A 44332-nucleotide genomic window follows, 5' to 3' on the forward strand; every position below is an offset into this window, starting at 1 on the left:
GGGCTGCGCGCCGCCCGCACGGCCCGGCCCCGCGCGGTTGTCGCCGTCTGGCCGCGGCCAAGCGCGCAGGATCCGGACAAAGCCGGAAACAAATTACGGGAAGCGGGTGGAGTGCGACGGGCCTGCGACGGGCGTGCGACGGGCGCGCAACGCCGGCGCGGCCAGGGTGCGGGCCTTCGGGGACACCAGGACGCCGATGGTCGCCCGGGGTCCGGAGCGGCGGTGCCGGCTCAGCGCGCCTGCAGGAATTCGGTGAACTTGTCCGCCGACATGGGCCGGCCATAGAGGTAGCCCTGCACCTCGTGGCAGCCGTTCTCGATGAGGAAATCGCGCTGCTCGGCGGTCTCCACGCCCTCCGCCACCACGCCGATGCCCAGGCTGCCGCCCACGTTGACCATGGCGCGCACGATGGCGGCATCGACCGGGCTCTGCGTGACGTTGCGGATAAAGGACTGGTCGATCTTGATGCGGTCGACCGGGAAGGTCTTGAGGAAGCTCAGCGATGCATAGCCGGTGCCGAAGTCGTCGCAGGTCAGGGTCACGCCGTCGCGGCGCAGGGTCTGCAGCTGGCCGGAGAAGTCGTCGCCCTGCTGCAGGGCGATGGTCTCGGTGATTTCCAGCTCCAGCCGCTCGGGCGCCAGCGCCAGTTCGCGCAGCACGTGGCGCACCTCGGTCAGCAGCCGGCTTTCGCTGAGCTGCGCGGCGAACAGGTTGATGGCCACGCGCGGCGCGTCGGGAAACGCCAGCGACCACATGCGCGCCTGCGCGCAGGCGGTATGGAGCAGCCACACGCCCACGTCGGCCGCCACGCTGCTGGCGGCCAGTGCGTCGATGAAGCTCGCCGGCGTGAGCAGGCCCTGGGTGGGATGGCGCCAGCGCATGAGCGCCTCGGCACCGACCACGCGGCCGTCGCTCAGGTCGATCTGCGGCTGGTAGAGCAATTCGAACTGGCGTTGCGCGTAGGCGTCGCGCAGCGCCTGCACCAGCGACAGGCGGGTCGTCACGTCGGTGCGCATCTGCGGCTTGAAGAAGCGGATGGTACGGCCGCCGTCACGCTTGGCCCGGCCCAGTGCCAGGCTGGCCGAAGCCAGCGCGTCGGAGGCATTGTCGCCGCCGGCGGGCATGACGCAGGCGCCCAGGCTTGCCAGCACATGATGGCGCCGGCTGCCGTACTCGTGCGGCTCGGACTGCAGCGACAGGATGGCGGCGCTGACGTGGCGCACCAGGGTGGGATCGGCGATGGAGGGCAGCAGCACGGCGAACTCGTCGCCGCCGATCCGCCCGAGCACGGCATCGCGCGGCGAGGCGTCGCGCAGGCGACGGGCCACCCGGCGCAGGATCTCGTCGCCTTCGGCATGGCCGTGCATATCGTTGAAGGCCCGGAAATCGTCGATGCCGAGCAGCAATAGCGCGCAGCGCGGGGCAGCCTCCGTGCGCAGGCGGCCTTCCAGCATACTCAAGAATGCCTGGCGCGAAGCAACGCCGGTCAGCGGGTCGAGGTCCGCGTTCGGCGAGGCGCCGGCCTTCGCCTCTGACCTAGCCACCATCCCTGCCCTGTTTGTGATTGTCGACATCGATCCGATCTGTCAATTTGGCAAGTGTGACTAAAACCAGGAAAAAATCAAGCCGCGTCAAACCATGATATTGCGATATGTTGCGGGACGGCAAATAACATAATCACAAAACGCTAGCCCGCGCCCGCGCCATTGAAATGACAGAAACCTTCCAGTACCCTACGCCGCTATAAGGCGGGCGGGCACCCCGGGGCGCCAGTCTCCGCCTGCGGACCCGCCGCTCATGGCGTCGCCGTGCCAGGTTCACCGCGTCCGGACGCCGCCCGCCACCCTTCCTGCAAGAAAATACAAGAACATCGAATGGGCAACCGCACCGCGACCCTCTGGACCATCCGCACGCGCATCCTGGCAAGCTTTGCCATGATCCTGGCTGTCATATTGCTGACCTTCGTGGTCGCCTACGGCCGGCTGTCGACGATTGAATCCCACACCGTCGCGTTACGCGACGATTCGCTGCCCGGACTCTACTACAGCACCGCGATGCGCGGCGCATGGGGTGAAACCTACGTGCTGGCCTGGCAGAGCATTACCGCGGGCAGCGACGCGGAGCGCCGCACCTATGCCGAGGCCAACACAGCCCTGCGCAAGCGGCTGGATACGCTCGAGCATAAATACGCCGACTCGATCGTCCGCCCGGACGACCGCCAGCGCTTCGAGAAATACAAGGAACTTCGCCGCAACTATGACGAAGTCTCGGCCATGGTGTTCGCCGCCGGCAGCGCCGAGGCCGGCGCCATGGAGGCCCGGCTGCGCGGCCCGATCCATGCCGTTTGGGATGACGGCCGCGCGGCCCTGCAGGCCCTGCTGGAAGACAACAACAAGGTGTCGGAAACCGGCGCCACCAGCATCAGCAACGCCGTAGAGACCGCCAAGATCAGTATCGAAGTCTCGCTGATCGCTGCCTTGCTGGGATCGCTGGTGGCCGGCTACCTGCTGTTCCGCTCCATCACCGTGCCGATGCGCTCGATCGTGACACTGCTGTCCGGCATGCGCGGCGGCGACCTGCGCCAGCGCCTGTCGCTTGAACGCCAGGACGAATTCCTCGAGGTCGAGCAAGGCTTCAACCAGATGACCGGCGAGCTGACCGGGCTGGTCGGCCAGGCCCAGCGCTCGGCCATCCAGGTCACCACCTCGGTCAACGAGATCGCGGCCACCGCCCGCCAGCAGCAGGCCACCGCGACCGAGACGGCGGCCACCACCACCGAGATCGGCGCCACCTCGCGCGAGATCTCCGCCACCTCGCGCGACCTGGTGCGCACCATGATCGAGGTGTCGAGCGCCGCCGAGCAGACCGCCGGACTGGCCGGCACCGGCCAGGTCGGCCTGTCGCGCATGGAAACCACCATGCACCATGTGATGGAAGCCGCCGGCTCGGTCAACGCCAAGCTGGCCACCCTGAACGAGAAGGCCGGCAATATCAACCAGGTGGTCACCACCATCGCCAAGGTGGCGGACCAGACCAACCTGCTCTCGCTCAACGCGGCGATCGAGGCCGAGAAAGCCGGCGAGTACGGTCGCGGCTTCTCGGTGGTGGCCACCGAGATCCGCCGCCTGGCCGACCAGACCGCGGTCGCCACGTACGACATCGAGCAGATGGTGCGGGAGATCCAGTCGGCGGTGGCCGCCGGGGTGATGGGCATGGACAAGTTCGCCGAGGAAGTGCGGCGCGGCATGTCCGAGGTGACCCAGGTGGGCGACCAGCTGTCCCAGATCATCGGCCAGGTGCAGTCGCTGGCGCCGCGCGTGCAGATGGTCAACGAGGGCATGCAGGCCCAGGCTGGCGGCGCGGAGCAGATCAACCAGGCGCTGATGCAGCTCTCCGAGGCGGCCCAGCAGACGGTGGAATCGCTGCGCCAGTCCAGCCAGGCCATCGACGAGCTGACGCTGGTCGCCAACGACCTGCGCACCGGCGTGTCCCGCTTCAAGGTCTGAGCCTTGCGGGCCCGGACCACTTCCCATGAAGCTCTTCCTGCTGTTCCGCATCGGCCCTGACCACTACGCGCTCGACGCCAGCGAGATCGAGGAAGTGCTGCCGCTGACCACGCTCAAGCAACTGCCCGAGGCGCCGCCCTGGGTGAGCGGGCTGCTGGCGCGCGGCGGCGAGGTTGTGCCGGTCATCGACGTCAACGCACTGGCCACCGGCACGCCCGTCGCCCACCGCACCAGTACGCGCACGGTCCTTGTGCACTACCGCCGTGGCGCGGATGCGCCGGCGCGCCTGCTCGGGCTGCGCCTGGAATACGCCACCGAAACCTTGCGCTGCGCCCCCGGCGAGTTCACCGACAGTGGCGTGGACTCCGCGCCGGCGCGCTACCTGGGCCCGGTGCGCGGCGGCGCGCAGGGACTGGTGCAGTGGGTCAAGGTCGACGCGCTGCTGCCCGACGAGGTGCACGCCCGCCTGTTCCCCGGCCTCGCGGCACCATGACCACGGCCAGCCATATCGAAGCGCTGCTCAAGGAGCGCATCGGCCTGGACGCCTGCACGGTGGGCGCCGGCATGTTCGAGCGCGCGGTGCGCGAGCGCCTGGCGACGGCCGCGGTGCCCGACCACGATGCCTACTGGAACCTGCTGCACTCGCACCCGGAAGAGCTGCAGGCCCTGATCGAGGCCGTGGTGGTGCCGGAAACCTGGTTCTTCCGCCACCGCGAGGCGCTGCTGGCGCTTGGCCGCTTCGCCGCCATGCGCGTGTTCGGCGGCGCACGCCTGCATGACGGCGAGGGCCCGCTGCGCATCCTCAGCGTGCCCTGCTCCACGGGCGAGGAACCGTATTCGATCGTCATGGCGCTGCTCGATGCCGGGGTGCCCGAGAACCGTTTCCAGGTCGACGCCATCGATATCAGCGCGCGCGCCCTGGAGCGCGCGCGTATCGGCCACTACGGCAGCAATTCGTTCCGCGGCAGCCCGCTGGATTTCCGCGACCGGCATTTCACCGCCGCGCCGGGCGGCTATGCGCTCAACGCCAATGTGCGCGCCAAGGTGCGGCTACTGCGCGGCAACCTGCTGGACCCCATGCTGATGGCGGGCGAGGCGCCTTACCATTTCGTGTTCTGCCGCAACCTGCTGATCTATTTCGATGCGCCCACGCAGCAGCGCTCGCTGCGTGTGCTGGAGCGGGTGAGCCGGCCCGACGCCACGCTCTTCGTGGGGCCGGCCGAAGCCAGCCTGCTGACACGGCACGGCTTTGTCTCGGCCGGCGTGCCGCTCGCCTTTGCGTTCACGCGGCGCGCCCCGCGCCAGGCGGCCCCGCCCAATGAACCCTCGGACGGTGGCGCAGTCCATGCCGCCCCGGCGCCCCGCCTGCCGCATGCGCCGCCTCCGGCGCCGTCCTTCCGCACCTACCAGGCCTCGCTGACGCCGGCCCCCGAGCGGGCGGCCCAGCCGCGGCCGGCGCCCGCCACCAAGGCGCCGGGCAGCGCCGACCCGCTGGCGAAGATCTCGCGGCTGGCAGATCGCGGCGACCTGGCCGCGGCCATCGCGTCGTGCGAGGCATACCTCGATGCGCAGGCGCCGTCGGCCGCCGGCTACTGCCTGCTGGGCGTGCTGTACGATGCCACCGGCCGCCCCGCCGACGCACGCGAGGCCTATCGCCGCGCGCTATACCTCGACCCGGGCCACCAGGAGGCGCTTTACCATATGGCTGCCATCCTCGAGGCGCAAGGCGACGGCGCGGCCGCGGCCCGCCTGAGAAACCGCGCCCAGCGCAATCAACCGACCCGCCATGGCTGAGCCCGCACCGCTCGCGACATCCCACCCCGGCGCCAGCCACGGCACGCATGGCGTCGTCGTCGACGACTGCTGGCGCCGCATCGGCGTACTGGGCGACGGCAGCTGCCCGCTGCTGCCCACGCATATCCACTGCCGCAACTGCCCGACCTACTCGCGCGCCGCGCTGACGCTGCTCGACAACCTGCCCACGGGCGAGGTGAGCCTGCCCGCGGCCGATGCCGCCCGGGCCGGCACCGCCGCGCAGGGCCCGGCCGTTTCCTGCCTGGTGTTCCGCATCGGCGAGGAGTGGCTGGCGCTGCCGGCCGAGGCGCTGGCCGAGGTCACCGCGCCCTGCCCCCTGCACTCGCTGCCGCACCGGCGGCACGCCGCGGTGCTGGGCCTGGTCAGCGTGCGCGGCAACCTGCTGGTGTGCATCTCGCTGGCACGCCTGCTCGGGCAGGACTCGCCCGCGCCCGCCCAGGGCGCCGGCGCGCGCAGCGATGCTGCGTTCGACGCGGCGCACGACACGACCAGCAGCGCAGGACATGGCGCACGCCTGCTGGTGCTGGGCCAGGGCCGCAACGCCTTCGCGCTGCCGGTCGAGGAGATTGCCGGCATCGAGCGCATTGCCGAATCCGCCCTGCAGCCGCTGCCGACCACGTTGTCGCGCACGTCCTCGCGCTATGCCCGCGCGCTGCTGCAAAGCGGCGGGCGCACCGTGGGGCTGCTCGACGCGGCCTCGCTGCAGCAAGCCCTGACGCGGAGCCTGGCATGAATCCCGACCAGTTGCGCGACGCCTCCCTGCTCGAACTGTTCGCGCTCGAAGCGCAATCGCAGGCGGATGTCCTCAATGCCGGCCTGCTCGCGCTGGAGCGCAATCCCGCCGCCAGCGAGCAGCTCGAGGCGTGCATGCGCGCCGCCCATTCGCTCAAGGGCGCGGCGCGCATCGTCGGCCTCGACGGCGGCGTGCGCGTGGCCCATGTGATGGAAGACTGCCTGGTCGCGGCCCAGCACGACGAACTGCTGTTGCGGCCCGTGCATATCGATGCCCTGCTGCACGGCACCGACCTGCTGCTGCGCCTGGGCAGCCCGCCCGGCGGCGATCTCGGCTGGGCCGATCACGCCGGCAAGGCCGAGATCGATGCACTGGTGGCGCGCCTGGAGGCGCTGCTGGCCGGCAAGGCGGTCGACGCCGCGCCGTGGGCAAGCGCGCACGTCCTGCAACAGACGATGCCGGAGCAGGCCGCCAGCGCGGCCGAGCCGCCCGCGGCGCCGGCGCAAGCCACGGCCGAAGCCATGCCGGTGACAACGGCCGCCAGCGCGGACGCGCCGGCCGTGCCGCCGGCCGATGCGCCCATGGACAGGCCCGCCGATGCGCCCCCCGGCATCTTGCCCGCCCACGTCCGGCCCGCCGACCCGGCCGGCGAGGCCGGCGCGCTGCCGGAGACCCAGGAGCGCATGCTGCGCGTGAGCGCCGACACGCTAGACCAGTTGCTGGCATTGTCCGGCGCGGCGATGATCGAGGCCAACTGGCTCAAGCCCTTCGGCAACGCCCTGCAGCAGACCCGGCGCCTGCAGATGCGCGCGCTGCAGGCGCTGGACGCCCTGCAGGCGGCGCTGGCCGGCGGCCAGGGCGGCAACGCAGCCGAAGGCGCCGCCCAGGCCCGGCTGGCCGACGCGCAGCACCTGCTTGCCGAAAGCCACCGGCAGCTCTCGCAGCGCGTCAGCGACCTCGAACAATACGACCACCGCACCGGCCGCCTGTCGCGCCAGCTCTACGACCGCGCGCTGGCAAGCCGCATGCGGCCGCTGGCCGACGGCCTCGCCGGCTACTCCCGCATGGTGCGCGACCTCGGCCGCGCGCTTGGCAAGGCGGTGCACCTCGAGCTGATCGGCGAGAGCACCAAGGTCGATCGCGACATCCTCGAACAGCTCGAGGCCCCGCTGGCGCACCTGCTGCGCAATGCGGTGGACCACGGCATCGAGATGCCCGACGTGCGCCGCGCCGCCGGCAAGCCCGTCGAAGGCCGCATCACGCTCAATGCGCGCCACAACGCCGGGCGGCTGGTCATCGTGATCTCCGACGACGGCGCCGGCGTGGACCTGGATGCCCTGCGCCGCGCCATCGTGCGGCGCAATCTGGCGCCCGAGGAAACCGTCGCCCGGCTGTCGCAGGCGGAGTTGCTCGACTTCCTGCTGCTGCCCGGCTTCAGCATGCGCGAGACCGTGAGCGAAGTATCCGGGCGCGGGGTCGGGCTCGATGCCGTGCAGGACATGATCCGCCAGGTGCGCGGCAGCATCCGCCTGGTGCAGGAAAGCGGGCGCGGCATGCAGTTCCACCTCGAGCTGCCGCTCACGCTGTCGGTGGTGCGCGCGTTGCTGGTGGAGGTGTCGGGCGAAGCCTATGCCTTCCCGCTGGCCTACGTGATGCAGGCCCTCCACCTCGAGCGCCGCGACATCGAGCAATTGCAGAACCGCCAGCACTTCCGCTTCGGCAATCGCCAGGTGGGCCTGGTCAGCACGGCCCAGGTGTTGCAGCGACCGGAGGCCCGGCGCGACGAGGACACCGTGCCGGTGGTGGTGCTGGGCGATCACGAGCGCACATACGGCGTGGCGGTGGACCGCCTGCTGGGAGAGCGTATCCTGGTGGTCCAGCCGCTGGCGGCCTGCCTCGGGAAGATCAAGGATATTGCCGCCGGCAGCATCACCGAGGACGGCACGCCGGTGCTGATCTTCGACGTGGAAGACATGATCCGGTCGGTGGAGAAACTGCTGTCCGAAGGCAAGATCGACCGCATCCGCCGCGGCGGCGCCGTAGCCGCCCCGGTACGGCGCAAGCGCGTGCTGGTGGTGGACGATTCGCTCACGGTGCGTGAACTGGAGCGCAAGCTGCTGGCCAACCGAGGCTACGATGTCACCGTGGCGGTGGACGGCATGGACGCCTGGAACGTGCTGCGCGCGGAATCCTTCGACCTGGTCATCACCGACATCGACATGCCGCGCATGGACGGCATCGAGCTGGTCACGCGCATCAAGCGCGAGCCGCGCCTGCAGCAGGTGCCGGTGATGGTGGTCTCGTACAAGGACAGGGAGCAGGATCGCCAGCGCGGCCTGGAGGCCGGCGCGGACTACTATCTGGCCAAGGGAAGCTTCCAGGATGCCGCGTTGCTCGATGCGGTACAGGACCTGATCGGAGAGGCGCGCGCATGAAGATCGGCATCGTCAACGACTCGCAGCTGGCCGTGGTGGCGCTGCGACGTGTCATCGCACTGGATCCCGAACTGGAAGTGGCGTGGGTGGCCGAGGACGGCGAGAGCGCCGTGCGCATGGCCGCCGCACGCACGCCGGACCTGATCCTGATGGACCTGCTGATGCCGGGGATCGACGGCGTCGAGGCCACCCGCCGCATCATGGCCGCCACGCCATGCGCCATCGTGGTGGTGACCATGGACCTGGGCCGCAACGCCAGCCAGGTGTTCGATGCCATGGGCCACGGCGCGATCGACGCGGTCGACACACCCACGCTGGCGCAGCCGGATTCGCAACTGGCCAGCGGGCCGCTGCTGCGCAAGATCCGCAATATCGGCCGCCTGATCGAAGGGCGCGTCGCGCCCGCGCGCGCGAACGCGACGCTTGCGCGCAGGGCCGGCGCCGAACGGCTGGTGGCGCTGGGTGCGTCGGCCGGGGGCCCGGCCGCACTGGCCGCGGTGCTGGGCGCGCTGCCGGACGGCTTCAATGCCGCCGTGATCGCCGTCCAGCACGTGGACGAAGCCTTTGCCGCCGGCATGGCGGACTGGCTCGACGCGCAATGCCCGCTGCCGGTGCGGCTGGCCCGCGAAGGCGAGGCGCCCCAGCCCGGCACCGTGCTGCTCGCCGGCAGCAACGACCACCTGCGCCTGCTCAGTCCCGCGAAAATGGTCTATACCGAGGAGCCGAGCGACTACCTTTACCGGCCGTCGATCGACGTTTTTTTTGAAAGCGTGGCCCAGCACTGGCGCGGCGATGCGGTGGGCGTGCTGCTCACCGGCATGGGCCGCGACGGCGCGCTGGGCCTCAAGGCCATGCGCGAGCGTGGCTACCTGACCATTGCCCAGGACCAGGCCACCAGCGCCGTCTACGGCATGCCCAAGGCTGCCGCCGCCATCGGCGCAGCCGGCGAAATCCTGCCATTGCGGCAGATCGCGGCCCGCATCGTACGGGCCTGCAACACCAATCCCGGCAACAAGCAGGGTTAGGGAACAGGGCCGCAGCGCACGAGGAACACAATGTCGACAGATACAGAACAGAACTACAGTCAGCGCCCCGAGGAATACCTGGCCATGGTGCTGCTGGTGGATGACCAGGCCATGGTCGGCGAAGCCGTGCGGCGCGAACTCGAGCCCGAGCAGGACATCGATTTCCACTACTGCTCCAAGCCCGACGAAGCCGTGGCGGTGGCCGAGCGCACGCGCCCCACGGTCATCCTGCAGGACCTGGTGATGCCCGGCATCGACGGCCTGACGCTGGTGCGCCGCTACCGCGCCAACCCCGCCACGCGCGATATCCCCATCATCGTGCTGTCCACCAAGGAAGAGCCGATCATGAAGAGCGCGGCTTTCGCCGCCGGCGCCAACGACTACCTGGTCAAGCTGCCCGACACCATCGAACTGGTGGCGCGCATCCGCTATCACTCGCGCTCGTACCTCAACCTGCAGCAGCGCGACGAAGCCTACCGCGCGCTGCGCCAGAGCCAGCAGCAACTGCTGGAGACCAACCTGGAGTTGCAGCGGCTGACCAACTCCGACGGGCTCACCGGGCTGTCCAACCGGCGCTATTTCGACGAGTATCTCGGCGCGGAATGGAGGCGCGCCGGGCGCGAGCAGAGCCAGCTGGCATTGCTGATGATCGACGTGGACGTCTTCAAGGCCTACAACGACACGTACGGCCACGTGGCCGGCGACGAGGTGCTGCGCCGCGTCGCCGGCGTGATCCGCGAGAACTGTGCGCGCCCGGCCGACCTGCCCGCGCGCTTCGGCGGCGAAGAGTTCGCCATGATCCTGCCATCCACCTCGCCCGGCGGCGCCCGCCTGCTGGCCGAGAAGGTCCGCCGCGCCATCGAGTCCATGCAGGTGCCGCACAGTGGCTCGCCGGTAGGACAGTGCGTGACGGTGAGCATCGGGGGCGCGTCCGTCGTGCCCGACGAGAACACGCCGTTCAGCCGCCTGGTGGAGATCGCCGACGCCGGGCTCTACCAGGCCAAGCGCAACGGCCGCAACCAGGCCGTGATGACCGCCTGAGCGTACCGCTCCGGGCGCTGCCGGCGGCCGCGCCCGCTCCCGCTTTCCCTCCCCCTCCACCTCCCCCTCCCCAGCTCTCCCGCACGCCGCGGCATGGCCCGGCCTGCCGCCGCGCCGTCGTCGCGCCGTCGTCGCGATGCCGGCCGCATGTGGAGAATTCGTCCTGTGGGAATTGTCCGACACGCGTTTCGGAGACGGGTCAATTTGCCGGCCCGCATGCCCTGCCTATCGTTGCATTACGGCAGGCGCCGTTGCGCATCCCCTCACAGGGCCGCGGTCCGAGCGGCAGCAAGCCTGACAACGAGCGTGGCAAAGGATGGCCATCCCGTCGCGGGACGGCACGCGCCGGCCACCGGATGATTCACTCACCGGCAAGAAGAGGGCACTCATGAAGCTTTCCAAATCAGGCCTGGTATTAGGCCTTGCACTGGCCGCGGCGGCCGTACTCTCGGCATGTGGCGGCGGCGGCGACGACGGCATCGATGACCGCATCGGCATCAGCAAGCCTTCCGTGCGCGTGATCCATGCCATCCCGGGCGGACCCAATGTCGACGTGCTGCAGAACGGCACCAAGACGTCGTTCCTCAACGAGCCCTACAAGTTCGTCTCGAACTATTTCGACGTCGGAACCGGGGCGCAGCTGTTTGCCTTCAACGTGGCCGGCACCGCAACGCAGATCGGCAGCGCCACCGTCGATGCCCACACCGGCCACAAGTACACCGTGGTCGCGCTGCCCGGCTCCACCGCTGCCGACGTGCTCACCATCGACGACCCGTATGGCAAGGGCCTGCTGTCGGACAAGGCCCGCGTGCGCGGCCTGAATGCCTCGTTCAACGCGCAGAACATCGATATTTACATTACCGTGCCGGCCGCCGATCTCACCGTGGCCACGCCGACGATGGCGGCGATCGGCTACAAGACGGCGAACCCGGCCTCCGGCCAGGACTCGCTCTATCTCGACGGCGGCACCTATCGCCTGCGTATCACCACCGCCGGCACCAAGACCGTGATCTTCGACTCGGGCACGCTGACGCTGGGCAACAATGCCGACTGGCTCATCACGACGATCCCGGTCGACGGCATCGGCGCGCTGGTACCGAACAAGATCAAGGTGCTGGTGGCGCAGTCGAGCACGGGTACCGGCAACGCACAGGAGCTGGTCACGCAGTAACGGCAGCCGGCGACAGGCTTGCGCGCCCAGGGCGCAATGGCGGACTCGTGCGAGGGCCCATGCGGCGGGAAGATCCGGCAGGCGGGTCTTCTCGCCGTTGCTTTGCCTTTGCTTTGCTTTGCCTTGCCTTGGCCTTTGGGCCAGGGAGCCACTTCGATGCGTGCGCCGGGTCATCCGGCGCGCGGGGATGCCGGGGACTATGGCGTCTGTGCGATATCGCTTTGCAGGACATCCAGGTGGGAGAGGTATTTATCCAACTCGTCCTTGCCGCTGTCGGTGATGCAGTAGACGCGGCCACTGCCCTCGACCAGTTCCGCCGTGATCGCGCGCGCGATCATCAGGCTGCGCAGGATCGGCCGCAGCGAGCGGATATTGTTCTCGACTCCGTGGTCGCGCAGGCGCTCGACCAGGGTCAGTACCGTCGACGGGCTCGACTGGACGAACTTGAGGATGTATAGCCGCGAAACGAAGCGGTCCAGCGTTGGAGTTCTCATGCGGCTCCTGTGACGCGCCAGCGGGTGGCGCGATAGAGCTGATCATCATGCGCAGCCCTGCGCTGCGAGCACAGCCGGGCGGGGTTCACTGCGTGCGTGCCAGCCTGGACCGGAACGCGTCTTGCCAAAGAAAACGGGGTGCGCGAGGCACCCCGGATCTTGCGTCTTGCATTGTGCGTGCCGGCACATGGCCGCGCCGGCACGGGGGCTTCTTCGGTACTACTCTTCCTGGAACGCTTCTTCGCGCTTGGCCTTGATCGACGGCAGTGCAACGACGGCGACCAGTGCGGCAGCGGCGATCAGCAGGCCCATCGACAGCGGACGCGTCACGAACACGGTGAACTCGCCACGCGACAGCAGCAGGGAGCGGCGGAAGTTTTCTTCCATCATCGGTCCGAGCACGAAGCCCAGCAGCAGCGGCGCCGGCTCGCACTTGAGCTTCAGGAACAGGTAGCCGATGATGCCGAAGCCGGCTGCCATGAACACGTCGAAGGTCTGGTTGTTGACCGAGTACACGCCGATACCGCAGAACACCAGGATGGCCGGGTACAGGAAGCGGTAAGGCACGGTCAGCAGCTTCACCCAGATGCCGATCATCGGCAGGTTCAGGATGATGAGCATCAGGTTGCCGATCCACATCGAGGCGATCAGGCCCCAGAACAGCGCGGGGTTGCTGGTCATGACCTGCGGGCCCGGCTGGATGTTGTGGATGGTCATCGCACCCACCATCAGCGCCATCACGGCGTTGGGCGGAATGCCCAGCGTCAGCAGCGGGATGAAGGAGGTCTGTGCCGCGGCGTTGTTGGCCGATTCCGGACCTGCCACGCCTTCGATGGCGCCCTTGCCGAACTCATGCGAGTACTTCGAGGTCTTCTTTTCCAGCGAGTACGCTGCGAACGAAGCCAGCGCCGCACCGCCGCCCGGCAGGATACCCAGTGCCGAACCCAGCAGCGTGCCGCGCAGCACCGCGGGTGCCATGCGCCTGAAGTCTTCCTTGGTCGGCCAGAGGTTGGTCACGCGGTCGGTGAAGGTCTCGCGGTCTTCCTTCTGCTCCAGGTTCGCCACGATCTCGGCGAAGCCGAACATACCCATGGCCAGCGCGACGAAGTCGATGCCGTCGGTCAGTTCGGGGATGTCGAACGAGAAGCGCGCGGCGCCAGAGTTCACGTCGGTGCCGATCAGGCCGAGCAGCAGGCCCAGCACGATCATCGCAACCGCCTTCGGCAGCGAACCCGAAGCCAGCACCACGGCGCCGATCAGGCCCAGCACCATCAGCGAGAAGTACTCGGCGGGGCCGAACTTGAACGCCAGTTCCGACAGCGGCGTGGCGAACGCAGCCAGGATCAGGGTAGCCACGCAGCCGGCGAAGAACGAGCCCAGGCCGGATGTGGCAAGCGCCACCCCCGCTCGCCCTCGCCGCGCCATCTGGTAGCCGTCGATGGTGGTCACCACCGACGACGATTCACCAGGCAGGTTGACCAGGATGGCGGTGGTCGAGCCACCGTACTGCGCGCCGTAGTAGATACCGGCCAGCATGATCAGCGCGGCCACCGGGGGCAGCGTGTAGGTGACCGGCAGCAGCATGGCGATGGTGGCCAGAGGCCCCAGGCCCGGCAGCACGCCGATCAGGGTACCCAGCACGCAGCCCAGGAAGGCGTATGCGAGGTTCTGCAGTGTCAGTGCCGTGGAGAAACCCAGCGACAAGTGTTCAAACAATTCCATCTGGCCGACTCCTTAACCAGTAATGAAAGCAGGCCAGACCGGCATCTGCAGATTGATACCGTAGACGAAGGCGCCCATGCTGATCAGCACGAGCACCACGGCGTTGGCCAAGGCACCCTTCCAGCTGAACTCGTGGCTGGCCATCGACGACACCAGCACCAGCACGAACACCGACAGCACCATGCCGAGCGGCTTGAGCAGCAGGCCGAACAGCACCACCGAACCCAGGATCCACAACAGCGTCTTCAGGTCCCAGCGGGCGAGCTGGTCCGCTTCACCCTTTTTCGACACCGAACCGATCAACACGAATGCTCCAAGCAAGGCGAGTACCAGGCCTAGCAGGAACGGAAAATATCCGGGGCCCATCTTTGCGGCAGTTCCCATGGAATAGCCGCGAGCGACCCAGGAAAAGCCCAGACCGACCAGAACGAACATCAGGCCGGAGGCAAAGTCCTTTTGGCTGCGTATGCGCAAAACGATTCTCCTCAAAGTACGTGAAAGCATTCGGCTTCGCAGGCAGGCTCTCGCTTGCGAAGACGGTTGGATCGGCAGGTTTGAACGGCATCTCCTGCAGGATGGATGCAACCTTAGAGAGGCGATCTTTCAGCTTGCTTTCATTTGTCCTGACTTAGGGGTAATCACCGATACGCATCGGATTGTGTCGAATCGAATAAATATCATGTTGTGATGTATTTGCGAAAAACAGGCAAAAACACCCGCGAAAACAGCAGGGAATGACCGGAGGTACGAGGAACGCGTGCGCGTCGCCGACAGCGCATCTGGCTGTGAGGCAGGAAATGCGGGCGCGCAAGAACGCCGCGCGGCAGACAGCGCAGCATCGGCGGGAACGCATCGCGGGACGGCATCGGCGCCGGCCCCGAAGGAACACAGAAGGAGGCACCCAAGGCACCCAGAGGGGCACCGAAAGGCAATTGAAAGGCAACGCCTGGAATCGCTGCCTTGGCCACGGACCGCACGATGCCAGACGGATCTTTCGATTGCCTTTCAGGCCGGCATCCCAGGGCACGCCGCGCGCACCGGGTGCCACGACACCGCCACCCGCGGCCGCGACGCTCAGGGCTCGCGCGGGCGCGCGGGTGCGCCGGCGGTGGCCTCCGCCAGCATGTCTTCTTCGACCGCGGCACCCGCCGTGGTCAGGGCCTCTTCGCATGGCGTGCCCATGCTGGTGTCCGGCGCCTGCGGCGCGAACTCCTGCTCCGGAGGCGCCCCCGCGGGGGTGGCCGGCAGGATATGGCTGGTGCGCCAGTTGCCGAGGCGGTAGTAGGCCACCGCCAGCGTCACCGATACCACCGAGCCCAGCGGAAAGCTCCACCAGATCGCATCGGCGCCGAGGGTACGTTCCAGCACCCAGGCAAATGGCAGCCGCACCACCCACATCGACAGGAACAGGATCACCAGCGGCGCCATCACCGCGCCGGTGGCGCGCACGGTGCCGAACAGCACGATGGTGAAGCCGAACAGGATGAAGGACCACAGCACGATGGCATTGATATGCTGCGCAATGCCGATCGCCGTGCCATCGTCGGGCAGGAACAGGCCCAGCGAATGACGGTTGAACAGGTAGATCAGGCCCACCAGGGCCCCGGTCATCAGCAGGTTGAACAGCAGCCCCACGCGCGTGATGCGCGTCACCCGCTCCCACAGTCCCGCGCCAACGTTCTGCGCGACCATCGACGACACGCTCGCGCCGACCGCCAGCGCGGGCATCTGCACGTAGGTCCACAACTGCGACGCCACGCCGTAAGCGGCCGTGGTCTGCGAGCCATGGCGATTGACCAGCGACATCATCACGATCGCCGACGACGAGATCACCACCATCTGCAGGCCCATCGGCAGGCCCTTGGCCACCAGCGCGCGCAGGATGGCGGCATTAGGACGCAGGTAGCCGAGCTGGCGCCGGCGCAGCGCGAGGAAATGGCGGCGGCGGTAGAGCAGCGCCAGCATCGCCGCCAGGCTTGCGAGCTGCGCGATCAGCGTCGACAGCGCCGAGCCCGCGATGCCGAGTTCGGGGAACGGCCCGATGCCGAAGATCAGCAGCGGGTTGAGCGCCACATCCAGGCCCACCGACAACAGCATGAAATAGAACGGCGTGCGCGAATCCCCCGCGCCGCGCAGCGTCATCATCACGAAGTTGTAGAAATACATGAAAGGCAGCGCCAGGAAAATGATGCGCAGGTAGCTGATTGCCAGCGGCCTGGCGTCGGCCGGCGTATCCATGGCGGCGAGGATGGCCGGGGTGAAGGCGTAGCCCAGCGCCGCCGCCAGCACCGAAAGCAGGACGAAGAACGTCGTGCTGGTCCCCACCACGCGGCGTGCTTCGCCCAGGTCGCGCGCGCCCACCGCCTGCCCGATCATGATGGTGTTGGCCATGCTGATGCCGAACACCACCCCAAGCAGGAAGAACAAGATGATGTTGGCGTTGGAGGTTGCCGTGAGCGCCGCCTCGCCGAGGAAGTGGCCCACCCACACCGAGTTCACCGAGGCGTTGAGCGACTGCAGGATGTTACTGCCCAGCACAGGCAGCGAGAACGTCAGCAAGGTGCGCCCGATCGGGCCGGTGGTCAGCTGCGCTTTGGATTTCGTTGGCATGTCGAGTGCTTGTCTGGTTCTTCTCATTGCGCCCGAAGCAGCTTGCGCAGGCGGGGCGGAACTCCCCCGGGAGCCACTATCCCACAACCCGCCGACGGGTCATGTCGGTAGCCGTCTGTCAGACAGAAAGCCAATTGTAAGCAGTTGTCTGGATCGGGGCACGCGGCGCAAAGCGGGCCGGTCAAACAATGGCGAAATGCGCAACGCCAATGCGCAACACAAGTGGCCCTCGGCACCCCGCAGTCCAGCCGTCGCAACGCCGCCGCGCGGGATCCGAAGGGCCGTACCGATCCATCAACAGTGAGGTCCGATATGTCGCAGAACAAGCCCGTTCACTTCTTGCAAGCTTCCACCGCCCTGGCCGCCGGCCTGCTTTGTGCCGCTGCCTTCGCGCAAACCCCGGCCGCGCCCGCCGATGCCGGCAACACCGCCGTACCCGCCGGCATGACCCAGGTCGAGCCGCCGAAGGATCCCCTGGTGCAGCGCCGCGACGCCAACAAGCAGGCGTCGGACGAATACAAGACCAGGAAGAAGGCCGCCCAGAGCGAGTACAAGCACGATGTGAAGGCCGCCAAGCAGGACAAGAAGGCGGACAAGAAAGCCAACAACGAGGCGATGAAGCAGGAGATGTCTTCCGCCGGCACGGCGCCGAACTGATCCGCGCAAAGGATCTCGCCATACATCCGCCAATGGATACGCCCCGGGCCGGCACCGTCGATCGATGGTGCCGGCCCGGGGCGTATCCGCTCTGGCGATTCTGGCGGTTCTGTCGATTGAGGCGCTGCGCGAAGCTCAGCTTGCGGCCGCAGCGCGATAGGCCGCAATCCGGGCCTTGATCCCCGGCCGCGCCGCGGAGCGGACCAGGTCGGCGAGCTGCCGTGATGCTGCCTCGGCGCCGCCGTCGCGGGTGGCATCGTGAATGGCCGCCAGCGTGCGCATGTCCAGGCGCCGCGCACGCCCGGCAAGCGATGCCACGACGGCGTCGCGCGCCGCCGTGGCATCGCTCTGCGGGTCGGCCTCCAGCAGGCCCGAGGCAAGGCCGCCCGCTATCGCCGCGCCGGCGTCGAACGAGCGCCCGCCGGTGATCCATTCGCGTGCCCGCGAAATACCTGCCAGTTGCGCCAGGCGGGCGCTTCCAAGCACCAGCCCGAAAGCCGCGCCGGGGAAAGCGAAGCTGCTGCCTGCCTCCACCCAGCGCTGCTCGCACGCGGCGACGAGATCGGCCCCCGCGCCCATCGCCCGCCCTTGCACCAGGGCCGCCGTGGCGAACGGCGCCGCATATACGCTCTGCAGCAGCAACTCCACGCGCACGAAGCGCGCGAGCAGGGAATCGTCGCTCTCGGCATCGAGGTCGCCCAGGTCGAAGCCGGTGCAGAAGTGCTTGCCTGCGCCTTCGATGACAAGCAGGCGCGTACCGTCACGATGGCAATCGTCGACTGCTTCCGTCAGCGCCGTCACCAGTTCGCGCGACAGCGCGTTGCCGCGCGCGGGCCGGTTGAGCGTGAGCCGGGTGACGTCGCCCTCCTTGCGCACCAGCAGGATGATGTCCTGGTCCACGCTCACTCCTTCGCCGCCGCAGCCCACAGGTTGGGCACCAGCGCATTCGAGTATCCCGACACGAACGGCTTGGTGGCGCCGCTCGCGGGATCATAGACATGCCGCTGGATGCGGCCGATATTGCCGCCGTACAAGTGCACGCTGACCGAGACACGGTCATCGTATGCATTGCGCACGCGGTGTACATCGCCAAGCGACGGCGACACGGCCGCCACCTGGCCGGCGTGCAGCAGGACTTCGTCGCCATCGGCCACCAGCTGTCCGCCTTCCACGCGATAGTGCTGGTCGATTTCCGCGCCGCGCAGCATGCCGATCAGCCCCCACACCGTGTGATCGTGCACCGGCGTCTGCTGGCCCGGCCCCCAGACGAAGCTGACCAGCGAGAAGCGGTCCAGCGGATCGCCATAGAGCAGGTGCTGCTGGTAGTAGACCGGGTGCGGCCGCGCCATCTCTTCGGGCAGCCAGTCATCCTGCGCCACCAGCCGGGCAAGCGCGGGCGAGGCCTGCGCCAGCACGGCCGCCTCGTCGCTGCCGTCGCGCTCCGCCTGCGTGACCACCCTGCTGATGGTGGCGACGAACTCGCGCAGCCGTTCTATCTTGTCGCTCATATTCGTGTCCTCTCGGCGCTTCATGCGTCCGTGCCGGCGGCGGGCGCGGCGTAGCGCGCCCGCACCGCGGCGTTATGCTCGCCCAGCGCCGGCGGATCGCGGCGGATCGGCAGGCCATGCCCGTCGAAGCGCAGTGGCGAAGCAAAGGTGCGCGTCTGGTGGCCACCCGGCAGCGTCAGCGGGCGGACCCACTCCATATGCTCGACCTGCGGGTCGTCCAGCGCGGCGGCATAGTCGTTGATGCGGGCGTGGGGCACGCCGGCCGCATTGAAGGCAGCGATCCAGTGGTCCACGCCGGCTTCGGCGAAGCGTTCTTCCAGCAATACCTTGAGCGCCGACTGGTTGGCGGCGCGGTCGCGCGTGGTGGCGAAGCGGCCGTCCTGCGCCAGTGCCGGCAATGCCACCACGCGCACCACCTCCAGCCACAGCTTCTGGTTGCCGGCGGCAATGGCGAAGTAGCCGTCGGCCGCGCGGAACGCCTGGTAGGGCGCGTTGCGCGGATGGGCCGAGCCGAGCTTGGCCGGGCTCTTGCCGTTACCGAAGTACTCGCTGGTCTGCAGCGCGGCGATGCCCAGCGTACAGCCGTACATGGGCACGTCGATATGCGCACCCGGCCCGCCGGCGCGCACGCGCGCCAGCGCGCTGGAGATGGCAAAGGCGCCATAGAGGCCCGAGGCGAAATCGGCGAGCGGCACGCCGCATTTCACGGGCGCGCCGTCGGGCTCGCCGGTCACGCTCATCACGCCGGCGGCGGCCTGGATGGTCAGGTCGAAACCGCCCTCGCCCGCGCGCGGGCCGCTCTGCCCGTAGGCCGACACCGAGCAGTACACCAGCCCTGGCTTTGCCTCGCGGAAGCTGGCGTAGCCGAGGCCGAGCCGCTCCATCACCCCGGGACGGTTGTTCTCGATCAGCACATCGGCGTCGAGGACCAGGCTGCGCGCCAGCGCCAGGTCCGCCGGATCCTTGAGATTCAGCGCCACTGACTGCTTGTTGCGGTTGAGCGAGGCAAAGTTCTCCGAGTAGCCATCCGACAGTGGCGGCCATTGCCGCAAGGTGTCGCCGTCGGGCGCCTCCACCTTGACCACCTCGGCGCCCATGTCGGCCAGCAGCATGCCGCAGAAGGGCCCGGCTGCGACGGTACAGAATTCCACCACCCTGACGCCTTGCAGCGGCAGGTCGTGTTGTGCGAGATCACTCATCGGAAAATCCACGGAAAAGGCAAAGCGTTGGCGGCGGGGGCGCGTTGCTGGAATTATAGAAAGGTTGCCAAATACGATACTACTGTTCCACATTTGAGAACAGCAGCACCAGGCAAAGCGGGACGAACCACCGTGGCATCGGCCAGCTTGCGGGGACAGCCTGCGCGGCGCAGCCACGCCGCGCCCGGAGCGCGCCGGGTGCTGCAGATAACCGCCCGACGCGTTAAGCTTGCGGCTTCGTCCAAGAATTCCTGGCCCGGGAAGCAATCGCCCTGGCCTATCTGCGGCACAGGCAGCCCCGAAGTGCCGCGCTCACAACAATCAGGAGAAAGGCATGTACCAGGATCTCGCCCTCTATATCGATGGAGAATTCGTCAAGGGAGGGGACCGGCGCGAGCAGGACGTCATCAACCCGGCCACCCAGGAACTGCTGGGCAAGCTGCCGCACGCCAGCCGTGCCGACCTGGACCGCGCGCTGGCCGCCGCGCAGCGTGCCTTCGAAAGCTGGAAGAAGACCTCGCCGCTGGAGCGCTCGAAGATACTGCGCCGCGTGGCCGAGCTGACCCGCGAGCGCGCCAAGGACATCGGCCGCAATATCACGCTGGACCAGGGCAAGCCGCTGGCCGAGGCGGTGGGCGAGGTCATGATCTGTGCCGAGCATGCCGAATGGCACGCCGAGGAATGCCGCCGCATCTACGGCCGCGTGATCCCCCCGCGCCAGCCCAACGTGCGCCAGATCGTGGTGCGCGAGCCGATCGGCGTGTGCGCCGCCTTCACGCCGTGGAACTTCCCCTTCAACCAGGCCATCCGCAAGATCGTCTCGGCCGTCGGCGCCGGCTGCACGCTGATCCTCAAGGGTCCGGAAGACTCGCCCAGCGCGGTGGTCGCGCTGGCTCAGCTGTTCCACGACGCAGGCCTGCCCCCGGGCGTGCTGAACATCGTGTGGGGCGTGCCGGGCGAGATTTCCACCTACCTGATCGAATCGCCGATCGTGCGCAAGATTTCCTTCACCGGCTCGGTGCCGGTGGGCAAGCAGCTGGCCGCGCTGGCTGGCGCGCACATGAAGCGCGTGACGATGGAGCTGGGCGGCCACTCGCCGGTGCTGGTGTTCGACGACGCCGACATCGAGCCGGCGGCCGAGATGCTGGCCCGCTTCAAGCTGCGCAATGCCGGCCAGGTGTGCGTATCGCCCACGCGCTTCTACGTACAGGAAAAGGCCTATGACAAGTTCCTGGCGCGCTTCACCGAAGTGATCGGCTCGATCAAGGTCGGCGACGGCCTGGACGACGGCACCCAGATGGGCCCACTCGCACATGAGCGCCGCATTGCCTCGATGGAGCAGTTCCTGGACGACGCCAGCCAGCGCGGCGGCAAGGTCGTCGCCGGCGGCTCGCGCATCGGCGACAAGGGCTTCTTCTTTGCCCCCACCGTGGTCACCGACCTGCCCGACGACGCCAAGCTGATGGTGGACGAGCCGTTCGGCCCGGTCGCGCCGGTCACCCGCTTCAAGGACGCCGAGGAAGTGCTGCGCCGCGCCAACAGCCTGCCGTTCGGCCTGGCCTCGTATGTGTTCACCAACTCGCTGAAGACCGCCACGCTGGTGTCCAACGGCCTGGAAGCCGGCATGGTCAACATCAACCATTTCGGCATGGCCCTGGCCGAAACGCCGTTCGGCGGCATCAAGGATTCCGGCATCGGCAGCGAAGGCGGCCAGGAAACCTTCGATGGCTATCTCGTGACCAAGTTCATCACGCAGATCTGAGCCAGGCGGCCCGCGGCCACGCGGGCGCCTCCCCCGCCCGGCGCCGTCAGCGCGCCGGGCTGTCCTTCTTCCCCGCCCCCTTCGTCCCCTTCGCCCCCCTCGTCTCGCTGGCGCCCCGCGCTTGCCGGTAGTCCTGCGCAAACGCCTTCCATTGCGCCTGCGCCACCTCGCACCCATGCCGTGCCAGGCGCAGCACCGGCGCCCGCCAGCGCGCGGCCGCGGCGAATTCCTGCAGCTGCTCGATGCGGTCCGCGGCCTCGTGCCCGCAGCCGCGCAGGTGCGCCCAGGCGGCAACGCGCGCCATCGTCAGCAACACCTCGCGCAGATCGGCGCGTGCGGTGCGCGGCCCGATGTTGACGCGGTCCGCGGTGGGCTGGAGGCCCTTGACGATGTAGGAGGCGGACTCCATGGCCACGGCCGACAGCAACGCCGGCGACGCCGCCTGCATGGCATGCTGGATCTGCACCACGCGCGCGGCTTCGCTGTGCCAGCCCGGCTGTGCCCGCAGCGGCATGCTCTTCCACGCGCTGGGGGCGGCCCGCTTGATATCGACCAGGCGCTGGGCACCGAGGTTGCCGTCCGCATGGGCAAGCACCACGTAGCGCTCCAGGCCGAGGCTGCCCACGCCCGCGATACGGCGCGCGGTGTCGTCGGCAACCAGCCGCCCATGCACGGATTGCCGGTCGAATTCGCCAAGGATGGCGGCCGCGCGCTTGCGCTCGCCTTTGAGCGGCGCCAGGGCGCGCCTGCCGTCGACCAGCAGGCGGCGCTTGCCGCCGCTGCGCACGGTGCGCTCGGCCAGCAGTTCGCCGCGGCGCCGGCGCCGGACCCGGCGCAGCAGCGTGGCGACCATGCCGGTGGCGGTGGCGCGCTCGACCCAGCGCGGCTTGCCGGCGGCCAGTACGCCGGCGTAGGCGTCGAGCATGCCTTCAGCGCCGGCGCGCGCGTCGGCGTCCGACAGGCCAAGCTGGGGCGCAGCGATCATCAGGCTGGAAAGCAGGCGCACCAGGTCCACCGTGAGCGGCGCCACCAGCGCATCGTCGAAGTCGTTGAGATCGAAGTAGACCAGGCCGTTATCGCCCTTGAAGCTGCCGAGGTTTTCCAGGTGGAGGTCACCGCAGACGTAGGTGACAGGCGCTTCGATCAAGGCGGCCTCGCCGCCCACGGCGGCGGCATACAGATGGTTGGTGCCGCGCAGGAAGGCGAAGGGATCGGCGGCAATGGCGGCCAGCTTGCGCGTGAGCCGCTCGGGATCGCGGCCGTGGTTGTAGATCAGGATGGCTTCCGTGGCTGGGTGCATGACGTCCTCTTGGTGACCGGCAACCCGCCAAGTGTACCGCCGGCGCGCCGCGCCGGGCCCCCTAGCGGAAGAACATGCCCCGTAGCAGGAAGGTGTAGTCCGCCTCGGTGGCCATCAGGCCGACCAGCACCAGCAGGCACAGCGGTGGCACCAGAATGGCGCAGATCAGCGCCATGCGCTCCCACGCCATATGCATGAAGACCGCCACGATCAGGCCCGCCTTCATCGCCATGAACAGCAGGATGAGGGTCCAGCGCAGGTAGCCCTCGAAATGGAAATAGTCCACCAGGTAGGACAGCGTGGACAGCACGAACAGCAAGCCCCAGATCTTCAGGTACAGGCCGATGGGATGCTGCTGCCCATGCTGGGCGCCATGGCCCGCGGGCGCGGGATTGGCGGAAGACGGCGTCGACGTAGCCATGACATGCCTTACCAGAGATAGAACAGCGCGAAGATGAACACCCACACCAGGTCCACGAAGTGCCAGTAGAGCCCGGCGATCTCCACGATCTGGTAGTTGCCGCTGGCCTCGTAGCGCCCACGCAGGACCTTGGTGGCCACCACCAGCAGGTAGATCACGCCACAGCTCACGTGCAGGCCGTGGAAGCCGGTGATCATGAAGAAGGTCGAGCCGAACTGCGCCGCGCCCATCGGATTGCCCCAGGGACGCACGCCTTCCTGCACGATCAGCTTGGTCCATTCGAAGGCCTGCATGGAGACGAAGGCCACGCCGAACAGCGCGGTGAGGAACATCAGCGTCGCGCATCTGACGCGGTCGCGCCGGTAGGCGAAGTTCACCGCCATCGCCATGGTGCCGCTGCTGCTGATGAGCACGAACGTCATGATGGCAATCAGCAGCAACGGCACTTCGGTGCCGCCGATGCTCAGGCCAAAGACCTCGCTCGGGTTCGGCCACGGCGCCGTGTTGGCGATCCGCACCGTCATGTAGCCGGTCAGGAAGCAACTGAAGATAAAGGTGTCGGACAGCAGGAAAATCCACATCATGGCCTTGCCCCACGACACCTTGAAGGCCTGCTGGTCCGACGACCAGTCTGCCACCAGCCCGCGCAAGCCGGCCGCCGCGGGGGCAGCCATGGCCGCCTGCGCGGGTGCGGAGGAAACGGGTTGCGATGACATCGGCTCACCTCCTTCGGTGTTGGCCATGACCACTCAGCCGCGGCCGCAGATGAAGCGCACGAGCTCCGGCGTGAGCCAGCCGAGCGCGGCCAGCAGCACCAGCCACACCGCCAGCAGGAAATGCCAGTAGCGCGCGCACAGCGAGATGCGCAGCGTCATGCGCGCCCCGCCCGGCGCCGCGTGCATCGCCAGGGCCCACCCGGCCAGCCCGCCCAGCACATGCAGCCCGTGCATCGCGGTGAGCAGGTAGAAGAAGCTGCCGGCCGGATTGTTGGCCGGCATCACGTGGATGGCGAGCAAGGCCTGCCACGCCCATAGCTGCGAGCAGACAAAGGCGGCCGCCGCTAGGCCGCCCCAGCGCAGCGCGCGATGCGCCAGCGAGAAGCGCCCCGCGCGCGCGGCACGCGCCGCCACCAGCATGGCCGCGCTGCCCGCCGCCAGCAGCGCGGTGGACATCCACACCTGCCAGGGCAGCGCAACCGGGTGCCAGTCCGGTGAATCCATGCGCATGGCGTATGCGGTGATGAACAGCGCGAACAGCGAAGTCACCACCCCCATGAACAGCCACAGGCCGATACTGGCCGGAGCCGGGCCGGTGCGCTGCCGGCCCACATCGCCGGGGCCGGGGCCGCCGCCGCGCTCGCCGCCGCCATCGCTGCGGAAAATCAGGTTCGCGTTCATGCCACGGCTCCGTGACTCGGATGCGGCTCGGGTTCGTTGCCGCCCGCCTCGGGCGGCGCGTTCTGCGCGATGAAATCCTCGCTCGCGCCGGGCACGCTGTAGGCGTAGGCCCAGCGATGCACCACCGGAAGCTCAGGCCCCCAGTTGCCGTGCACGGGCGGCGTCTGCGGCGTCTGCCATTCGAGCGAGGCGGCGCGCCACGGATTAGCGCCCGCCGACCTGCCGTGCCGCACGCTCCATGCCAGGTTGAAGACGAACACCAGCTGCGCCGCGGCCACGACAAAGGCCGCGACCGAGATATAGGCGTTCATGATGTGCGCCGACTCGGGAATGAAAGCGTAATTGTCGTAGGCGTAGTAGCGCCGCGGCATGCCGAGGATGCCGAGATAGTGCATGGGGAAGAAGATGGCGTAGGTGCCGACGAAGGTCACCCAGAAATGCAGCCGGCCCAGCGTGTCGTTGAGCATGCGGCCGGTCACCTTGGGATACCAGTGGTAGAGGCCGCCGAACACCACCAGGATGGGCGACACGCCCATCACCATGTGGAAATGCGCGACCACGAAATAGGTATTGGACAGCGGTATGTCCACGCTGACATTGCCCAGGAACAGGCCGGTCAGCCCGCCAATGACGAAGGTGCTGATGAAGGCGATGGCGAACAGCATCGGCACCGTGAAATGGATGTCGGCGCGCCACAGCGTGAGCACCCAGTTATAGACCTTGATGGCGGTGGGAATGGCGATGATCAGCGTGGTGGTGGCGAAGAAGAAACCGAAATACGGGTTCATGCCGCTGACGAACATATGGTGCGCCCACACCACCACCGACAGCACGCCGATGGCCAGGATGGCCCAGACCATGGTGCGGTAGCCGAAGATGCTCTTGCGCGAATGGACGCTGACCAGGTCGGAGACGATGCCGAACGCCGGCAGCGCCACGATGTACACCTCGGGATGGCCGAAGAACCAGAACAGGTGCTGGAACAGCAGCGGGCTGCCGCCCTTGTAGTTGAGCTGCTGGCCCATCGACACCATGGCCGGCATGAAGAAACTGGTGCCGAGCGTGCGGTCGAGCAGCATCATCACGCCGGACACGAACAGCGCCGGGAAGGCCAGCAGCGCGAGGATGGTAGCCATGAAGATGCCCCACACCGACAGCGGCATGCGCATCAGCGTCATGCCCTCGGTACGCGCCTGCAGCACGGTGGTGACGTAGTTGAGGCCGCCCATGGTGGCCGCCACGATAAAGATCAGCAGCGACACCAGCATCAGGATGATGCCCCACTCATAGCCCGGCGTGCCCGGCAGGATGGCCTGCGGCGGATAGAGCGTCCAGCCCGCCCCGGTGGGCCCGCCCGGCACGAAGAAGCTCGCCAGCAGCACCAGCACGGAAACCAGGTAGACCCAGAAGCTCAGCATGTTGAGGAAAGGGAACACCATGTCGCGCGCGCCGACCATGAGCGGGATCAGGTAGTTGCCGAATCCGCCGAGGAACAGCGCCGTAAGCAGGTAGATCACCATGATCATGCCGTGCATGGTGACGAACTGATAGTAGCGGTTGGCGTCGATGAAGCTGAAACGTCCCGGGAAACCCAGCTGCAGCCGCATCAGGTTGGACAGCAACACGCCGATCAGGCCGACAAAGATGGCGACCAGCGTGTACTGCACCGCGATCACCTTGTGGTCCTGGCTCCAGATATAGCGCGTGAAGAAGCTGCTGGGGCCGTGGGTGTCGTGGTCGGCGTATGCCATTGCGTTTCTCCTCGCGGCTACTTGGCGGCCGCGCCCGATGCGGCGCCCGAAGGAGCGCCCGCCTGCGTTGCGCCGGCCTGCGCGCCATTGGCGCGGATGTAGGCAATCAGCGCGTTCAGTTCCTCTTCGCTCAGGGGCATCTTCGGCATCACCGGCCCGAAGCCCTTGACGAGGCGCGCCTGCGGCTCGGTGATCTCGGTCTTGAGATAGCCGTCGTCCACCTTGGCGCTGCTGCCGTCGGCGAACGTTTCCGTGCGCCCGTACAGGCCCTTCCAGCTCGGGCCCACGCCATTGGTGCCGTCCACGCTGTGGCAGCCGATGCAGCCCTTGCTCTGCGCCAGCGCGCGGCCCTGCTCCGCAAGCGTGTCGGCAGGTGCGCCGGCCACGCCCGCCGCGCCCGCCGTGGCGGCCGGCGCGGGTGTCTTCAGCATGGTCAGGGCAAAGGTGGGCTGGCGCGCCAGCCAGGCCTGGAACGCGGCATCTTCCTCCACCACCACCTTGCCGCGCATGTTGTAGTGGCCCACGCCGCACAACTGCGCGCACAGGATCTCGAACGTACCGACCTTGGTGGGCGTAAACCAGAACGACGTCACCATGCCGGGCACCATGTTCATGCGGGCGCGGAACGGCGGCACATAGAAGTCGTGCAGCACATCCTTCGAGCGCAGCAGCACCTTGACCGGGCGGTTCAGCGGCAGATGCACCTCGGGGCCGGCGACGATGATGTCGTCCTGCCCGCGCGGATCGTCCGGGTTCACGCCCAGCGGATTGGCGCCGGAGACGAAGCGCGCATCGGAAGTACCGAGCTGGCCGCCCTGCCCCGGGAAGCGGAAGCCCCATTGCCATTGCTGCCCCACCACCTCCAGCACCATGGCGTCGGCGGGCGGGCGCACGTACTCGGCATAGACGAACAGCCCGGGCGCCAGCAACGCGATCACGCCGAGCGTGGTCCCCGCGGTGAGCCACAGTTCGAGCTTGCGGTTCTCCGGCTGGTAGGCAGCGCGGGAGCCGGCGCGATGGCGGAAGCGCCAGATGATGTAGCCGACGAAGAGATTGATGACGACGAAGAAGAGGCCGGTAATGACCAGGGTGATGGTCAGCGTGTCGTCCATCTGCTTCCAGTTCGAAGCAAGCGGGGTCGCCCACCACGGGCTCATGAAATGGAAGAGCACCGAAGCGACGACGATGACGACGAGTGCAATGGCAAGCGCCATACCGACCCTCCCCCCCTTTGCGCACGGCCAACGGCTAAAGGACGAACTCAGCGCAAGGCTGAGATAAGCCTAGTGCATGTGGTCCGTCACCGGCAAGGCGTCGTGCAAAGCGCTTTGGGTGCGCCACCACACCGACGTGCTGCGCGCCGTGCGCCACAAGCGCAAACAAAAAGCGGCGAAGGAGAGCCAGGGCCTGCCTTCGCCGCCGTTGGCGCGCGCCGCCCGTGTAGTAGCAATGCGCAACCCCAAAGCGTACCCCGCGAGCCACGCAGCGTTTGCTGCAGCGCAGGGCGTGATGGTGGGCGCGCTACATCGCGCGCCAGGTGCTGTTGTCGAATGCGTGTCTAGTGCGATACATCCTTGTTTTCGAGCTTCCAGTAGGCGATGGCCGCGGTCATCCCGAAGATCATGTGGCCCACCAGCGTGTGCCAGCCGCGCGCATCGGCAAACCAGGCGAAGAAGCGCGTCATGCCGTAGAAGTTCAGCAGGTAGACCACCAGCCCGAAGGCCGCCCCGGTCAGCAGCACCATGCCGATGCTGGAGTCCAGGTGGAACGGCGCGATGATGGCCGCCAGGATCATGCCGAGCACCGCGCCCAGCACGAAGTGGATCACCAGTGCCGCCGTCACCGTGCTTACGCTGAACAGCGAGGTCTGCAGCACTTCCGGACCCATGACGATGGCAGCGATCATGCGCGTGGTGCCCCACGGGTTGACGCCGGCCACCATGGTGGACCAGAACAGCTCGACGACCATCAGCAGCGCCCCGGCCGCCAGCCCGGACACCGCCGCCGCCATCCAGTCAGGCAAACGGCGCACGTAGTGGTGCGATTGCATGTGAAGTTCCATAGCCACCTCCGGATACTGGTTTGCTGCATTTGCGCTGCAGTTTGCGCTGCAGTTGCGCCTCAGTAGCGCTGCCGCCAGTGCCGCGGCCCGCTTGCCGGCCTGGCCTGCATATTTGCTCAGCATAGGATACGCGGGCCTGTTAGTTAGACTGCAAGCGCGCAAAAATGTGCGTGTGGTGGACTACGCGCAACGCGCACGGGTGTGGCGATGTGAGCGGCCCCGTACGCATGTGGCAAGGCAGATACTTGGCGGGGGCGTTCAGCCGTTGATCGCCTCGACGGTGGCGAGCACGCCAAGTTCGCGCAGACTGCGCGTATGCCGTGCAAGTGCCTCGACGAAGACTTCCGAGCCGGCAAGCTCGCCGAAGACCGGGGCGAACGCCGTGATGGCCTCGATACGGGCGCGTTCGCGCGCCGCGGCGCCGTCGACCTGCGCGGCCCGCGCGTGCGCCCCCGCCAGCAGCGCGCGCAGCGCGGGCGCCAGCGGATCGTCGATCGCGTAGGTCGCGCCGTGCTCGTCGCGGCCGTCGAGGAAATGCAGCCAGGCCGCCACGCCGAGCGCCAGCCGCGCGAACGGCGCGCCGGCCAGCAAGCGGTCGCGGATCGGCGCGAGCAGGCGCTGCGGGATCTTCTGCGAGCCGTCCATGGCGATCTGGCCAGTCCTGTGCTGCAACGCGGGATTGGCGAAGCGGACCAGCAATTCGCGCCGGTAAGCGGCGGTATCGAGCCCGGGCAGCGGCGGCAGGGTCGGCAGCATCTCCTGCGCCATCGTCTCGCGCACCAGCGCCCGCATGGCAGGCTCGGCGACGACACGGTCGATGGTCGGCCACCCCGCCACCATGCCGAGATAAGCCATGGTGGAATGGCTGCCGTTGACGAGCCGGTGCTTGAGCGTCTCGAACGGCCGGGCACGCTCGACGAACTGAGCGCCGCCGGCTTCCCAGCGCGGCCGGCCCGCCACGAAGCGGTCTTCCATCACCCATTGCAGGAACGGCTCGCCCACCACCGGCCATGCATCCGCCACGCCGAGCGCCGCGCTGATGCGCGCGGCGTCGCGCGGCGTGGTCCGCGGCACGATGCGGTCGACCATCGCATTGGGGAACCCGCAGCGCCGCGCCACCCAGTCGTGCAGCGCGCCGTCCACGCGTGCGCAGAAGGCCAGCAACAAGCTGCGCAGCGTGTCACCGTTGGCGGCAATGTTGTCGCACGAGAGCAGCGTCAGCGGCGGCAACCCGCGCGCCATGCGCCGCTGCAGGCCGCGCGCGAGATAGCCGATGGCGGTGACCGGCGCGTCCGCGTGCTGCAGATCGTGCGTGATGCCGGGGTCGTCGAAGTTCAGCATGCCGCTGGCGGGCGCGTGGCAGTAGCCTTTTTCCGTCACCGTCAGCGTGACGATGCGCGCATCGGGATGGGCAATGCGCTCCAGCACCGCGCCGGGATCGGCCGGGGCCACCAGCACCGCGATCACGCCGCCGATGACCTGCAGCCGCTCGAAGGCATCGCCGCGTTCGTCGACGCCGCGCAAGGCCAGCGTGTACAGGCCCTGCTGCGGCGCGAGCGCGTCATGCGTATCTGGCTGGCGCAGCGATACGCCGACGATGCCCCAGGCGAGCGCGTCCGGGTCCGGGTCCGGGTCCGGGTCCGCCGTGCCGGCCTGCAGCGCGGCCTCGTTCACCACCGCCTGGTGGGCGCGATGAAACGCGCCGATGCCGAGATGGACGATGCCGCCGCGCAGGCGCTCGCGAGGATAGCCCGGGCGCACCACCTCCGGCGGCAATTGCGCGAGCGTGGCGGGATGAAGCCGCGGCGTGCTCATGATCGGCCTGCTCCTGTCTACCAGTGCCATAGCGTGCCGTCATGGGCAAGCCGGTTGACCGGCAGGTAGGCGCGCTGGTACGGATACTTCGCGGCGAGCGCCTCGTCGATCTCCACGCCGTGGCCCGGCACGTCGCCGGGATAGAGCATGCCCTTGGCGAAGGTGTACGCGTGGGGAAACACGGCGTCGGTCTCCTCGCTGTGGCGCATGTATTCCTGGATGCCGAAGTTGGGCACCCACAGGTCGAAATGCAGCGCGGCGCCCATGCACACCGGCGACAAGTCGGTGGCGCCGTGCGAGCCGGTACGCACCTGATGCAGGGCCGCGAAGTCAGCGATGCGGCGCAGGTGCGTGATGCCGCCCGCATGGACCACGGTGGCGCGGATGTAGTCGATCAGCTGCTCCTGGATCAGCGTCTTGCAGTCCCAGATGGTATTGAATACCTCGCCCACCGCCAGCGGCGTGGTGGTGTGCTGGCGGATCAGGCGGAAGCTCTCCTGATGCTCGGCGGGCGTGGCGTCTTCCATCCAGAACAGGCGGAAGGGCTCCAGCGACTTGCCGAGCCGGCCGGCCTCGATCGGCGTGAGGCGGTGGTGCACGTCGTGCAGCAGGTGCAGGTCCCAGCCCACCGCGTCGCGCACCTTCTCGAACAGGCGCGGGGTGTGGTCCAGGTAGCGCTCGGTGCTCCAGTCGTGTTCGGACGGCAGCGAGCCATCGGCCGGCTCGTAGAACAGGCGGTCGCCCGATACGCCGTACACCTTGTTCAGCCCCGGCACGCCGGATTGCGCGCGCACCGCGCGGTAGCCCATTTCCTTGTAGCGCAGCACCTCGTCCACGGTCGCTTCGATATCGCTGCCGTTGGCGTGGCCGTACACCATCACGCCGGTGCGGCTCTTGCCGCCCAGCAACTGGTACAGCGGCAGGCCCGCGGCCTTGGCCTTGATGTCCCACAGCGCGGTGTCCACCGCCGCGATCGCGCTCATGGTGACCGGCCCGCGCCGCCAGTACGCACCGCGATACAGGTACTGCCAGATGTCTTCCACCTGATGCGGGTCGCGCCCGATCAGGCACGGGATGACGTGTTCTTCCAGATAGCTCGCCACGGCCAGTTCCCGGCCGTTGAGCGTGGCATCGCCGATGCCGGTGAGGCCGTCGTCGGTCTCGATCTTCAGCGTCACGAAATTGCGTCCCGGGCTGCATACGATGACGCGCGCGGCGGTGATCTTCATGCTGTCTCCTGGTGTCGGTGCTGCCTTCCTCGTTTCGTCCCTGCCCTGGGCTTGCTGCCCTACATGACCGCGCCGAGCGACCATGGCACGAACTCGTTCTGCCCGTAGCCGTGCAGCTCGCTCTTGGTCTTGCGCCCCGACGCCGTGGCCAGCATCAGCCGGAAGATCTCCTCGCCCTTGCCGGCGATGGTGGCGCCGCCGTCGACGATATCGCCGCAGTTGATATCGATATCGGCGGCCTGCCGCTGCCACAGTGCGCTGTTGGTGGCCAGCTTGAGCGAAGGCGACGGCGCGCAGCCGTACGCCGAGCCGCGCCCGGTGGTGAAGCAGATCAGGTTGGCGCCACCGGCCACCTGCCCGGTGGCCGAGACCGGGTCGTAGCCCGGCGTATCCATGAACACCAGGCCCCGCGCCGTGACCGCCTGCGCGAACTCGTAGACCTCCACCAGGTTGGTGGTACCGCTCTTGGCCACCGCGCCGAGCGACTTTTCCAGGATGGTGGTGAGCCCGCCGGCCTTGTTGCCGGCCGACGGGTTGTTGTCCATGCTGCCCTGGTTGCGCGCGCAGTAGTCCTCCCACCAGCGGATGCGCGCGAGCAGGCGCCCGGCCACCGCCGGCGACACGGCGCGGCGCGTCAGCAGGTGCTCGGCGCCATAGATCTCGGGCGTCTCCGACAGGATCGCCGCGCCGCCGTGGCGCACCAGCAGGTCCACCGCCGCGCCCAGCGCGGGGTTGGCGGTCAGGCCGGAGTAGCCGTCCGAGCCTCCGCATTGCAGGCCCACGGTGAGGTGGCTGGCGCAGACGGCTTGCCTGTGCACGCGGTCGACATCCGCGAGCAGCTCCTGCACGATGGACACGCCGCGCGCCACCGCGCCGACGGTGCCGCCGCTGTCCTGGATATTGAAGGCATGCAGGCGCGCGCCGGCGCCGGCCAGGCTTTCTTCGGCCAGCAGGCCGTCGATCTGGTTGGTCTCGCAGCCCAGCCCCACCACCAGCACCGCGGCGAAGTTGGGATGGCGCGCATAGCCTGCCAGCGTGCGGCGCAGCACGCGCAGGTTCTCGCCCTCGCTGTCCGTGGCGCATCCTGCGCCATGTGTCAGCGCCACCACGCCGTCTACGTTGGGAAACGGCGCCAGCGCCCCGGGACGGATGTCGCGGCGGAAATGATCGGCAATCGCGCGCGCTACCGTGGCCGAGCAGTTCACCGAGGTCAGGATGCCGATGTAGTTGCGCGTGGCCACGCTGCCATCGGCGCGCACGATGCCGTCGAAACTGGCCGGCGTGTCGACGTAGGCGGTCGCATGCGCGTCGGCGCCCGCGGCATGATCACGCGCGAACTCGCCCATCGCCAGGTTGTGAGTATGCACATGCTGCCCCGGCGCGATGGGCTGGCGCGCAAAGCCGATGATCTGGTTATAGCGGCGCACCGGCTCGCCGGTGCCGATGGCGCGCACGGCAAGCTTGTGGCCGGGCGGCACCAGCGCCGCCACGGTCACGCCTTCGGAGGCGATGACGGTGCCGGGCACCAGCTGCCGGCAGGCGATCACGATATCGTCGGCGGGATGGATGCGGATGACCGTGGGTGCGGCGGGAAGACTGGATTGGCTTGCAGAAGGCATGTGGGCCCCGTCTCAGTTCGACCAGCCGCCATCGATCACCTGCGCCGTGCCGGTGGTGAAGGCGGACTCGTCCGAGCCGAGGTACACCGCCAGCGCGGCGATCTCGGCCGCGCTGCCGATGCGCCCCATTGGCTGGCGCGCCACGAAGGCGGCTTCCACCTCGGCCAGGCTCTTGCCGCCGGCGGCGGCCTGGTCCGCGATGCGCTGGCGCAGCGAGGGCGATTCCACGGTGCCGGGGCAGATCGCGTTGCAGCGGATGCCGTGCCCGACGTAGTCCGCCGCCACCGCCTTGGTCATGCCGATCACCGCCGCCTTGGTGGCGCCGTAGACAAAGCGGCTGGGCGCGCCCTTGATGCTGCCGGCCACCGACGCCATGTTGATGATGGAGCCGTGCCGCCGCGCCACCATGGCCGGCAGGAAGGCGCGCATCATGCTGTACATGGCGCGCACGTTCAGGTTCACCGAGAAATCGAAGGCGGCCTCGTCGCACTCGAGGATGGTGCCGTGGTGCACGAAGCCCGCGCCGTTGAACAGGATGTCGAGCGCGCCGGCCTGGCTGGCCACGGCCCGCACGGCAGCGGCGTCGGTCACGTCCAGTCGCAGCGCGGTGCATCCCGGCAGCACCGACAAGGCTTCGACCGCGGCCTCGTCGATGTCAGCGGCAATCACGCGCGCGCCTTCGCGCAGGAAGGCTTCGGCGGTGGCGCGGCCGATGCCCTGCCCCGCTGCAGTCACCAGGGCAAGCTTGCCCGCGAGTCGTTGGCTCATCTGTCGTTCTCCATCCAGGTTTCCGGCCGGCGGCCGGCAAAGACAATCAGGAAACCAGCGCCCGCGCCACCGTGCGGCGCGCGATCTCGCCCCAGTCCCACTCGATGCCCAGCCCCGGCGTGTCTGGCGCCATGGCATGGCCCGCTTCGATGCGCACGCGGCTGGCGGCGATGTCGTCCAGTTGCGGGATGTACTCCACCCAGGCCGCGTTCGGCACCGCGGCGCACAGCGACACGTGCAGCTCCATGAGGAAATGCGGGCAGATCGCCATGTTGTGGGCTTCGGCCAGGTGCGCCACCTTGAGCCACGGCGTGATGCCGCCGATGCGCGCCACATCGGCCTGCACGATGCCGCAGGCGCCCTGGCGGACGTACTCGGCAAACTGGCCGGGCGAGTACAGCGACTCTCCCACCGCCACCGGCACCGTGGTGGCGGCGGCCAGGCGCGCATGGCCGCCGACATCCTCGGCCGGCAGCGGCTCCTCGAACCAGGCGATGCCGATGGCCTCGAAATGCGGCGCGCGCCGGATGGCTTCCGCCGCGGTGAAGCACTGGTTGGCATCCACCATCAGCTCGAAGCTGTCGCCCACCGCTTCGCGCACGGCGGCCAGCCGCGCCACGTCGTCGCTGGCGCGCGCGTGGCCTACCTTCAGCTTGGCACCGCGAAAGCCCGCCTCGCGGGCGGCCACGGCTTCGCTGACCAGCGTGCCGGCGTCAAGGTGCAGCCAGCCGCCTTCGGTGGTGTAGACCGGCACGCGCTGCTGCGCGCCCCCGGCGGCGAGCCAGAGCGGCTGCGCATCGCGGCGGCAGCGCCAGTCCCACAGCGCGGTGTCGATGGCCGCCAGCGCCAGGCTGGTGATGGCGCCCACCGAGGTCGCGTGGGTGGCGAACAGGAGATCGCGCCAGATCGCCTCGATATGGGCGGGATCGCGGCCGATCAGGCGCGGCGCCAGGTGATCGCGCAGCAGCGCCATGACCGACGAGCCGCCGGTGCCGATGGTGTAGGCGTAGCCGGTGCCTTCGGAGCCGTCGTCGCAGCGGATGCGCACCATCGGCGTTTCCTGCGTGACGAAGGACTGGATGGCGTCGGAGCGCGGCACGCGCGGCGGCAGGTCCACCTGCAGCAGCTCTACCTGGACGATCGTGGCGGCGCTCATTTGCTGCCCACCAGGTTGGGCAGCCACAGGGTGATCTCAGGCACGTAGGTGATGGCGATCAGCGTCAGGAACAGTGGCACCAGCCACGGCAGGATGGCCACCGTGGTGCGCTCCACCGAGAGCTTGGCCACGCGCGCGAGCACGAACAGCACCATGCCCAGCGGCGGGTGCAGCAGGCCGATCATCAGGTTGAGCGTCATCACCAGCCCGAAGTGGATCGGGTCGATGCCGAGCTTGAGCACGATGGGCAGCAGGATCGGCACCAGGATGGTGATGGCGGCGGTGGTGTCGATAAAGCAGCCCACCAGCAGGATCAGCACGTTGGCGAGCAGCAGGAACACCCATTTGTTGTGGGTGAAGCCGAGGATGGCGTCGGTCAGCATCTGCGCCGCCTGGCTGGTCGTCAGCAGCCAGGCGAAGATCGACGCCGCGGTGACGATGAACAGCACCGAGGCGGTGGTCTCGATGGTATCGAGCGTGGCCTTGGCGAGCGAGCGCAGCGTCATGGAACGGTAGCGCACGAGCCCGAGGAAGAGCGCCCAGATCACCGCCGCCACCGCGGCCTCGGTCGGCGTGAACCAGCCCAGCGTCATGCCGCCGATCAGGATCACCGGCGCCATCAGCGCCATCACGGCGGAGAAATCGAAGTACCAGTCGAGCGCCAGCAGCACAACCAGCGCGCTCATCGCCGCCACGTTGGTGGAGACGCCGAAGCGCGTCATCAGCCAGATCGCCAGCGGGAACGCCAGCACCACCGCCACTTCGATGCTGGCATTGGCCAGCAGCTTCCACGAGAACGGCGTGTCGCTGCCCCAGCCGCGGCGGTGGGCGAACCAAGCCACCGTGCCCATCATGAACAGCGTCAGCACCAGCCCGGGCACGATGCCGGCCAGGAACAGCGAGCCGATCGAGACATTGGCCATCATGCCGTAGATCACGAACGGCAGCGACGGCGGGATGATGGGCCCGAGCGTGGCCGACGCGGCCGTCACGCCGACCGCGAACTCGGTCTCGTAGCCGTGGTCCTTCATGGCCTTGATCTCGATGGTGCCGAGGCCGGCCGCATCGGCGATGGCGGTGCCCGACATGCCGGAGAAGATCACCGAACCGATGATGTTGACATGGCCCAGGCCGCCGCGCATCCACCCCACCAGCGCCACGGCGAAGTTGTAGATGCGCCCGGTGATGCCGGCCACGTTCATCAGGTTGCCGGCCAGGATGAAGAAGGGTACGGCCAGCAGCGGGAAGCTCTCCACGCCGGCGATCATGCGCTGCGCCAGTATGACGTCCGGCGCGGTGCCGGAAGCCCAGATGTAGAGCAGCGACGCCACCGCCATCGAGATCGCGACCGGCAGGCCCAGCAGCATCAGCAGCAGGAAGGAAACTATCAGGAGCCACATGGAGGCGCGCTCCCGGTTAGTCGTCGATGGTCTCGAACGCCTCGGGGCGCTCCAGGATGGAATAGCCCTGCGTCCAGTTCTGCCAGCACACCTGGCAGGAGCGCAGGAACATCAGCATGAAGCCGGCCAGGACGAGGTAATAGACCCAGCTCTTGCTCCACTCGATGGTGGTCATCGGCTCGTCGCCCACCACCAGGATGTAGCGCCAGACCAGCCAGCCGGCGTAGGCGAGAAAAGCGGTGCGCACGAGATCGACCAGGGTCGACAGCACGCGCGCCAGGCGCTGCGGCAGGTAGCGGTACAGCAGGTCCACCTGGATATGCCGGCTCTTGCGCACGCACATCGCGGCGCCGGCGAATACCACGCCGATCAGGCAGTAGGTGGCCAGTTCTTCGGTCCAGGCCAGCGAATCGTTCATCACGTAGCGCGTGAAGAACTGCAGGAAGACCAGGACCGTCATCAGCCAGAACAGGCCGAGCGTGAACCAGTCCTCGGCGGCGTAGCCGCTCAGGTCCACCGGCTGCCCGTCGGCCTCCTCGAAGCTGTGCACAAGCTCCTCGACCGAAGCCATGTGCGGCGTGCCGTCCGGCGGCGCGGGCTGCGCCGGCGCATCGGCCGTGATCCTGGATTGCATTTCCATCGGTGTGCTCCGCGAATGATTGGTGCTGGCCTGCGTCTGGTGTGCGATCAATCGACTTCTGCCCGGATGACTCGCGGGCGATGTGTCGTCGCCCCGCTCCCACTGTGCGGGAGAGGGGCGACGACACGCGGCAGCCCGGGCGCCCTCTTCCGCGTTTCCTGCCGCGTTTCCCGCCGCGTTCCTTGCCGCGGCGCTCCGGCGCATGCCAGCCTCAATGCACCGCCTGGATCTTTTCCCAGTCGGCCTTGCGATAGCCCTGCGATTCGAAGCTCACGTTCTTGAGCACCGCCTCGCGGTACTCCGGCACGCTGATCTCCGTCACGCTCAGGCCCTTCTGCTTGAACACCGACACCAGCTCCTTCTCGCGCGCGACCACGTCGGCGGTGGCGCGCGTGGCGGCTTCCTGCGCGACGTCGGTGAACATCTTGCGGTCGGCCTCGGGGAGCTTCTTCCACAGGCCGCCGGAGATCACGGTGTTGAGGTGGTCCACGATGTGGCCCGTCATCACGATGTACTTCTGTACCTCGTAGAACTTCTTCGCTTCGATCGTGGTGAGCGGGTTCTCCTGCGCCTCGACCGTGCCGTTCTGCAGGGCAAGGTAGACCTCGGCGAAGGCGATCGGCGAGGTATTGACGCCGCACGCGCGCGGCATGGCCAGGTAGGCCGGCACATCGGGCACGCGCATCTTCAGGCCCTTCATCTCGGTGCAGTGCGAGAAGGGCTTGTTGGAGGTGGACTCGCGCGTGCCGTAGTAGGTGGTGGCGACGATATGGTTACCGGACTTCTCCTCGTAGCCGCGCGTGAGTTCCTTGTAGATGTCGCTCCTGGTATAGGCCAGCAGGTGGCTGGCGTCGCGGAAGGTGTAGGGGTAGTAGGTCACGCCGATGCGCGGGAACGACTTGGCGGCGAAGCTGGAGCCCGAGATGATGATGTCCACCGTGCCCATCGCCAGGCCCTGGTTGATGTCGTTCTCCTTGCCGAGCTGCGAGGCGGGGAAGACATCGATCTGGTACCGGCCGTTGCTGCGTTTCCTGATTTCCTCGGCGGCCCACACCGACCACTTGTGGAAGGGCTCGGAGGTTTCATAGACGTGCGCCCACTTGAGCTTGGTCTGGGCCAGCGCGCTGCCGCATGCGAGCGTGGCCGCGCAGGCCGCCAGCAGCATGGCCGCGGGCAGCAGGGTGGAAGGCAGGCGCAGGGAAAATGGCTTCATGCTCGGTCTCCTTTTCGTTGGGTATGGCCGCGCGCTCTCTTGCGGATGCGCTGCGGCACTCGGGTCTGCTCAGGTCTGCTCGGGTCTGCTCAGGTTTGCTGCATCGATGCGGTGGTGAGTTGCACCTTGGTGCTGCGGGTCTTGTCGGCGGCCAGCCTGAATGCTTCGACGGCCTGCGCCAGCGGCAGCTGCGCCGACAGCAGCGGCCGCACGTCGACCCGGCGCTGCGTGAGATAGCGCACCGCCCAGTCGAACTCGCGCCCGAAGCGGAACGCGCCGACATAGTCCAGCTCGCGCGCCATGATGTCGTTGGCGGGAAAGTGCAGGCCCTCGGCGCTCAGGGTGCCGATCTGCACGATGCGCGCGCCGCGCCGCGCGGCGGCGAGGCAGGTGCCTAGCGCGGCGGCGCTGCCGGCGGCTTCGAGGCAGACGTCGGCGAGTTCGCGCAGCGCTTGCGGGTCGGCCTGGTCGGTGCGGATGCCCTCGTCCGCGCCCACGCTGCGCGCCACCTCGAGCGGGCGGTCGGCGATATCGCAGGCGATGATGCGCGCCGCGCCGGCCAGGCGCGCGGCCATCACCACCAGGCTGCCGATGGTGCCGCCGCCGGTCACGAGCACGGTCTTGCCGAGCAGTTCGCCGGCACGGTTGACACCGTGCAGCGCGACGGAGAGCGGTTCGGCGAAGGCCAGTTCGCCCAGCGAGATATCGGCATCCACCGGCGTGAGTTGCCGCTCGTGCATCAGGAAGTGCTCGCGGAACATGCCCTGCACGTGCGGGTAGACGCTGGCGCTGCCGAGAAAGCGCATGCCGCGGCAGAGGTTGTCGCTCCCGAGGCGGCAGTAGTCGCACTGGCCGCAGGCGTGCGAGGGATTGATCGCCACCTTGTCGCCGGGCGCCACGCGCGTGACGGCGCTGCCGACGCGGGCGACGGTGCCGGCGGCCTCATGGCCCGGCGTCAGCGGCTCGCGGATCACGAAGGCCCCGACCTTGCCGTGGAAATAGTAGTGCAGGTCGGAGCCACAGATGCCGGCTGCGCCAAGGCGCACTTCCACTTCGTGTGGGCCGGGGGCGGCGGGATCGACATGGGAGAAGCGCAGGTCTTCGCTTCCGTGGATATGGCAGACCAGCGACATCACGACTCCTTGGCAGGCTTGCGCGGCTTGCGCCGCGAATTGGGGGAGGGCGCCGGCGCGGCATCGCCGGCGACGGGCGCGGCGCCGGGCCATGCCGCATAGAAGCGCCCGTGCGAGGCTTCGAGGTGCTCGCACATGGCGTCGCGCGCGGCGTCGGGCGATGCCGCGGCGATCGCGGCAACCACCGCGCGGTGTTCGGCGATGGCCGCGCGCCAGCTCGCTTCGTTCTCGAAATGACTGCCGAAGCGGGCGAAGAGCGGGTTATGGCGCTCGTCGAACAGCTCGGCCACCATGCGCTGCAGCACGGCATTGCCGGAGACTTCGGCGATGCGCAGGTGGAACAGGCGGTCACCCTTGGCCGGGATGTGTCCGCTGCCGGCTTCGTCTTCCATGATGGCGATGGCCTCTTCGAGCGCGGCCAGCAGCGCCGGCGTGGCGTGGCGCGCGGCGTTGGCCGCCATCTCGCCCTCGATGGTCTGGCGCGCGCGGATCACGTCCAGCGGCGGCTCGGCCACCACGCTGGCGGCGCGCGCGCGCTCGGGTGGGCAGGCATAGATACCCGAGCCCATGCGCACTTCGACCAGCCCCTCCACCTCGAGCGCGATCAGCGCTTCGCGCACCGACGGGCGCGACACGCCGAGCTGGGCGGCAAGGTCACGCTCGGGCGGCAGGCGCGAGCCGACCGGGAATTCGCCGTTCTCGATCAGCCGGCGCAGCTGGTCGGCGATCTGGCGGTACAGGCGGCGGGGTTCGATCTGCTGCAGGGGCATGTCGGCGCGCAACTCCCGGGAATCCGTTCAGGCCTGAAGGTAAAGTGGCCTGACCAATTTTTAGGTGTTTTTTACGCGGACGACAAGGACAAGTTATGAGGCAGCGCAGCAAGGCCGCGCCTTCCATTGCCCTGGCGCCCTTCTGCGGCGCGAAAAGGAAGAATTGCGGAGCGCACAATGAATTGCCGCGCCAACCGTGCGCGCGGGTGCCGCGTGCCGCTTAGGTGACAACCCCGACGCGATCGGGCTTGGCGTACCGCCGACACTTTCTATACTGGAACAACAAGGAGAGAGACAGGAGACAGCCGTGCTGCACTTCACGTCACATGATCTTGTATTTCTGATCCCGATGGCGCTGGTTGGCATGATCGCCTTCGGCGGGATTCCGTTCACGGCCCGGGCTTTGCGCATCAGTTGCCGCGCGGCCGGCGCGATCTTCGGAGCCCTGCTGGCGGTGGCCCTGCTCGAGGCGCTGCCACTGCTCATCTGAGCACTGCCCGACGCATTGCGCGTTCGAGGGAACTGCGGGCTGACTGTGGAAAGGAGGCCGCGATGACGCTTGGGCTGCTGGCCACCATCATGGTGACTTTGTTGCTGGTCACCGTCGGCGCCGCGATCTGGCGCTGCAGCCATCCGTATCGCATGCGCTATCGCCGCTGTGCCGGACGCAGGCGGCGCGGCGGTATCTGCAAGGAATTGCAGCGTCACTGAGGCAGCGTCACTGAGCCGCCCGCCGGCGGCCGGGCGCCGCACGCCGGACACCAATGCCAGGCGTCAGGCGCTACGCTCCACGGCCTTGCCTGAGCCTTCCGGCTCAGATCTCGATCATCGCGAACTCGCCCTTGCCCACGTCACATTCGGGGCAGCGCCAGTCTTCCGGAATCTCTTCCCAGCGCGTGCCGGGGGCAATGCCGTCTTCCGGCCATCCCTGTTCTTCGTCATAGACCCAGCCGCAAATCAGGCAAACCCAGGTCTTGTAGGCAACGACTTCCTGCAGCAAAACGCACTCCTGTTTTCCATTCCGGGCCAGATCATACAAGCTTTTGGCCGGCAGCGGCTTGCGCCGCCGGCCCGTGGCGCCGGGTGCGCTGCTGCCTTGCCGGCCCTACTGGCGGATGGCGAAGTCGACCCGGTTGGGCGCGCCTTTGTCCTTGATGCCCTCGGCGCTGAGCTTGGGGGCGGTCAGGAACAGGTGGCTGTCCGGTACCTTGGCATCGCGTTCCAGCGCCTGCTTGACCGCCAGCGCACGCTGCTCGGCGAGTTGCCGCAGTTCCACATCGGTCACCGGTGCATTGTCGAGCAGCAGCTTTTCCATCTCCTGAGGCGGCAGCGACTTGGACAGGCCGATCATGTTGCGCGGCTTCTTGAACGATTCGCGCTTGTAGACCGCCTCCAGGTACTTCGGATATTCCTGCGCCGACACCGTCACCTTGGCACCCTGCTCGCCCTCCTCATTCTCTTCGGCCACCGCTCCCTCGCGGGCACTGGTGCGCAGGTCGCGTGCCTTCTGCTCGGCCACGCGCGCGTCGAGCCAGGCCCGGCGAGCGCCGGCCATGTCGGTGGCCGGATCGATGCGGCCGCTGATCTCCAGCCGTAGCGCGGGGCGGTCGGCCAGCGCCTTGCCGAGCGTGGCGATCTTCTCCTTGGCCGCCGGCGTCAGCGTGGCGGTGCCAGGTGGGAATTCCACGTAGCCCAGTTCGTCGCCGCCGCCGCCACCGAAGGCCGAGGCGATCAGCGAAAACGGCGAGGTGATGGCCTTGGTCAGCAGGTTGACGATGACCCGCGCGATCACCCCGCCGATGCTGAACTGCGGATCGGACAGCGAGCCCGACACCGGCAGGTTGATGTCGATCACGCCGTTGCGGTCCTTCAGCAGCGAAACCGCCAGCAGCACCGGCAGCTTGGTCGCGGTGGGGCTGTCGACCTTGTCGCCGAAGGTGAGCTGGTCCAGGTAGAGATGGTTGCGCGCGTCCAGCTTGCCGTTCTCGATCTTGTACGCCACATCCACCGTGAGCTTGCCCTTGGTGATCGGATAGCCGGCGTACTTGGTCGCGTACGGGGTGAGGCGCGTCAGTTCCACGCCGGCGGCCTTGGCGGCGATGTCGAGGTAGAGCTGGTCGGCCAGCGGGTTGAGCTTGCCGTCGATCGTGACCGGGGCATCGTCATCGATGCGCCCGGCCAGGGTCAGGTCGGCGGGGGCCGGATCGGTCGATGTGACCTTGGAGACCGAGCCCTTCATATCGGTCAGGTTGGCCGAGTAGTTGGGCTTGACGAAGAAGTCCGAGAAATTGATGTTGCCCTTCTCCACCGTCACGCCACCGATGCGGACCTGCGGCTTGGCAGCCGCCCTGGCGGCGGCGGGCGCCGGAGCGGGAGCGGCGGCAGGCGCAGAGGCCGGGCTGGCCTGCGTCAGGCTGGTGCTCGGCGCGGCTTCGCCTTTGGCGGCGCCGCCGGCCAGGACATCCTGCAGGTTCAGCCGGCCATTGGCGTTGAGGATCACGCGCGCGTAAAAGTCGGACAGCGCCACGCTGCCCACGCCCACCTTCACCGGCCCCTTCGACTCGTCCATGGCGAAGTCGATGCCGTTGACCGCCAGCGAGCGCCAGCGCAGGAAATCGTCGCCGGTCACGCGGTCCACGCTGCGCACATTGCCGAGCAGCGCATTGCCGGCGAAGCGCGCGGCAATCGGCTTGCCGCTTGGCGCATCCACGCCCAGGCGGCCCTTCACGGTCGCGGTGCCGCCGCGCAGCGCGGCGTTGAAGCGGTCGGCCAGGTAGGGCTGCATCGGTGCCAGGTCGATCTCGCGCAGGTCCAGTTGCAGCTGCACGGCCGGCACCGTGGGCAGCATGGTGCCATCCAGGGCCAGCACGCCGCGGCGGCCGGTCTCGGCCTTGAGCTTGAGCGGAATCGCGCCGCCGGCCATGGGCCACTGCAGCATGCCGGTGGCCAGGCTCACGTTGCGGTACTGGTGGATGACAGGTCGGTCGCGGTTGGCGACGGCCGGCTCGTAGTCCGTCACGCGCACCTCGCCCCCATCGAGCGAGAACTTGCCGAGCTGCGCCTTCCACGGCAGTGACCTGGCCGCCGGCGCGCTCTCCGGCTGGACGGTCTTGGCCGTGGCGACGGCCGTGCGCTGGCTTGCCTTCTGTTCGGACTGCGCCGCCCACAGGCGCGCGCTCTCGAGCAGCTGGCCGCGGTAATCGCGCGTGAGCGCCACCTGCGGCTTGGCCACCACCAATTGGCCGGCCTGGAAGGTATGGCCGGCGAGATCGAACGCGATGTCGTCGAGCGCCACGCGCTCGGCACGCATGACCGGCAGGTTGGCAGTGTCGCTGTCACTGTCGCGTCCACGGGCGCGGCGCGCATCGCGCCGGCGGGCATTGTCGGCGGCATTGCTGGCGGCATTGCTGGCTGCGGCATTGTTGGCCGCGGCATTGCCGGCCGCAGCGCCGCCGGTGGCCAATGCAGGTACCGTGACCGGTTCGCGCGTGCTCAGGTAAAGCGGCGCCAGCTCCACGCGGGACTTGTCCAGCGAGAACGCAAAGGCGGGGCCGCCCCAGGCCATCTTGTAGTGCAGTTCGGCGTTGACGGCGGTATCGCCGAGCTTGGTGCGCAGCTCGGGCGGCCACCACGCGGCAAATCCTTGCGGCCTGACGCCGCTGGCCTGCAGCGTGCCGGCCATGGTGCCGGAACGCAGCGTCAGTTCACCTTCGTGGCTGAGGCTTTGCCCCTCGCCCAGCGCCAGCTTGGCCTGTACCTTGGCAGGCTTGTCGCTGTCGCCGGACAGGCCCGCGACTTCGGCGTCCAGCGGTCCGAGCGCCAGCGTGCCTGGCCCGGAAGCGGCAAGCTCGTCGCGCAGCGCGAGACTGGCTTGCTTGATGCTGATCTGGTCGACCGCATAGGTCCACGGTGCCTCGGCCGGCTGCGGCTGCGCGATGCCCGCCGCCGCGGGCGCCGAAGCGTGCGCGGCTTTCGCGGCC

Annotated in this window: 39 protein-coding genes; 12 read left to right on the forward strand and 27 right to left on the reverse strand. The window is 68.3% G+C overall.

Annotated elements, in window-relative coordinates:
* Positions 1-230 precede the first annotated feature (230 nt).
* Positions 231-1547, reverse strand: a complete 1317-nt coding sequence (locus AC1DKV_RS29725) for a putative bifunctional diguanylate cyclase/phosphodiesterase (RefSeq protein WP_441612252.1) — start codon at positions 1545-1547, stop codon at positions 231-233.
* 327 nt (positions 1548-1874) lie between these two features.
* Between AC1DKV_RS29725 and AC1DKV_RS29730 the strand changes: the two genes are divergently transcribed.
* The 8 genes from AC1DKV_RS29730 (at position 1875) to AC1DKV_RS29765 (ending at position 11726) form a co-directional block, all read left to right on the forward strand.
* Positions 1875-3506, forward strand: coding sequence for a methyl-accepting chemotaxis protein (locus tag AC1DKV_RS29730; protein ID WP_441612251.1), 1632 nt, complete (start codon positions 1875-1877; stop codon positions 3504-3506).
* 25 nt (positions 3507-3531) lie between these two features.
* Positions 3532-3999, forward strand: a complete 468-nt coding sequence (locus tag AC1DKV_RS29735; protein ID WP_441612250.1) for a chemotaxis protein CheW — start codon at positions 3532-3534, stop codon at positions 3997-3999.
* Positions 3996-5300 (forward strand): CheR family methyltransferase, encoded by a 1305-nt coding sequence (locus AC1DKV_RS29740; protein WP_477138645.1) that lies wholly within the window; start codon positions 3996-3998, stop codon positions 5298-5300. The genes AC1DKV_RS29735 and AC1DKV_RS29740 overlap by 4 nt, the downstream gene beginning before the upstream one ends.
* Positions 5293-6054, forward strand: coding sequence for a chemotaxis protein CheW (locus AC1DKV_RS29745; protein WP_441612248.1), 762 nt, complete (start codon positions 5293-5295; stop codon positions 6052-6054). The genes AC1DKV_RS29740 and AC1DKV_RS29745 overlap by 8 nt, the downstream gene beginning before the upstream one ends.
* Entirely contained in the window at positions 6051-8489 is a 2439-nt protein-coding gene (locus AC1DKV_RS29750; protein WP_441612247.1) for a hybrid sensor histidine kinase/response regulator, read from the forward strand. Before AC1DKV_RS29745 ends, AC1DKV_RS29750 begins: the two co-directional genes overlap by 4 nt.
* On the forward strand, positions 8486-9514 hold the full coding sequence (cheB, locus tag AC1DKV_RS29755) for a chemotaxis response regulator protein-glutamate methylesterase (protein WP_441612246.1): 1029 nt from the start codon (positions 8486-8488) through the stop codon (positions 9512-9514). The genes AC1DKV_RS29750 and cheB overlap by 4 nt, the downstream gene beginning before the upstream one ends.
* 30 nt (positions 9515-9544) lie before the next feature.
* Positions 9545-10555 (forward strand): diguanylate cyclase, encoded by a 1011-nt coding sequence (locus AC1DKV_RS29760; protein ID WP_441612245.1) that lies wholly within the window; start codon positions 9545-9547, stop codon positions 10553-10555.
* A gap of 388 nt (positions 10556-10943) precedes the next feature.
* The gene (locus AC1DKV_RS29765) at positions 10944-11726 is read left to right on the forward strand and encodes a DUF4397 domain-containing protein (RefSeq protein ID WP_441612244.1); all 783 of its coding nucleotides are present in this window, start codon (positions 10944-10946) and stop codon (positions 11724-11726) included.
* Between the two features lie 197 nt (positions 11727-11923).
* On the opposite strand, the gene AC1DKV_RS29770 is transcribed toward AC1DKV_RS29765, so the two are convergent.
* The 4 genes from AC1DKV_RS29770 to AC1DKV_RS29785 all read right to left on the reverse strand — a co-directional run bounded on the left by AC1DKV_RS29770 (position 11924) and on the right by AC1DKV_RS29785 (position 16552).
* Complete coding sequence (locus AC1DKV_RS29770; protein ID WP_441612243.1) at positions 11924-12220, reverse strand: transcriptional regulator; 297 nt, start codon at positions 12218-12220, stop codon at positions 11924-11926.
* 219 nt (positions 12221-12439) lie between these two features.
* Positions 12440-13942 (reverse strand): tripartite tricarboxylate transporter permease, encoded by a 1503-nt coding sequence (locus AC1DKV_RS29775; protein ID WP_441612242.1) that lies wholly within the window; start codon positions 13940-13942, stop codon positions 12440-12442.
* A 12-nt stretch (positions 13943-13954) separates the two neighbouring features.
* On the reverse strand, positions 13955-14416 hold the full coding sequence (locus AC1DKV_RS29780) for a tripartite tricarboxylate transporter TctB family protein (RefSeq protein ID WP_441612241.1): 462 nt from the start codon (positions 14414-14416) through the stop codon (positions 13955-13957).
* Between the two features lie 600 nt (positions 14417-15016).
* Entirely contained in the window at positions 15017-16552 is a 1536-nt protein-coding gene (locus AC1DKV_RS29785) for an MATE family efflux transporter (protein WP_441612240.1), read from the reverse strand.
* A 339-nt stretch (positions 16553-16891) separates the two neighbouring features.
* Between AC1DKV_RS29785 and AC1DKV_RS29790 the strand changes: the two genes are divergently transcribed.
* Positions 16892-17209, forward strand: a complete 318-nt coding sequence (locus AC1DKV_RS29790; RefSeq protein WP_441612239.1) for a hypothetical protein — start codon at positions 16892-16894, stop codon at positions 17207-17209.
* Positions 17210-17344: 135 nt separating this feature from the next.
* On the opposite strand, the gene AC1DKV_RS29795 is transcribed toward AC1DKV_RS29790, so the two are convergent.
* Genes AC1DKV_RS29795 through AC1DKV_RS29805 form a run of 3 tightly spaced genes read right to left on the reverse strand, consistent with a single transcriptional unit; the run spans position 17345 to position 19916 of the window.
* Positions 17345-18109 carry an enoyl-CoA hydratase/isomerase family protein gene (locus tag AC1DKV_RS29795; protein WP_441612238.1) on the reverse strand — a complete coding sequence of 255 codons (765 nt, stop codon included), beginning with the start codon at positions 18107-18109 and terminating at the stop codon, positions 17345-17347.
* Positions 18110-18111: 2 nt separating this feature from the next.
* Positions 18112-18717 (reverse strand): cysteine dioxygenase family protein, encoded by a 606-nt coding sequence (locus tag AC1DKV_RS29800; RefSeq protein ID WP_441612237.1) that lies wholly within the window; start codon positions 18715-18717, stop codon positions 18112-18114.
* A 20-nt stretch (positions 18718-18737) separates the two neighbouring features.
* The gene (locus AC1DKV_RS29805; RefSeq protein ID WP_441612236.1) at positions 18738-19916 is read right to left on the reverse strand and encodes a CaiB/BaiF CoA transferase family protein; all 1179 of its coding nucleotides are present in this window, start codon (positions 19914-19916) and stop codon (positions 18738-18740) included.
* Between the two features lie 334 nt (positions 19917-20250).
* On the opposite strand from AC1DKV_RS29805, the gene AC1DKV_RS29810 reads away from it, so the two are divergent.
* Positions 20251-21678: an NAD-dependent succinate-semialdehyde dehydrogenase gene (locus tag AC1DKV_RS29810; protein ID WP_441612235.1), complete on the forward strand. Its 1428-nt coding sequence runs from the start codon at positions 20251-20253 to the stop codon at positions 21676-21678.
* A 46-nt stretch (positions 21679-21724) separates the two neighbouring features.
* Here AC1DKV_RS29810 and AC1DKV_RS29815 read toward each other — a convergent pair whose 3' ends face one another.
* From AC1DKV_RS29815 to AC1DKV_RS29895, 17 genes are all read right to left on the reverse strand, one after another.
* On the reverse strand, positions 21725-22978 hold the full coding sequence (locus tag AC1DKV_RS29815; RefSeq protein ID WP_441612233.1) for a DUF2252 family protein: 1254 nt from the start codon (positions 22976-22978) through the stop codon (positions 21725-21727).
* 61 nt (positions 22979-23039) lie between these two features.
* On the reverse strand, positions 23040-23399 hold the full coding sequence (locus AC1DKV_RS29820) for a cytochrome C oxidase subunit IV family protein (RefSeq protein ID WP_441612232.1): 360 nt from the start codon (positions 23397-23399) through the stop codon (positions 23040-23042).
* A gap of 8 nt (positions 23400-23407) precedes the next feature.
* Positions 23408-24115, reverse strand: coding sequence for a heme-copper oxidase subunit III family protein (locus AC1DKV_RS29825; RefSeq protein WP_441612231.1), 708 nt, complete (start codon positions 24113-24115; stop codon positions 23408-23410).
* 33 nt (positions 24116-24148) lie between these two features.
* Complete coding sequence (locus AC1DKV_RS29830; RefSeq protein ID WP_441612230.1) at positions 24149-24796, reverse strand: cytochrome c oxidase subunit 3 family protein; 648 nt, start codon at positions 24794-24796, stop codon at positions 24149-24151.
* Positions 24793-26547: a cytochrome c oxidase subunit I gene (ctaD, locus tag AC1DKV_RS29835; protein WP_441612229.1), complete on the reverse strand. Its 1755-nt coding sequence runs from the start codon at positions 26545-26547 to the stop codon at positions 24793-24795. The genes AC1DKV_RS29830 and ctaD overlap by 4 nt, the downstream gene beginning before the upstream one ends.
* Before the next feature lie 17 nt (positions 26548-26564).
* Complete coding sequence (locus tag AC1DKV_RS29840; RefSeq protein ID WP_441612228.1) at positions 26565-27761, reverse strand: c-type cytochrome; 1197 nt, start codon at positions 27759-27761, stop codon at positions 26565-26567.
* Between the two features lie 344 nt (positions 27762-28105).
* The gene (locus AC1DKV_RS29845) at positions 28106-28609 is read right to left on the reverse strand and encodes a hypothetical protein (RefSeq protein WP_441643131.1); all 504 of its coding nucleotides are present in this window, start codon (positions 28607-28609) and stop codon (positions 28106-28108) included.
* A gap of 258 nt (positions 28610-28867) precedes the next feature.
* The gene (locus AC1DKV_RS29850) at positions 28868-30424 is read right to left on the reverse strand and encodes a mannitol dehydrogenase family protein (protein WP_441612226.1); all 1557 of its coding nucleotides are present in this window, start codon (positions 30422-30424) and stop codon (positions 28868-28870) included.
* A gap of 17 nt (positions 30425-30441) precedes the next feature.
* Entirely contained in the window at positions 30442-31653 is a 1212-nt protein-coding gene (gene manD / locus AC1DKV_RS29855) for a D-mannonate dehydratase ManD (RefSeq protein WP_441612225.1), read from the reverse strand.
* Positions 31654-31712: 59 nt separating this feature from the next.
* The gene (locus tag AC1DKV_RS29860; RefSeq protein WP_441612224.1) at positions 31713-33272 is read right to left on the reverse strand and encodes a UxaA family hydrolase; all 1560 of its coding nucleotides are present in this window, start codon (positions 33270-33272) and stop codon (positions 31713-31715) included.
* Positions 33273-33284: 12 nt separating this feature from the next.
* On the reverse strand, positions 33285-34040 hold the full coding sequence (locus AC1DKV_RS29865; protein WP_441612223.1) for an SDR family oxidoreductase: 756 nt from the start codon (positions 34038-34040) through the stop codon (positions 33285-33287).
* Positions 34041-34086: 46 nt separating this feature from the next.
* A complete protein-coding gene (locus tag AC1DKV_RS29870) occupies positions 34087-35196 on the reverse strand; it encodes a mandelate racemase/muconate lactonizing enzyme family protein (RefSeq protein WP_441612222.1) in 1110 nt (369 codons plus the stop codon).
* Positions 35193-36596: a TRAP transporter large permease gene (locus tag AC1DKV_RS29875; protein WP_477138646.1), complete on the reverse strand. Its 1404-nt coding sequence runs from the start codon at positions 36594-36596 to the stop codon at positions 35193-35195. The genes AC1DKV_RS29870 and AC1DKV_RS29875 overlap by 4 nt, the downstream gene beginning before the upstream one ends.
* Positions 36597-36612: 16 nt before the next feature.
* A complete protein-coding gene (locus AC1DKV_RS29880) occupies positions 36613-37236 on the reverse strand; it encodes a TRAP transporter small permease (RefSeq protein WP_441612220.1) in 624 nt (207 codons plus the stop codon).
* A gap of 211 nt (positions 37237-37447) precedes the next feature.
* A complete protein-coding gene (locus tag AC1DKV_RS29885) occupies positions 37448-38449 on the reverse strand; it encodes a sialic acid TRAP transporter substrate-binding protein SiaP (RefSeq protein WP_441612218.1) in 1002 nt (333 codons plus the stop codon).
* Between the two features lie 89 nt (positions 38450-38538).
* Entirely contained in the window at positions 38539-39582 is a 1044-nt protein-coding gene (locus AC1DKV_RS29890) for an L-idonate 5-dehydrogenase (protein ID WP_441612217.1), read from the reverse strand.
* A complete protein-coding gene (locus AC1DKV_RS29895) occupies positions 39582-40352 on the reverse strand; it encodes a FadR/GntR family transcriptional regulator (protein WP_441612216.1) in 771 nt (256 codons plus the stop codon). Before AC1DKV_RS29895 ends, AC1DKV_RS29890 begins: the two co-directional genes overlap by 1 nt.
* A 307-nt stretch (positions 40353-40659) precedes the next feature.
* On the opposite strand from AC1DKV_RS29895, the gene AC1DKV_RS29900 reads away from it, so the two are divergent.
* Both AC1DKV_RS29900 and AC1DKV_RS29905 read left to right on the forward strand, forming a co-directional pair.
* On the forward strand, positions 40660-40842 hold the full coding sequence (locus tag AC1DKV_RS29900) for a hypothetical protein (protein ID WP_006163669.1): 183 nt from the start codon (positions 40660-40662) through the stop codon (positions 40840-40842).
* Positions 40843-40904: 62 nt separating this feature from the next.
* Positions 40905-41063, forward strand: coding sequence for a hypothetical protein (locus tag AC1DKV_RS29905; RefSeq protein WP_441612215.1), 159 nt, complete (start codon positions 40905-40907; stop codon positions 41061-41063).
* A gap of 103 nt (positions 41064-41166) precedes the next feature.
* Here the strand turns inward: AC1DKV_RS29905 and AC1DKV_RS29910 are convergent, their stop codons facing one another.
* Both AC1DKV_RS29910 and AC1DKV_RS29915 read right to left on the reverse strand, forming a co-directional pair.
* Positions 41167-41352 carry a rubredoxin gene (locus AC1DKV_RS29910; protein WP_441612214.1) on the reverse strand — a complete coding sequence of 62 codons (186 nt, stop codon included), beginning with the start codon at positions 41350-41352 and terminating at the stop codon, positions 41167-41169.
* 105 nt (positions 41353-41457) lie between these two features.
* Positions 41458-44332: DUF748 domain-containing protein (locus AC1DKV_RS29915; RefSeq protein ID WP_477138647.1), on the reverse strand; the 2875-nt coding region annotated here is incomplete at its 5' end.

Source organism: Cupriavidus sp. 05T41 (genome assembly GCF_056396525.1).

What these genes read in the sequence shown, in the direction of transcription:
- AC1DKV_RS29810 (WP_441612235.1), top strand. Translation starts at nt 20,251, where the DNA reads ATGTACCAGGATCTCGCCCTCTATATCGATGGAGAATTCGTCAAGGGA.
- AC1DKV_RS29895 (WP_441612216.1), bottom strand. Translation starts at nt 40,352, where the DNA reads ATGCCCCTGCAGCAGATCGAACCCCGCCGCCTGTACCGCCAGATCGCC.
- cheB (WP_441612246.1), top strand. Translation starts at nt 8,486, where the DNA reads ATGAAGATCGGCATCGTCAACGACTCGCAGCTGGCCGTGGTGGCGCTG.
- AC1DKV_RS29770 (WP_441612243.1), bottom strand. Translation starts at nt 12,220, where the DNA reads ATGAGAACTCCAACGCTGGACCGCTTCGTTTCGCGGCTATACATCCTC.
- AC1DKV_RS29860 (WP_441612224.1), bottom strand. Translation starts at nt 33,272, where the DNA reads ATGCCTTCTGCAAGCCAATCCAGTCTTCCCGCCGCACCCACGGTCATC.
- AC1DKV_RS29820 (WP_441612232.1), bottom strand. Translation starts at nt 23,399, where the DNA reads ATGGCTACGTCGACGCCGTCTTCCGCCAATCCCGCGCCCGCGGGCCAT.
- AC1DKV_RS29815 (WP_441612233.1), bottom strand. Translation starts at nt 22,978, where the DNA reads ATGCACCCAGCCACGGAAGCCATCCTGATCTACAACCACGGCCGCGAT.
- AC1DKV_RS29840 (WP_441612228.1), bottom strand. Translation starts at nt 27,761, where the DNA reads ATGGCGCTTGCCATTGCACTCGTCGTCATCGTCGTCGCTTCGGTGCTC.
- AC1DKV_RS29830 (WP_441612230.1), bottom strand. Translation starts at nt 24,796, where the DNA reads ATGAACGCGAACCTGATTTTCCGCAGCGATGGCGGCGGCGAGCGCGGC.
- AC1DKV_RS29850 (WP_441612226.1), bottom strand. Translation starts at nt 30,424, where the DNA reads ATGAGCACGCCGCGGCTTCATCCCGCCACGCTCGCGCAATTGCCGCCG.
- AC1DKV_RS29890 (WP_441612217.1), bottom strand. Translation starts at nt 39,582, where the DNA reads ATGTCGCTGGTCTGCCATATCCACGGAAGCGAAGACCTGCGCTTCTCC.
- AC1DKV_RS29875 (WP_477138646.1), bottom strand. Translation starts at nt 36,596, where the DNA reads ATGTGGCTCCTGATAGTTTCCTTCCTGCTGCTGATGCTGCTGGGCCTG.
- AC1DKV_RS29885 (WP_441612218.1), bottom strand. Translation starts at nt 38,449, where the DNA reads ATGAAGCCATTTTCCCTGCGCCTGCCTTCCACCCTGCTGCCCGCGGCC.
- AC1DKV_RS29805 (WP_441612236.1), bottom strand. Translation starts at nt 19,916, where the DNA reads ATGAGTGATCTCGCACAACACGACCTGCCGCTGCAAGGCGTCAGGGTG.
- AC1DKV_RS29765 (WP_441612244.1), top strand. Translation starts at nt 10,944, where the DNA reads ATGAAGCTTTCCAAATCAGGCCTGGTATTAGGCCTTGCACTGGCCGCG.
- AC1DKV_RS29730 (WP_441612251.1), top strand. Translation starts at nt 1,875, where the DNA reads ATGGGCAACCGCACCGCGACCCTCTGGACCATCCGCACGCGCATCCTG.
- AC1DKV_RS29905 (WP_441612215.1), top strand. Translation starts at nt 40,905, where the DNA reads ATGACGCTTGGGCTGCTGGCCACCATCATGGTGACTTTGTTGCTGGTC.
- ctaD (WP_441612229.1), bottom strand. Translation starts at nt 26,547, where the DNA reads ATGGCATACGCCGACCACGACACCCACGGCCCCAGCAGCTTCTTCACG.
- AC1DKV_RS29750 (WP_441612247.1), top strand. Translation starts at nt 6,051, where the DNA reads ATGAATCCCGACCAGTTGCGCGACGCCTCCCTGCTCGAACTGTTCGCG.
- AC1DKV_RS29735 (WP_441612250.1), top strand. Translation starts at nt 3,532, where the DNA reads ATGAAGCTCTTCCTGCTGTTCCGCATCGGCCCTGACCACTACGCGCTC.
- AC1DKV_RS29825 (WP_441612231.1), bottom strand. Translation starts at nt 24,115, where the DNA reads ATGTCATCGCAACCCGTTTCCTCCGCACCCGCGCAGGCGGCCATGGCT.
- AC1DKV_RS29760 (WP_441612245.1), top strand. Translation starts at nt 9,545, where the DNA reads ATGTCGACAGATACAGAACAGAACTACAGTCAGCGCCCCGAGGAATAC.
- AC1DKV_RS29725 (WP_441612252.1), bottom strand. Translation starts at nt 1,547, where the DNA reads ATGGTGGCTAGGTCAGAGGCGAAGGCCGGCGCCTCGCCGAACGCGGAC.
- AC1DKV_RS29870 (WP_441612222.1), bottom strand. Translation starts at nt 35,196, where the DNA reads ATGAGCGCCGCCACGATCGTCCAGGTAGAGCTGCTGCAGGTGGACCTG.
- AC1DKV_RS29865 (WP_441612223.1), bottom strand. Translation starts at nt 34,040, where the DNA reads ATGAGCCAACGACTCGCGGGCAAGCTTGCCCTGGTGACTGCAGCGGGG.
- AC1DKV_RS29845 (WP_441643131.1), bottom strand. Translation starts at nt 28,609, where the DNA reads ATGGAACTTCACATGCAATCGCACCACTACGTGCGCCGTTTGCCTGAC.
- AC1DKV_RS29775 (WP_441612242.1), bottom strand. Translation starts at nt 13,942, where the DNA reads ATGGAATTGTTTGAACACTTGTCGCTGGGTTTCTCCACGGCACTGACA.
- AC1DKV_RS29745 (WP_441612248.1), top strand. Translation starts at nt 5,293, where the DNA reads ATGGCTGAGCCCGCACCGCTCGCGACATCCCACCCCGGCGCCAGCCAC.
- AC1DKV_RS29800 (WP_441612237.1), bottom strand. Translation starts at nt 18,717, where the DNA reads ATGAGCGACAAGATAGAACGGCTGCGCGAGTTCGTCGCCACCATCAGC.
- AC1DKV_RS29740 (WP_477138645.1), top strand. Translation starts at nt 3,996, where the DNA reads ATGACCACGGCCAGCCATATCGAAGCGCTGCTCAAGGAGCGCATCGGC.
- AC1DKV_RS29880 (WP_441612220.1), bottom strand. Translation starts at nt 37,236, where the DNA reads ATGGAAATGCAATCCAGGATCACGGCCGATGCGCCGGCGCAGCCCGCG.
- AC1DKV_RS29785 (WP_441612240.1), bottom strand. Translation starts at nt 16,552, where the DNA reads ATGCCAACGAAATCCAAAGCGCAGCTGACCACCGGCCCGATCGGGCGC.
- manD (WP_441612225.1), bottom strand. Translation starts at nt 31,653, where the DNA reads ATGAAGATCACCGCCGCGCGCGTCATCGTATGCAGCCCGGGACGCAAT.